At 52.3% G+C, this 56,927-nt stretch carries 57 protein-coding genes and 2 riboswitches (1 of these 59 cut by a window edge); of the genes, 43 read left to right on the top strand and 14 right to left on the bottom strand.

Annotated elements, in window-relative coordinates; translation table 11 throughout:
* The first annotated feature begins 158 nt into the window (after positions 1–158).
* From secA2 to EVJ23_RS02590, 6 genes are all read left to right on the top strand, one after another.
* The gene (secA2, locus tag EVJ23_RS02615; protein WP_131463965.1) at positions 159–2,522 is read left to right on the top strand and encodes an accessory Sec system translocase SecA2; all 2,364 of its coding nucleotides are present in this window, start codon (positions 159–161) and stop codon (positions 2,520–2,522) included.
* Between the two features lies 1 nt (position 2,523).
* Complete coding sequence (locus EVJ23_RS02610; protein ID WP_070328720.1) at positions 2,524–3,333, top strand: SLAP domain-containing protein; 810 nt, start codon at positions 2,524–2,526, stop codon at positions 3,331–3,333.
* Positions 3,334–3,724: 391 nt separating this feature from the next.
* Positions 3,725–6,475: a bifunctional 2',3'-cyclic-nucleotide 2'-phosphodiesterase/3'-nucleotidase gene (locus EVJ23_RS02605; protein ID WP_131463963.1), complete on the top strand. Its 2,751-nt coding sequence runs from the start codon at positions 3,725–3,727 to the stop codon at positions 6,473–6,475.
* A gap of 200 nt (positions 6,476–6,675) precedes the next feature.
* On the top strand, positions 6,676–8,118 hold the full coding sequence (locus EVJ23_RS02600) for a carbon starvation CstA family protein (RefSeq protein ID WP_131463961.1): 1,443 nt from the start codon (positions 6,676–6,678) through the stop codon (positions 8,116–8,118).
* A 94-nt stretch (positions 8,119–8,212) separates the two neighbouring features.
* Positions 8,213–8,884, top strand: a complete 672-nt coding sequence (gene trhA, locus EVJ23_RS02595; RefSeq protein WP_070328723.1) for a PAQR family membrane homeostasis protein TrhA — start codon at positions 8,213–8,215, stop codon at positions 8,882–8,884.
* Between the two features lie 157 nt (positions 8,885–9,041).
* Positions 9,042–9,959 (top strand): proline dehydrogenase family protein, encoded by a 918-nt coding sequence (locus EVJ23_RS02590; RefSeq protein ID WP_131463959.1) that lies wholly within the window; start codon positions 9,042–9,044, stop codon positions 9,957–9,959.
* A gap of 44 nt (positions 9,960–10,003) precedes the next feature.
* Here EVJ23_RS02590 and EVJ23_RS02585 read toward each other — a convergent pair whose 3' ends face one another.
* The 4 genes from EVJ23_RS02585 to EVJ23_RS02570 form a co-directional block, all read right to left on the bottom strand.
* Complete coding sequence (locus EVJ23_RS02585; protein ID WP_131463954.1) at positions 10,004–10,279, bottom strand: hypothetical protein; 276 nt, start codon at positions 10,277–10,279, stop codon at positions 10,004–10,006.
* 33 nt (positions 10,280–10,312) lie between these two features.
* The gene (locus EVJ23_RS02580) at positions 10,313–10,858 is read right to left on the bottom strand and encodes a YcxB family protein (RefSeq protein ID WP_161568386.1); all 546 of its coding nucleotides are present in this window, start codon (positions 10,856–10,858) and stop codon (positions 10,313–10,315) included.
* A 112-nt stretch (positions 10,859–10,970) separates the two neighbouring features.
* The gene (locus EVJ23_RS02575) at positions 10,971–11,528 is read right to left on the bottom strand and encodes a YcxB family protein (RefSeq protein ID WP_131463950.1); all 558 of its coding nucleotides are present in this window, start codon (positions 11,526–11,528) and stop codon (positions 10,971–10,973) included.
* 124 nt (positions 11,529–11,652) lie between these two features.
* Positions 11,653–12,555 (bottom strand): SDR family oxidoreductase, encoded by a 903-nt coding sequence (locus tag EVJ23_RS02570; RefSeq protein WP_131463948.1) that lies wholly within the window; start codon positions 12,553–12,555, stop codon positions 11,653–11,655.
* A gap of 213 nt (positions 12,556–12,768) precedes the next feature.
* Between EVJ23_RS02570 and EVJ23_RS02565 the strand changes: the two genes are divergently transcribed.
* From EVJ23_RS02565 to EVJ23_RS02555, 3 genes are read left to right on the top strand one after another with little or no spacing between them, the layout of a single operon-like run.
* Positions 12,769–15,180, top strand: a complete 2,412-nt coding sequence (locus EVJ23_RS02565; RefSeq protein ID WP_131463946.1) for a 3-hydroxyacyl-CoA dehydrogenase/enoyl-CoA hydratase family protein — start codon at positions 12,769–12,771, stop codon at positions 15,178–15,180.
* 19 nt (positions 15,181–15,199) lie between these two features.
* Positions 15,200–16,372: an acetyl-CoA C-acetyltransferase gene (locus EVJ23_RS02560; RefSeq protein WP_070328731.1), complete on the top strand. Its 1,173-nt coding sequence runs from the start codon at positions 15,200–15,202 to the stop codon at positions 16,370–16,372.
* Between the two features lie 13 nt (positions 16,373–16,385).
* Entirely contained in the window at positions 16,386–18,170 is a 1,785-nt protein-coding gene (locus EVJ23_RS02555) for an acyl-CoA dehydrogenase family protein (RefSeq protein WP_131463944.1), read from the top strand.
* A gap of 146 nt (positions 18,171–18,316) precedes the next feature.
* Here the strand turns inward: EVJ23_RS02555 and EVJ23_RS02550 are convergent, their stop codons facing one another.
* Both EVJ23_RS02550 and tnpA read right to left on the bottom strand, forming a co-directional pair.
* Positions 18,317–19,393, bottom strand: coding sequence for an RNA-guided endonuclease InsQ/TnpB family protein (locus EVJ23_RS02550; protein WP_070328733.1), 1,077 nt, complete (start codon positions 19,391–19,393; stop codon positions 18,317–18,319).
* A gap of 4 nt (positions 19,394–19,397) precedes the next feature.
* Positions 19,398–19,796: an IS200/IS605 family transposase gene (gene tnpA / locus EVJ23_RS02545; protein WP_131463942.1), complete on the bottom strand. Its 399-nt coding sequence runs from the start codon at positions 19,794–19,796 to the stop codon at positions 19,398–19,400.
* A gap of 253 nt (positions 19,797–20,049) precedes the next feature.
* Between tnpA and EVJ23_RS02540 the strand changes: the two genes are divergently transcribed.
* The 3 genes from EVJ23_RS02540 to gcvH are packed head-to-tail and all read left to right on the top strand — an operon-like array spanning position 20,050 to position 21,609.
* Positions 20,050–20,778: a hypothetical protein gene (locus EVJ23_RS02540; protein ID WP_236633690.1), complete on the top strand. Its 729-nt coding sequence runs from the start codon at positions 20,050–20,052 to the stop codon at positions 20,776–20,778.
* Between the two features lie 45 nt (positions 20,779–20,823).
* Positions 20,824–21,177, top strand: a complete 354-nt coding sequence (locus tag EVJ23_RS02535) for an arsenate reductase family protein (RefSeq protein WP_131443112.1) — start codon at positions 20,824–20,826, stop codon at positions 21,175–21,177.
* Positions 21,178–21,225: 48 nt separating this feature from the next.
* The gene (gene gcvH / locus EVJ23_RS02530; RefSeq protein WP_071397925.1) at positions 21,226–21,609 is read left to right on the top strand and encodes a glycine cleavage system protein GcvH; all 384 of its coding nucleotides are present in this window, start codon (positions 21,226–21,228) and stop codon (positions 21,607–21,609) included.
* A 44-nt stretch (positions 21,610–21,653) separates the two neighbouring features.
* Here gcvH and EVJ23_RS02525 read toward each other — a convergent pair whose 3' ends face one another.
* On the bottom strand, positions 21,654–22,709 hold the full coding sequence (locus EVJ23_RS02525) for a PTS sugar transporter subunit IIC (RefSeq protein ID WP_131463938.1): 1,056 nt from the start codon (positions 22,707–22,709) through the stop codon (positions 21,654–21,656).
* A 190-nt stretch (positions 22,710–22,899) separates the two neighbouring features.
* Between EVJ23_RS02525 and EVJ23_RS02520 the strand changes: the two genes are divergently transcribed.
* The 14 genes from EVJ23_RS02520 (at position 22,900) to EVJ23_RS02460 (ending at position 35,521) form a co-directional block, all read left to right on the top strand.
* A complete protein-coding gene (locus EVJ23_RS02520) occupies positions 22,900–23,157 on the top strand; it encodes a thioredoxin family protein (RefSeq protein WP_131441425.1) in 258 nt (85 codons plus the stop codon).
* Positions 23,158–23,609: 452 nt separating this feature from the next.
* A riboswitch (SAM riboswitch) is annotated at positions 23,610–23,715 on the top strand.
* Positions 23,716–23,793: 78 nt separating this feature from the next.
* Entirely contained in the window at positions 23,794–24,822 is a 1,029-nt protein-coding gene (locus EVJ23_RS02515; RefSeq protein ID WP_071397923.1) for a methionine ABC transporter ATP-binding protein, read from the top strand.
* A complete protein-coding gene (locus EVJ23_RS02510) occupies positions 24,812–25,474 on the top strand; it encodes a methionine ABC transporter permease (RefSeq protein ID WP_071397922.1) in 663 nt (220 codons plus the stop codon). The genes EVJ23_RS02515 and EVJ23_RS02510 overlap by 11 nt, the downstream gene beginning before the upstream one ends.
* A 29-nt stretch (positions 25,475–25,503) precedes the next feature.
* Complete coding sequence (locus EVJ23_RS02505; RefSeq protein ID WP_070328740.1) at positions 25,504–26,334, top strand: MetQ/NlpA family ABC transporter substrate-binding protein; 831 nt, start codon at positions 25,504–25,506, stop codon at positions 26,332–26,334.
* Between the two features lie 104 nt (positions 26,335–26,438).
* On the top strand, positions 26,439–27,653 hold the full coding sequence (locus EVJ23_RS02500; RefSeq protein WP_131463936.1) for an MDR family MFS transporter: 1,215 nt from the start codon (positions 26,439–26,441) through the stop codon (positions 27,651–27,653).
* Positions 27,654–27,825: 172 nt separating this feature from the next.
* A complete protein-coding gene (gene sufC / locus EVJ23_RS02495; RefSeq protein WP_131443294.1) occupies positions 27,826–28,587 on the top strand; it encodes a Fe-S cluster assembly ATPase SufC in 762 nt (253 codons plus the stop codon).
* A 12-nt stretch (positions 28,588–28,599) separates the two neighbouring features.
* Positions 28,600–29,868, top strand: a complete 1,269-nt coding sequence (sufD, locus tag EVJ23_RS02490; RefSeq protein ID WP_131463934.1) for a Fe-S cluster assembly protein SufD — start codon at positions 28,600–28,602, stop codon at positions 29,866–29,868.
* Position 29,869: 1 nt separating this feature from the next.
* Positions 29,870–31,090 (top strand): cysteine desulfurase, encoded by a 1,221-nt coding sequence (locus tag EVJ23_RS02485; protein WP_071397918.1) that lies wholly within the window; start codon positions 29,870–29,872, stop codon positions 31,088–31,090.
* Complete coding sequence (gene sufU, locus EVJ23_RS02480) at positions 31,080–31,514, top strand: Fe-S cluster assembly sulfur transfer protein SufU (protein ID WP_070328745.1); 435 nt, start codon at positions 31,080–31,082, stop codon at positions 31,512–31,514. The genes EVJ23_RS02485 and sufU overlap by 11 nt, the downstream gene beginning before the upstream one ends.
* 19 nt (positions 31,515–31,533) lie before the next feature.
* The gene (gene sufB, locus EVJ23_RS02475) at positions 31,534–32,931 is read left to right on the top strand and encodes a Fe-S cluster assembly protein SufB (RefSeq protein ID WP_070328746.1); all 1,398 of its coding nucleotides are present in this window, start codon (positions 31,534–31,536) and stop codon (positions 32,929–32,931) included.
* Positions 32,932–33,103: 172 nt separating this feature from the next.
* Positions 33,104–33,478, top strand: coding sequence for a YciI family protein (locus EVJ23_RS02470; protein ID WP_131463932.1), 375 nt, complete (start codon positions 33,104–33,106; stop codon positions 33,476–33,478).
* A 384-nt stretch (positions 33,479–33,862) separates the two neighbouring features.
* Entirely contained in the window at positions 33,863–34,015 is a 153-nt protein-coding gene (locus EVJ23_RS15190; protein WP_161566998.1) for a hypothetical protein, read from the top strand.
* 6 nt (positions 34,016–34,021) lie between these two features.
* The gene (locus tag EVJ23_RS02465) at positions 34,022–34,447 is read left to right on the top strand and encodes a DUF6678 family protein (protein ID WP_131463930.1); all 426 of its coding nucleotides are present in this window, start codon (positions 34,022–34,024) and stop codon (positions 34,445–34,447) included.
* Between the two features lie 108 nt (positions 34,448–34,555).
* Positions 34,556–35,521 (top strand): L-lactate dehydrogenase, encoded by a 966-nt coding sequence (locus EVJ23_RS02460; RefSeq protein WP_131463928.1) that lies wholly within the window; start codon positions 34,556–34,558, stop codon positions 35,519–35,521.
* Positions 35,522–35,556: 35 nt separating this feature from the next.
* Here EVJ23_RS02460 and EVJ23_RS02455 read toward each other — a convergent pair whose 3' ends face one another.
* Positions 35,557–36,939: an alanine/glycine:cation symporter family protein gene (locus EVJ23_RS02455; protein ID WP_131463926.1), complete on the bottom strand. Its 1,383-nt coding sequence runs from the start codon at positions 36,937–36,939 to the stop codon at positions 35,557–35,559.
* A 93-nt stretch (positions 36,940–37,032) separates the two neighbouring features.
* Here EVJ23_RS02455 and EVJ23_RS02450 point away from each other — a divergent pair, with 93 nt between their 5' ends.
* The 8 genes from EVJ23_RS02450 to EVJ23_RS02415 all read left to right on the top strand — a co-directional run bounded on the left by EVJ23_RS02450 (position 37,033) and on the right by EVJ23_RS02415 (position 44,061).
* Positions 37,033–37,305, top strand: a complete 273-nt coding sequence (locus EVJ23_RS02450; RefSeq protein WP_131463924.1) for an acylphosphatase — start codon at positions 37,033–37,035, stop codon at positions 37,303–37,305.
* A 246-nt stretch (positions 37,306–37,551) separates the two neighbouring features.
* On the top strand, positions 37,552–38,871 hold the full coding sequence (brnQ, locus tag EVJ23_RS02445) for a branched-chain amino acid transport system II carrier protein (protein WP_131463922.1): 1,320 nt from the start codon (positions 37,552–37,554) through the stop codon (positions 38,869–38,871).
* A gap of 110 nt (positions 38,872–38,981) precedes the next feature.
* The gene (locus EVJ23_RS02440; protein ID WP_070328751.1) at positions 38,982–40,163 is read left to right on the top strand and encodes an MFS transporter; all 1,182 of its coding nucleotides are present in this window, start codon (positions 38,982–38,984) and stop codon (positions 40,161–40,163) included.
* A gap of 17 nt (positions 40,164–40,180) precedes the next feature.
* Positions 40,181–41,026: a DUF72 domain-containing protein gene (locus EVJ23_RS02435; RefSeq protein WP_131455923.1), complete on the top strand. Its 846-nt coding sequence runs from the start codon at positions 40,181–40,183 to the stop codon at positions 41,024–41,026.
* Between the two features lie 9 nt (positions 41,027–41,035).
* Positions 41,036–42,382: a bifunctional metallophosphatase/5'-nucleotidase gene (locus EVJ23_RS02430; protein WP_131463920.1), complete on the top strand. Its 1,347-nt coding sequence runs from the start codon at positions 41,036–41,038 to the stop codon at positions 42,380–42,382.
* Between the two features lie 47 nt (positions 42,383–42,429).
* Positions 42,430–42,810 carry a YutD family protein gene (locus EVJ23_RS02425; protein WP_131463918.1) on the top strand — a complete coding sequence of 127 codons (381 nt, stop codon included), beginning with the start codon at positions 42,430–42,432 and terminating at the stop codon, positions 42,808–42,810.
* A gap of 156 nt (positions 42,811–42,966) precedes the next feature.
* The gene (locus EVJ23_RS02420; RefSeq protein ID WP_131463916.1) at positions 42,967–43,272 is read left to right on the top strand and encodes a hypothetical protein; all 306 of its coding nucleotides are present in this window, start codon (positions 42,967–42,969) and stop codon (positions 43,270–43,272) included.
* A 102-nt stretch (positions 43,273–43,374) separates the two neighbouring features.
* The gene (locus tag EVJ23_RS02415; RefSeq protein ID WP_131463914.1) at positions 43,375–44,061 is read left to right on the top strand and encodes a DUF975 family protein; all 687 of its coding nucleotides are present in this window, start codon (positions 43,375–43,377) and stop codon (positions 44,059–44,061) included.
* A 37-nt stretch (positions 44,062–44,098) separates the two neighbouring features.
* Here the strand turns inward: EVJ23_RS02415 and glpX are convergent, their stop codons facing one another.
* A complete protein-coding gene (gene glpX / locus EVJ23_RS02410) occupies positions 44,099–45,079 on the bottom strand; it encodes a class II fructose-bisphosphatase (protein WP_070328755.1) in 981 nt (326 codons plus the stop codon).
* A 158-nt stretch (positions 45,080–45,237) separates the two neighbouring features.
* Between glpX and EVJ23_RS02405 the strand changes: the two genes are divergently transcribed.
* Positions 45,238–45,681: a DUF86 domain-containing protein gene (locus tag EVJ23_RS02405; RefSeq protein WP_070328796.1), complete on the top strand. Its 444-nt coding sequence runs from the start codon at positions 45,238–45,240 to the stop codon at positions 45,679–45,681.
* Between the two features lie 4 nt (positions 45,682–45,685).
* Entirely contained in the window at positions 45,686–46,456 is a 771-nt protein-coding gene (locus EVJ23_RS02400) for a TIGR01457 family HAD-type hydrolase (RefSeq protein ID WP_070328756.1), read from the top strand.
* 32 nt (positions 46,457–46,488) lie between these two features.
* On the opposite strand, the gene EVJ23_RS02395 is transcribed toward EVJ23_RS02400, so the two are convergent.
* Positions 46,489–46,716, bottom strand: a complete 228-nt coding sequence (locus EVJ23_RS02395; protein ID WP_016509169.1) for a NifU family protein — start codon at positions 46,714–46,716, stop codon at positions 46,489–46,491.
* 126 nt (positions 46,717–46,842) lie between these two features.
* On the opposite strand from EVJ23_RS02395, the gene EVJ23_RS02390 reads away from it, so the two are divergent.
* Positions 46,843–47,130, top strand: a complete 288-nt coding sequence (locus tag EVJ23_RS02390; protein WP_071397900.1) for a DUF1462 family protein — start codon at positions 46,843–46,845, stop codon at positions 47,128–47,130.
* A gap of 56 nt (positions 47,131–47,186) precedes the next feature.
* Here EVJ23_RS02390 and EVJ23_RS02385 read toward each other — a convergent pair whose 3' ends face one another.
* Together EVJ23_RS02385 and EVJ23_RS02380 are read right to left on the bottom strand one after the other, a co-directional pair.
* Complete coding sequence (locus EVJ23_RS02385; RefSeq protein WP_131463912.1) at positions 47,187–48,617, bottom strand: S8 family peptidase; 1,431 nt, start codon at positions 48,615–48,617, stop codon at positions 47,187–47,189.
* A gap of 249 nt (positions 48,618–48,866) precedes the next feature.
* On the bottom strand, positions 48,867–49,922 hold the full coding sequence (locus tag EVJ23_RS02380) for an NAD(P)/FAD-dependent oxidoreductase (protein WP_131455937.1): 1,056 nt from the start codon (positions 49,920–49,922) through the stop codon (positions 48,867–48,869).
* A 96-nt stretch (positions 49,923–50,018) separates the two neighbouring features.
* On the opposite strand from EVJ23_RS02380, the gene EVJ23_RS02375 reads away from it, so the two are divergent.
* A complete protein-coding gene (locus EVJ23_RS02375) occupies positions 50,019–50,255 on the top strand; it encodes a YuzB family protein (protein WP_035386187.1) in 237 nt (78 codons plus the stop codon).
* Between the two features lie 199 nt (positions 50,256–50,454).
* Positions 50,455–51,666, top strand: a complete 1,212-nt coding sequence (locus EVJ23_RS02370; RefSeq protein ID WP_131463910.1) for a NupC/NupG family nucleoside CNT transporter — start codon at positions 50,455–50,457, stop codon at positions 51,664–51,666.
* Between the two features lie 111 nt (positions 51,667–51,777).
* On the opposite strand, the gene EVJ23_RS02365 is transcribed toward EVJ23_RS02370, so the two are convergent.
* Positions 51,778–52,365, bottom strand: a complete 588-nt coding sequence (locus tag EVJ23_RS02365; protein WP_131463908.1) for an ECF transporter S component — start codon at positions 52,363–52,365, stop codon at positions 51,778–51,780.
* Between the two features lie 158 nt (positions 52,366–52,523).
* A riboswitch (FMN riboswitch) is annotated at positions 52,524–52,665 on the bottom strand.
* A gap of 97 nt (positions 52,666–52,762) precedes the next feature.
* Here EVJ23_RS02365 and EVJ23_RS02360 point away from each other — a divergent pair.
* Both EVJ23_RS02360 and EVJ23_RS02355 read left to right on the top strand, forming a co-directional pair.
* Positions 52,763–53,119 (top strand): HesB/IscA family protein, encoded by a 357-nt coding sequence (locus EVJ23_RS02360; RefSeq protein WP_131441440.1) that lies wholly within the window; start codon positions 52,763–52,765, stop codon positions 53,117–53,119.
* A 109-nt stretch (positions 53,120–53,228) separates the two neighbouring features.
* Complete coding sequence (locus tag EVJ23_RS02355) at positions 53,229–54,083, top strand: Rossmann-fold NAD(P)-binding domain-containing protein (RefSeq protein ID WP_070328762.1); 855 nt, start codon at positions 53,229–53,231, stop codon at positions 54,081–54,083.
* Positions 54,084–54,123: 40 nt separating this feature from the next.
* On the opposite strand, the gene EVJ23_RS02350 is transcribed toward EVJ23_RS02355, so the two are convergent.
* On the bottom strand, positions 54,124–55,101 hold the full coding sequence (locus EVJ23_RS02350) for an NAD(P)/FAD-dependent oxidoreductase (protein WP_131463906.1): 978 nt from the start codon (positions 55,099–55,101) through the stop codon (positions 54,124–54,126).
* 268 nt (positions 55,102–55,369) lie between these two features.
* On the opposite strand from EVJ23_RS02350, the gene EVJ23_RS02345 reads away from it, so the two are divergent.
* Both EVJ23_RS02345 and EVJ23_RS02340 read left to right on the top strand, forming a co-directional pair.
* Complete coding sequence (locus EVJ23_RS02345; protein WP_071397893.1) at positions 55,370–56,581, top strand: NAD(P)/FAD-dependent oxidoreductase; 1,212 nt, start codon at positions 55,370–55,372, stop codon at positions 56,579–56,581.
* Between the two features lie 129 nt (positions 56,582–56,710).
* Positions 56,711–56,927, top strand: the 5' portion of a protein-coding gene (locus EVJ23_RS02340; protein WP_070328765.1) for a YuiB family protein. It continues 101 nt past the right edge of the window; only the first 217 of its 318 coding nucleotides appear in the window; its start codon is at positions 56,711–56,713; its stop codon lies beyond the right edge, outside the window.

The following is a 56,927-nucleotide window of genomic DNA, read 5'->3' as shown; positions in this document are numbered from 1 at the left end:
ATATATTTTGAAATTTACCCAATTTTTATAGGAATTTCACAATTTAAAAACCATCTTTTAGGAAGTTTTCGTAAAAAAGTCTCCGAAATGAGCAAAATTTCGCTATAATAGACGGGTATGGATTTGACAATGACTGTGAACTAAATGGAGGCTATAACGTGATTCAGTTTGTAAAGCAATTGACGAATGACCAGAGCCGGCGCTTGAAAGGCTATCAGCGACGCGTCGACCGGATCAACCAATTAGAGACAACGATGCAGGCGCTCTCGGACGACGAGATGCGCACATATACCGAAACATTGAAAGCAAAAATCGTCGACGGCGCCAAAGTCGATGATGTCGCCGAAGAAGCGTTCGCCCTCGTCCGTGAGGCGGCGGTGCGTGTCTTAGGCATGCGTCACTATGACGTCCAGCTCATCGGCGGGTTCGCCCTCCTCGAAGGGAACATTTCCGAGATGCCGACCGGAGAAGGGAAAACGCTCGTCGCCGCGCTCCCGAGTTACGTCATAGCACTCGAAGGCAAAGGCGTCCACGTCATCACCGTCAACGAATATCTCGCGACGCGTGACGCGAACCAAATCGGGCAGATCCATGATTTCCTTGGTCTCTCGGTCGGGTTGAACGTTCCTGAGATGGAACAGAGCGACAAGCACGCTGCTTACCAGGCCGACATTACATACGGCGTCGGGACCGAGTTCGGGTTCGACTACTTGCGCGATCACTTGGTCGGGTCACCGGAAGAGCGCGTCCAGCGCCCGTTCCACTTCGCCATCATCGATGAAGTCGACAGCATCTTGATCGACGAGGCGAAGACGCCGCTCATCATCGCCCAAAAAGACCGCTCGCACATCCGCTTGAAGGAGTTGGCGCAACGTGTCGTCACCGAGCTCGACGAGGCGGACTACGAAGTCGACCTCGAATCGAAATCGACGGCGCTCACTGACTCCGGGATCTTGAAAATCGAAGACATGTTCGCGGTCGATAACTTGTTCAGCGCCGAGCATCAAGTGCTCTATCACTACCTCGTCCAAGCGCTCCGGGCGAACGTCTTGTTCGAACTCGACGTCGACTATATCGTCAAAGAAGACAAGATCGAGCTCATCGACTTGTTCACGGGACGGATCATGGAAGGACGCAGTCTGTCGGAAGGGCTCCATCAGGCGCTCGAGGCAAAAGAAGGCGTCACGATCACCGAGGAGAACAAGACGACGGCCGAGATCACGATTCAGCATTATTTCCGGATGTATCCGCTCATCGGCGGTATGACCGGGACGGCCCAGACGTCTCGCCAAGAGTTTTTGAAGACGTACAACATGGACGTCGTCCAAGTGCCGACGAACCGGCCGCGTTTGCGCGAAGACCACCCGGACCGTATCTTCATGACGGTCGACCAAAAGTATGCGGCCGTGACCGACAAAGTCGTCGAGCTGCATGAGATGGGACGCCCGGTGTTGATCGGCACGACGTCGATCGCCCAGTCCGAGGCCATCAGTAAGCACTTGTCGAAACAGCGGATTCAGCATGAGGTGTTGAACGCGAAGACGGTCACGCAAGAAGCGGACATCATCGCCGACGCCGGACGCTTCGGCAAAGTGACGATCGCGACGAACATGGCCGGTCGCGGGACCGATATCATGCTTGACGCGAAATCGAAAGAAGTGGGCGGCTTGTTCGTCATCGGGACAGAACGCCATGAGTCGCAACGTGTCGACAACCAGCTTCGCGGTCGTTCGGGACGTCAAGGTGATCCTGGCGCGACGCAGTTCTTCGTCTCGCTCGAAGATGAGATTGTCAAACGTTACGCGATCCAAAAACTTGAGCGGATCGAGAAGAAACTGAAGCCGGACGAACGTGGCGAAGTGTCCGCGAAAGACGCGGCTGACGTCATCGAGTACGCCCAGACGACGATCGAAGGACTCGGCGTCTCGATTCGGGACTACTTGTTCAAGCTCGACGACGTCTTGAACGAACAACGGAAAATCATCTACACGATCCGCGATCAGGCGGTCAACGCCGACGCTGCGGCGATCACGAACAACGTGCTCGGCATGATGCATCTCGCTTTAGCGAACAGTATCGACATGCACGTCTCGGACGAGCTCGTCCCAGAAGAGTGGCCGCTCGACGAGTTGAAGACAGACCTCGTCTACTTGACGACACGCGAGCCGGTCTGGTCAGATGAGATCGCCGACTCGTTGGAATTGAAGGCAGAGCTTGCGCCGTGGATCGACGACATCGTCAAAACGGCCGAGGCCCGTCTTCAAGCCGAGGAAGTCGTGACGTTCGTCAAAGAATCACTGTTACGGGCGTTGGACGGAAAATGGACGGACCACCTCACGACGATGAGCGGATTAAAAGAAGGCATCGGACTCCGCAGTTATGGGCAGGAAGACCCGAGTCGTCAGTTCGGTAAAGAAGGATTTGAGATCTTCGAACAGACGTATGTCAATATTGCCCGTGAAGTGACGACGGAAGTATGTCAGCTCGACCGCTATTTTGTCACGCAATTGGAGGAGGAGTAATATGTTAGGGTTTCGTAAACGTAAACAGATCGATACAGGGAAGACCGAGACAGGGCGTCAACTGACGCTCGTGATTGACAGCGACATGGGGATTCCGAAAGAAGACGAGTACATGTTCCGCTATCATGCGAAGCGGCTGCCGGCGCTCCTCGACAACCAACTGTCGATCGAGCTATTGCACGCTGAAAACTTGATGGGCGGGTTGTCGCTCGTCGCCTTGTTCCGGAACACGCTCCCGAGCTCGTTCGAAGTCAATGAATTGCCGGTTCTCCTCTTGAACAAAGACAACGTTCCGCTCGGGCGGAAAGTATTGAGCCGCGTCGACCTTCCGAGCTTCGAGCCGTGGACGAGCAAACCGGTCTATTTGGACTTTTTTGCAGATGAACTGTTCGGCGAGTTTGAAGCGGAAGAACTGACGTCGATGCGACTCGTCTTCCAAATGAATCCGATCGATCCGTTACAGATGCTTCTAGATGAGGAAGTCGAACAATTTTCGAACACGGCGTGGCAACAGCTCCGTCGCACGAACGTGTCGACACCGCCCGTCGGCGAGAATGAGTTCAATTTGATGCTCGTCTCGGTCGAAACAAGTGAGACGAACGTCACGGCGACGTTGCTTCTCCGTAACGGCTACGAGCATGAACTGAACGTTGAACAGTTACCGCTCGAACTCGTGAGCGGGGACGAAGCGATCGCGAACACGACGATTCGCTTGAGCGAGCCGGTCCAAGGCAAACACGCCTATCCGGTCTCGGTCGTCTTCGAAGACGTCACCGCGGACGGTCCGTTCACGGTCCGCATCAAACAATAAGGAAAAGCCCAGGTTCTCTAAAACACGGAGATTCTGGGCTTTTGTCATGGACATCAAGATCCGGTCGGCCTATTCACCATAGACTAGTAAAAAGATTACAACATCCATCTCAGCCCACCACTTCCTCCGCAAAAGACTCGTTTCCGAAATTGCGCCAAATCTCCTGCGAGACGGTCGAAGGCGTTCACCCGATTCGGCTCGCAATGGACAGGATGGCCATCCTGAATTCAAGATTTTAGGTGTTCTGATATGATAAAACAAGCTTTCATGTTCACTTTCGTGTGCTGTATTTAATTTTATAAGTTATCTTACAAAAAAATATGGTAGCGCTTACAAACGGGTGGTATATTGAAAACGGTGAGACCAATTTGATTCAAAAGGGGAAACAAACATGAAAACTGCTCTGAAATGGACAATCGCGACCGCACTCGTATTGCCTTCGACGTTACCGCTCCAAGCACCGAACGTCTTGGCGTCGGACGAAGACCTCGTCAAACTTCGATTTTTAGAGACGACCGACTTACATACGAACATTACCAACTATGACTACTTCCAAGACAAGGTCGATGAGACGATCGGGCTCACGAAGACAGCGACGCTGATCAAATCGCACCGGATACAGGCGGGGGCGGCGAACACGTTCTTGTTCGATAACGGGGATACGATTCAAGGGACACCTTTCGGAGACTACATCCGCGAATTGCATCAACAAAATCCGGGCACGTTCGAGCACCCGATGTACAAGGCGATGGCTTCGCTCGACTATGACGCGGTCACGCTCGGCAACCACGAGTTCAACTTCGGGCTTGAATTTTTATATGACGCGATGGAAGGGTCAAAAGGCAAGCTTCGTTTCGTCAACTCGAACGTCAAGGATTTAGAGGGGAATCCAATCGTATCGAAGTTCAACGTTGACGGACAAGAGGTCCAAATCATCGAGCGGACGGTCACGGACACGGACGGGGAGACGCATACGATCAAAGTCGGCGTGTTCGGTGTCGTCCCGCCGAAGATCATGTCGTGGGACTCGGGGAACCTCCAAGGCCGCGTGACGGTGGATGATATCATCCCGTCGGCGCGTGAAGCGGTCAGCAAGTTGAAAGACCAAGGGGCGGACGTCGTCGTCGCGCTCGCGCACTCAGGAATCGGGGAGAGTGCGGCGCTCGCCGACGCCCAACTCGATAGCGAAGAGAACGTCGGCTACGCGCTCACGAAAATCGACGGGCTCGACATGGTCATGACGGGGCATCAACACGGTCGCTTCCCGGATGCGAAAGGCATGTTCGCCTCGTTCCCGAACGTGGACAATGAAAAAGGGCTCATCAACGGCAAACCGGTCGTCATGGCGAACAACCAAGGGAAAGACCTCGGCGTCATCGACTTCGAGCTCGAGAAAGTCGACGGCAAGTGGCAAATTCTCGACGCGTCGGCGAAACTCGACACGGTCACGGCTAGCACGCCGGTCGATGCCGAAACACACGCACTGATCGACACGGAGCACCGGGCGACGATCGACTACATCAATCGTTCCGTCGGTGAGGTTCAAGACGACATTCAAAGCTACTTCGCGCTCGTCCGCGACGACGCTTCGGTCCAGTTCGTGACGAACGCACAACAATGGTACGTCGAGAAAGAGCTCGAGACGAATCCAGACCTCGCCCCGTACAAAGGGCTGCCACTCCTGTCAGCAGGCGCCCCGTTCAAAGCAGGTGGCCGTGAATTGACAGATGCCGGATACTACACGAACATCCCGAAAGGCCAAATCGCCTTGAAGAACGTGGCCGACTTGTACGTTTATCCGAACACGCTCGAAGTCGTCAAAGTGACAGGAGCGGACGTGATGGACTGGCTCGAGATGTCGGCTGGGGTGTATAACGAGATCGATGCGGATGGGGACGAACTATTGAACCTTCAATTCCGCAGCTACAACTTCGATATTTTGGACGGCTTGACGTATGAGATCGATGTGACGGGACCGGCGAAGTATGACGGCAGCGGGAAACTGCTCGACGCGTCAGCGAACCGGGTCAAAAACGTTGAGTATGACGGAAAAGCGATTACAATGGACCAAGAGTTCTTGGTCGCGACGAACAACTACCGGGCTGGGTCGAGCTCGTTCCCAGGCCTTGGCGGCGGAAAGAATATCGTCTACCGCTCGGCATATGAGACACGTAACGTCATCTCGGACTATATTATCGCGAGTAAAGGTGCCGTCGACTATAAAGCTGACGACAACTGGAAGATCGTCGCGGACGCGAAGCGGACCGTGAAGTTTGAGACGGCAGACGCCGGCAAGCAGTACGTCGACTTGTATGAAGGGATTGAAGCGACAGACGCGACACGCGCCGATGCGGCAAACCGCCTCTTCCGGACGTATACGGCCGAACTTGAAGTAGCGGCCGTCGATGTGACGCTCACAATCGATGTCATCAAGCCGGGAGCGAAGCAAGTCACAGGTGTGACGGCACCAGGGGCGAAAGTGACATTAAAAGACGGGAACAAAGTGTTGGCGACGACGACAGCCCAGGCAGACGGAACGTACAAACTTGCTGTCAAACCGCTCAAACTTCGTCAGTCATTGACGGTCGTCAGCGAGTTGAACGGACAAACGATGACTGAAACGAAAGTCGTCGGTGCCGGATTCGTCCGTACGCCTGCCCTATCATCGAAGTATACGTATACAAACACGAACACGTTTTACGGGAAGTCTTCACCGGGGGCGAGTGTCACTCTCAAGCAGAACGGCAAAACAATCGGGACCGTGACAGCAGATGACTCAGGCTCATTCAAGTTCACGAGCCGTTCAGGTTTCACAGCCGGTAAATATGAAGTGACGAGTAAAGAGATCTCTGGGAAAGTGATGAAGCAGACAGCGTTCACCCTCAAAAAACTAGTCGTCGAGACACCGAATGTATTACGTGGGGCGAAAGCGAACACGAAAGCGCTTGGTGGACGTACGACGAGTGGCGCGACGGTCGTCTTGAAAGACGCGAAAGGCAAGAAAATCGCCCAAACGAAAGCGAACTGGGCCGGTTGGTATACGTTCACATCGAAAAAAGGATTGGCGAAAGGGAACTATACCGTCATCGCGAGTGACTATAATGGATCAGGTGCGAAACAAGCGAAAATCGTACTTAAATAATGGAGCGGAGACGGCGTGTACAGCGCCGTCTTTTCTCGTGTTAAAGAAGTGTCGAAAAAGTGAACAAAACCCCTTACGAAACGTTGGGAATTGCTGTATAATCAATCACGAAAGCGTTTACATTATATGCGTAAAACATCAGGATTCATTTTTCGGGGCCGATGGGGATCGGCTACACAGTTTAAAAGGGGACAGCACACATGATTACATTCTTTATCGCCTTAGCTATTTTAATTGTCGGGTACATCGTCTACGGCCGTTACGTCGAAAAGACGTTCGGTATCAAGGAAGAGCGGACGACGCCCGCCTATGCGTCGCAGGATGGCATTGACTACGTGCCGATGGGGAAAAAACGGAACTCGATGATCCAACTGTTGAACATCGCCGGCGTCGGTCCGATCTTCGGGCCGATCATGGGGGCGCTCTACGGTCCGGTCGCCTTCCTGTGGATCGTCTTCGGATCAATTTTCGCAGGTGCCGTGCACGACTACTTGACGGGGATGATCTCGCTCCGTAACAACGGTGCACACTTGCCGCAGCTCGCCGAGAAGTTCCTCGGCCGCTCGCTCCGCCATATCGTCAACGGGTTCGCCCTGTTACTGCTGCTCCTTGTCGGGACGGTGTTCGTCACGTCACCGAGTAACATGATCAACAACTTGTTCGACGGCAACGCGTCGACGCTCGTGTTCGTCGTCTTTGCGATTTTCGCTTATTACATCTTAGCGACGCTCCTCCCGGTCGACAAGATCATCGGCCGCATCTATCCGTTCTTCGGGGCGCTCCTCATGATCAGCGCCATCGGGATCGGGGTCAGCTTGTTCGTCCAAGGCTATCAAATCCCAGAGATGACATTGACGAACATGCACCCGGACGGCTTGCCAATCTGGCCGCTCTTGTTCTTCACGATCTCGTGCGGCGCGCTCTCAGGCTTCCACGCGACGCAGTCGCCGATCATCTCGCGGACGACGATGAAAGAAAGTAATGGCCGCAGCATCTTCTACGGCATGATGATCGTCGAGGCCGTCATCGCGATGATCTGGGCCGGAGCGGCTATGGCCATCTTCGAGCCTGGTGAGTTGCTCGGCATGATCCAAGCGGGGACACCGGCGCTCGTCGTCCAAGAAGTGGCGACACTTATGCTCGGCAGCATCGGTGGCACGCTCGCCATCCTCGGCGTCATCGTCTTGCCGATCACGTCAGGCGATACGGCGTTCCGGAGTGCCCGGATGATCATTGCCGACTACTTGAAAGTCGCACAGAAGAACTTCTCGTCACGCCTTTGGATCGCACTCCCGTTGTTCGCGATCTCGTACGTGCTCACAAACATGGACTTCCAAATGCTTTGGCAGTACTTCAACTGGGCCAACCAGACGACAGCGGTCATCGCGTTGTTCGTCGGTGCAATGTACTTGTACATCAAAGGACGCAACCACTGGATCGCACTCATCCCGGGGACGTTCATGCTGTATGCGGTTTGGTTCTACATCCTCACAGCACCGATCGGCTTCAAGATGGATGGGGTCATTCCTTACGTCATCGCGACGATCGGTACGGTGACGCTACTCGTCTTGTTCCACATACGCGCACGGGCGATGCGGGCACAAAATATGGAATGTGACGTTCCGGTGAAGGAAGTCGCATAATCAAGGACACGGGTTTTTACAGACCCGTGTTTTTATTTGCAACAAAATTGGGGAATATCCATAATAGAGGCAAGGAAAGAAAGGTGGGACCCGAATGGATCAAGAGAAACTAAAAGACATGCTCCATGCCGATACGCTCGGCGAAGAAATCGCGAGCGCCGTCACGCACGGACTAGGGGTCATCTTCAGCATCGTCGCTCTCGTCCTGCTCGTCACGACCGCGACTGAGACCGGGAGCACAGGCAACGTCATCGCGGTGAGCGTGTTCGGGGTATCGATGATCTTGTTGTACTTGTTCTCGACGCTCATGCATGCGATTCCGCATCCACGAGCGAAGCGGGTGCTCCAAGTGTTCGACCACGCTGGGATTTACTTATTGATTGCCGGGAGCTACACGCCGTTCGCACTCGTGTCGCTTCAGGGAACGCTCGGATGGGTGTTGTTCGGCATCGTTTGGGGCGTCGCCATCTTAGGCATCGTCTGGAAAATGTATTCGACCGGGAAGTACATGTGGGTATCGAACGTGACGTACCTTGGGCTCGGGTGGATTTGTATCATCGTGATCCGTCCGCTTTACGAGTCGCTCGGCCATCAAGGGTTCATGTTGCTGCTTGCCGGTGGGCTCGCTTATTCGGTCGGGATCGTGTTTTACGTCTGGCAGAAACTGCCGTTCAATCATGCGATTTGGCACTTGTTCGTGCTCGCCGGGAGCGTGTTCGTCTTCCTCAGTATTTTGCTCTACGTCGCACCGAATACAGGCCTGTGAACCAGACGTCCGTGAGGGCGTCTGCTTTTTTATAAACTTAGCCAATGAAGTGTTGGAAACGGTTACAAAACTAAAGACGAATTGACGTTTGTATGTCATAATAATTTCAGACATCGTCATAGAGATAGATGAGTGTAAACGCAAGGGGGAAAATCTGATGGAAAAAGTGTTACGTGATGGCTTTATTTACATGTCTCAAAACAAAGCACTCAACAGTTTGGCTAAAAAGTACGGGCTTCGGTTCGGGGCGTCACGATTTGTGGCGGGAGAAGATTTCAAGACGTCGGTGCCGACGATTCGCGAACTGAACGCGAAAGGGCTATCGGTCACGGTCGACCATCTAGGGGAATTCATTAACACGGTCGAAGAAGCGAACCAAAACCGTGACGAGATCATCCGTGCCATCGAGATCATGGCCGAAGAGAAACTCGACGCCTATATGTCTCTCAAGCTCACGTCACTCGGATTCGATATTTCGGACAAGTTGATCGAGGACAATATGCGCCAGATCTTGACGACGGCTAAGTCGGTCGGCGTCTTCGTCGCCATCGATATGGAAGACGAGTCGCGCTGCGAGAAGACACTCGACTTGTTCAAGAAGTTGAAAGCGGACTTTGACGGACTCGGGACGGTCATCCAATCGTACTTGTATCGTTCGGAAGATGACATCAATCATCTCGCGCTGATCAAGCCGAACCTCCGTATCGTCAAAGGGGCTTACAAAGAGCCGGCGACGGTCGCTTTCCCGGAGAAAGAAGACGTCGACCACAACTACTTGAAGCTCGTCAAACTCCATCTTGCGAACGGGAACTACGCCTCTATCGCGACCCATGACGACCATATGATCGATGCCATCATCGAGCATGTGAAATTGAACAACATCCCACTCGACCAGTTCGAGTTCCAAATGCTGTATGGCATCCGGGTCGAGCGTCAACTCGAGCTCGTCCGCCAAGGCTATAAAGTCCGTGTCTACGTGCCATACGGCCGTGACTGGTACGGCTACTTCATGCGCCGCCTCGCGGAACGTCCGGCGAACGTCGCGTTCGTGTTAAAAGGTATGGTGAAGAAATAAACGAAACACGCGCTCAGCGGAGCGCGTGTTTTTGTATGATTGGCTTACGTTCCACGTTCGGCCTTGTCTTGTAAGAGTCGTTCAATAACTAGAACATACACTAGAGCAACAAGAACGCCTACTGTACCTGGCAGCACAGCAACCAAGGGGTCAGCGAGAGCTGCTTTTGGGAGTAGATAAGTCAACAATGATTTCACTCCAAAGAGTATCGCAAGGGACGAAAGCAAGACGAACGTGATTGTTTTCTTATGTATGTTTCCAAAGAACGGCCGTCCCGTTTCCTGTTCCTTTTCTTTCGTTATGCCTAACCAAGATAGCATGTACAGCACCTCCTAAAGTAATAGACCACTCTATTAAATCGATTTTTTAGTCAAAAGATGTTTTCCTAATAAGCGGTCAATTTCGCTTTGCTCGACTTCAGTGACTCCATCTTTCGATTTCGGAATAATCAACGCTTCATCTTCTTCGAAATACAGGAAACGATGTGTCTCATCCTCGTTCATTTTGATAATAGATGTCCAAGGGACTTGCGTCGTTCGACTGACTTTACCACGAACGACATGCATCTCGACATGAGTGTCATCAAGGTGGAGCGTGATGTCTTTTGGCCAAACGTTATGTTTTTTTAGTTGCTGCCGAGCTATCCAAATGGCGAATGGTCCGTGCAAATCCTTTAGGAGTGGCCTGAGTAACAGTGTGAACAAAATCCCGACACCTACTGGGAGTAAATAAAATAAAACAGGGGACTCGGGGCGAGGTAGCACAAAGGCCGTAAGCACATAGCCGAGAGTGAACGTAGGAATCATCATAATGAAAAGCCATAGTTTGCGATTTCGTTGATATAGGTTTGAATGGTGACTCAAATCATTATGAAATGATAGAAAATCTTCAAGTGTCATTTTATATGTGGTGACCATTTGCTACTCCTTTCTGAGTTAAGTCATAGTCGTGTTCATCCATTGCCTTCCATACAGACGTAGAATCACGTCGAACTCTTGATCCAGTAGGCGATTAGAATGAGATGCTCAAATGTTTTTGCAACAAGTCGTTGATTTTAGTTTGTTCAGTCTCACTTAGCGTGTTGTTTTGCTTCGGGACAATAATCGCTTCCCTTACTTCAAGGTATAAATAATAGTTTGTCTCGTCTTCGCTCACTCGTTCGATTGCTTCCCAGGCGACTTGAATCCGTTTATTTACGCGGTTATGAAGGGAGTTGACCTCGACTCCGAACTCATTAAAATACAACGTGACGTCACGTGGCCATTTCGTATTTTTTTTCAGCATATAGCGAAATTGCCAAAGCGTCATGTTTTGGTACATTTTTTTAGAGAAGCGAAGTTGGAGAAGCACCGACAATACACTAGCACTGACGGCGAGTGCGAGAATGAGCGGGGCAGAAGAGATCGTTCGAGGCAACAAAATGATGACGAGTGCAAACCCGAGATAAGCTGCAAGGAGCGAAAGTATGGCCGTGTAAAATCTCGAAAATCTTTTATGGTAAGGCGAGGTTCCGATGAAATTCTTTTGAAAAGCGAAAAAATCATCTTGTGTCAATTGGTAATGAATCATCCATCACTGGCTCCTTCCTTCCGTCTGAATGACGGGGTTAATGTCTGCAGACAACGCTAACATAGGATGGGTTAATTTTCCAACAAAAAGACCCAGTGACTGAACACTGGGTCGCCTTACAAGATTATCCGTTGATGACCGTACCGCCGTTGACGTGCATGACCTGCCCACTGACGTACGTCGAGTCGTCGCTTGCGAGATAGACGTAAGCTGGGGCGAGCTCTGCCGGTTGACCCGCTCGTTTCATTTCAGCTGAATCGCCGAACGTAGCGACTTTATCAGCCGAGAACGTAGCTGGGATGAGCGGTGTCCAAATCGGACCTGGGGCGACACCGTTGACGCGGATCTTCTTCTCGGCCAAGTTTTTGGCGAGCGAACGCGTGAACGATGTGATCGCACCTTTCGTCGACGCATAGTCGATCAACTGGTCGTTACCTTCATACGCCGTGATTGACGTCGTGTTGATGATGCTCGCGCCTTCGTTCAAGTACGGAAGCGCCGCTTTCGTCAAATAGAACATGCTGAAGATGTTCGTCCGGAACGTCCGCTCGAGCTGGTCGTCCGAGATGTCGAGGAGCGACTCTTGCGGATGTTGCTCGGCGGCGTTGTTGACGAGCACGTCCAAGTGGCCGAACGTCTCGAGCGTCTGTTTGACGACGTCTTGGCAGAACGCCGAATCACCGAGGTCACCTTGCAGCAACAGGCACGCTTGACCGAGTTCTTCGATCCGTTCCTTCGTCGCCTCGGCGTCCTCGAGCTCGTTTTGGTCTTTGTAGATGATGACCGAGTTTGCGCCTTCGTGGGCGAAGAAGATGGCGACCGATTTCCCGATCCCCGAGTCACCGCCTGTGATGATGGCGACTTTGTCTTTCAATTTGTCGCTTCCTTTGTATCCTTCGCGCTCATAGATCGGGAACGGCTCCATCTTCGAATCGATTCCCGGTTGATGGGCTTGCGCTTGTCCGTCCTTCTTGAACGATTCAAAATCTTTGCGGCTTCCGACTGTATTTAAACGATTGTCACTCATATTGTTTAGTCCCCTTTCAAAAATTGACTCAATGTGTCTATACCACACACATCAAAAAATAATCGTAAATCAGAAAAATGGAATGAATTTGAAAAATGAACGCTTGCGAATGAATTGTCATTCATTTATGATAGAAGAGTAAACACGATGGTGATTGCGATTTTTTTACGCGTGAAATGAATCACTATTCATTCTCATTTAGGGGGGAACAATATGACGAGTCACATCGAACAATCAGCCGACCTCCGTTTGACGAGCAATATCCGTTTTGCGGTCGTCATCGGTTCAGGAGTAATGGGGGCGGGGATTGCGGCCCATTTGGCGAACGCGGGGGTTCGTTCGCTCATGCTCGACATCGTACCACGTGAATTGACGGCGCAAGAAGAAGGGAAAGGGCTCACGCTCGAATCACCGGAAGTACGGAATCGGATCGCGTCCGAGAACCGTCATAAGTTGTTGAAACAAAATCCGGCGCCACTCGCGACGGCGGAACACTTGAACTTCATCGAGGTCGGGAACTTAGAAGATGACCTCGAGCGATTGAAAGAAGCCGACTGGGTCATCGAAGTCATCGTCGAACGGCTCGACGTGAAACAGCAACTGTTCGACAAGATCGCACCGTTCATCCGTGAAGACGCGATTCTCAGCTCGAACACGTCTGGGATCTCGATCGAAGCGATGGCGAGCGCCTTGCCGGAAGGATTGAAGTCACGTTTCCTCGGGACGCACTTCTTCAACCCGCCACGCTACTTGAAGCTGCTCGAACTCATCCCGACGGAGAAGACGGCGCGCCCGGTCATCGATTTCATGGCCCGCTTTGCTGAGGACCGTCTCGGTAAAGGCGTCGTCGAGGCGAAAGACACGCCAAACTTCATCGGTAACCGCATCGGCACATACGGCCTGCTCGTCACGTTCGAGGAGATGTTGAAACAAAACGCGACGATCGGCGAGATGGACTCGATCACAGGACCGCTCATCGGCCGTCCGAAATCAGCGACGTTCCGTACGCTCGACGTCGTCGGCATCGACACGTTCGTCCACGTCGCCGGTAACGTCTATGAGGCGCTCGAAGCGGGCGAGGAGAAAGATACGTTCGATGTCCCTGCTGAGATGAAGACGCTCGTCGAAAAAGGCTGGGTCGGACAAAAGTCTGGTCAAGGGTTCTATAAGAAAGACGGGAAAGTCATCCAGGAACTCAACTTGAGCACGTTTGAGTACGAACAATTGAAAGCGATTACAGGACCTGAGCTCGACCAAATCAAGTCGCTCCCAGGCTCGAAAGCGAAACTGAAAGGCGCGATCTTGAACAAGGGACGCGTCGGACAGTTGCTCTGGCCGGTGACGGCGAAGACGCTCGTCTACTCGGCACGACTCACAGGTGAGATCAGTGACTCGATCGTCGCCATCGATGACGCGATGAAGTGGGGCTTCGGTTGGAAGTTCGGACCGTTTGAGACATGGGACGCACTCGGTGTCGAAAAATCAGTCGCACGCATGAAAGCGGAAGGATATGCCGTCCCGGCGTGGATCGATGAGATGCTCGCTGCCGGACACACTTCCTTCTATAAAGGGGAGCAGTATTACGATCAAGCGTCGCAGACGTACGTCGAGAAGACCGTCAACCCGAAAGAATTGAAACTTGCACCGCTCGCCAAGTCGAACGGGATCATCCTCGAGAACGGCGGGGCTCGCCTCATCGACATCGGTGACGACGTCGTCGCCCTCGAGTTCACGTCACCAAACAACGCGATCGGGGTCGACATCATGCAGATGATCGAGCAATCGATCGACCTCGTCGAGCAAGACTTCAAAGGACTCGTCCTCGCCAACGATGGTAAAAACTTCTGCGTCGGCGCCAACCTCGCGATGATGCTCATGGAAGCGGAAGACGAGAACTGGTATGAGCTCGACTGGATCATCAACAAGTTCCAACAAGTCGTTCAAAAAATCCGTTACGCAGGTCGCCCGGTCGTCGTCGCACCTTACGGCATGACACTCGGAGGCGGCACGGAGATCAGTTTGCCGGCAGCACGCATGCAAGCAGCGCTCGAGACATACATGGGACTCGTCGAAGTCGGTGTCGGTCTCATCCCTGGCGGCGGCGGCAACGTCAACACGTACCGTCGTCTACTTGAACAGACGCCGAAATCGATGCAAAACATCGAGAAGGCGGCACAGCAGACGTTCGAGAACATCGCGATGGCGAAAGTATCGAAGTCGGCGTATGACGCGAAAACGCTCGGCTATCATCGTCCGATCGACGGCATCTCGATGAACCGTGACCACTTGACGTTCGACGCGAAACAAACCGTCCTTGGACTTACGGACGGATACGTCGCGCCGATGCGCGAGAAGTTGCCGGTCGTCGGTCGAACCGGGAAAGCGACGCTCGAACTCGCAGCGTACGAGATGTTCTACGGTGGTTATATTTCAGAGCACGACTTGAAGATCGCCAAAAAACTTGCCCATGTCATCAGCGGCGGCGATTTGGCATACGGCACGATGGTCGACGAGCAATACTTCCTCGACATCGAGCGTGAGGCGTTCTTAAGCCTCATCGGAGAACCGAAATCGCAACAACGGATGCAACATATGCTCGTCAAAGGCAAACCACTTCGGAACTGACAAAAGGGGGACTTAACAGATGAGAGAAGCAGTCATCGTGGCCGGTGCACGAACACCGGTCGGAAAAGCAAAACGCGGGTCGTTCCGAAACGTTCGTTCGGACGAGCTCGCAGGTCACGCCATCAAAGCGACGCTCGAGCGGTCGGGTTATAACGGACCAATCGACGACGTCATCATGGGATGCGCTATGCCGGAAGCGGAGCAAGGGATGAACATCGCCCGTTATGCGGCCGTACGCGGTGGACTATCACACGAAGTACCCGCCGTCACGATCAACCGTTACTGCTCGTCAGGCCTTCAAGCGATCGCGGACGCGGCAGCGAAGATCATGATCGGTCAAGCGACGGCAATCATTGCCGGCGGAATGGAATCGATGAGTCTCGTCCCGATGGGTGGACACGTCATCCGTCCGAACCCGACGATCATGGAGACGGCGCCTGAGTATTACATGAGCATGGGACACACGGCTGAGCGCGTAGCGGCCGAGTATAACATCTCACGAGTTGACCAGGACCTGTTCGCCATCGACAGCCATCAAAAAGCGGCTGCTGCGATTGCGGGCGGCAAGTTCGAAGAAGAGATCGTGCCGGTGACGGTCATCGAGCACGTCCTCGGTGAAGATGGGAAAGTCGCGGAGCGTGAATTCGTCGTCAAGCACGACGAAGGCGTCCGGGCCAACTCGACGGTCGAAGCACTCGGCAAATTGCGTCCAGCTTTCAAAATCAAAGGATCGGTCACAGCCGGTAACGCGTCACAAGTTTCAGACGGCGCCGCAGCCGTACTCGTCATGGAGCGGGAAGAGGCGGAACGCCAAGGCTTGAAGCCGATGGCGAAGTTCCTCTCGTTCGCAGTCGGCGGGGTCCGCCCGGAAGTGATGGGGATCGGACCAGTCGTCGCCATCCCGAAAGCGTTAGAGATGGCTGGCGTGAAGCTTGAAGAAGTCGGATTGTTCGAATTGAACGAGGCGTTCGCGAGCCAATCACTCGGCGTCATCCGCGAACTCGGCATCGACCCGTCAAAAGTGAACGTCAACGGCGGCGCGATCGCCCTCGGCCATCCACTCGGTTGTACGGGCGCGAAACTAGCGGTATCGATTCTGCATGAAATGAAACGACGCAATGAGAAATATGGGGTTGTCACGATGTGCATCGGTGGCGGAATGGGCGCTGCTGGCGTCTTCGAATTACTATAAGGGGGAAATGACTATGGAACGTACAGAACACGAATTGATTAAAGGCGGTAGCTTTGTCATTGACGCACTCGACGCGGATCGTCTCTTCACACCGGAAGACTTTTCAGACGAGCATAAGATGATCGGGGACACGACGTCGAGTTTCGTCGACGACCGTGTCATGCCGGTACTTGGACGCATCGAAAAACATGAGTTCGATCTCTCGGTCGAACTGTTGAAAGAAGCGGGCGAGCTCGGTCTGCTCGGTGCCGATGTGCCTGAAGAGTACGGCGGTTATCAGCTCGACAAGATCTCGTCATCGATCATCACGGAACGGTTCGCCAAAGCCCGTTCGTTCGCCCTCAGTTACGGCGCCCACGTCGGGATCGGGACGCTTCCGATCGTCTTCTTCGGGACAGAAGAGCAAAAGCATAAGTACTTGCCGAAGCTCGCGACGGGCGAATGGATCGCAGCGTACGCGCTCACAGAGCCAGGCTCAGGATCGGACGCACTCGGTGCGAAGTCGACGGCCGTCTTGAACGAGGCCGGGACGCACTACGTCTTGAACGGTGAGAAACAATGGATCACGAATGCAGGCTTCGCCAACGTGTTCGTTGTCTACGCAAAAATTGACGGCGACAAGTTCAGCGCCTTCATCGTCGAACGCGACTACAACGGCGTCTCGACAGGTGCCGAAGAGCAGAAGATGGGCATTAAAGGCTCGTCGACGCGGACGCTCATTTTACAAGACGTCGAAGTCCCGGTCGATAACCTGTTAGGTGAAGTCGGTAAAGGGCACGTCATCGCCTTCAACATCTTGAACGTCGGTCGTTACAAACTCGCGGTCGGAGCGGTCGGTTCATCGAAACGTGCGTTCGATCTCTCGGTCCAATATGCGAACGAACGCAAGCAGTTCAAGACGCCGATCAGCCAGTTCCCGCTCATCCAAGAAAAATTGGCGACGATGGCGGCGAACATTTACGCGATGGAAAGCTCGGTCTACCGGACAGGCGGGTTGTTCCAAGACAGCCTTGACGCTCTCGGTGACGAGAACATGCGCGACGGCTCGAAAGTCGCCCAATCAATCGCGGAGTATGCGATCGAATGCTCACTCAACAAAGTGTTCGCATCTGAGACGTTCGACTACGTCGTCGACGAAGCCGTTCAAATCCACGGCGGCTACGGCTTCATGACCGAGTACGAGGTCGAAAACTTGTACCGTGACTCACGGATCAACCGGATCTTCGAAGGAACGAACGAGATCAACCGCTTGATCGTCCCGGGCACGCTCCTCAAGAAAGCGATGAAAGGCGACTTGCCGCTCCTCGCCGAAGCACAGAAGCTCCAAAAAGAGCTCATGAGCTACATGCCGCAAGAGCTCGACGGTTCACCGCTCGCGCGCGAGAAGATGCTTCTATCGAACATGAAGAAGATCAACTTGATGATCGCCGGGACAGCCGTCCAGAAATATCAGCAGAACCTCCAAAACGAGCAAGAAATCCTCGCCAAGATCGCCGACATCATCAGCGCCATCTATGCGCTCGAAGCGGCGATTGCGCGGACGGATAAAGCGATTGCGCGGACTGGTATCGATAAGAACCAACAAAAAGTACGTTACACGGAAATCTTCGCCGAGCAAGTGTTCAAGCAAGTCGAGCTCATGGCGAAAGAAGTGTTGTACGCGGCAGCGTCAGGCGACGAGCAACGGATGTTGCTCTCGGCGATGAAGAAGTTCAGCCGCTATCAGCCAATCAACGTCATCGGTACGAAGCGCGAAGTCGCAGCGAGTCTCATCAAAGCGAACAAGTTCATCGTTTGACACTCCCACGGCTAAAGCCGCAAGCTCACCCCTTCGGTATGAGTGGGATTCTGAAGTGCTTGTGCGAACGCAGTCCATTTCTGTTTTGTTCAAGCCTTCAGATGAGGGTGTGCCATCACCCCTCCTGAGACAGACCGTATAGGTTCTCAGGCTGGTCGACTGTTACCATCGACCACAGGTGCGTATCGGATATTCATCGCACCGACTAGATCTCTGTGTTTTTTGAATCCGCACGGACAGGAATATGTTCGGTCTTTCGCTTTATTTTTTGCTCCACAAGAAGGGCATGTCTGGGAGGTGTAGGCCGGATTGACAGATTCGACCTTGATGCCTTCGAGCTTTGCCTTGTACGTGATGAATAGTGCCAAGCGATAGAACGACCAGGTGTGCAGGTTCTTGTTGTGTTTACGGCTTGTTCTTGCCGTCTGTCGGATGTTCGCCAATCTTTCGAGGCGGATGACAGAAATCTTGTTCTCTTTCGCGAAGTCGACGATCTCACGGCTCACCTTGTGATCTTTGTCTTTCATCCAGCGCTGTTCTTTGTTGTTCAGCTTCTTGATCGCATCCAGTTTCTTCTGTTGACCGAGCTCTTTCCGTTTCGCACGAAACTTGCGCTTCATATACTTGTTCTCACGCCCGTTCCCGAAGAACCGCGCCTTGTCACGATCTGTCGATGCGACGGCGGGGACTTTCAGGCCGAGGTCGACCCCGAGCACGTTGGTGCCCCCCTTCTCCGTCGTGGGGATCGTGACGGCGATCTGGGCGATCCACTTGTTCGACTTCTTGATGATGCGGAGCGTCCCGAGCTTGTTGGCGAGGAGCGTGGCGTTCCGGTTGTCCGGGTCGACCATCTCGGCGCGGATCGCCGTCTTCTTGACCTTTCCGTCGATCATGACCGGGAAGGAGATCGACTCGAAGTCGAACGAGTAGTTTTGGTTGTTCCAGGTGCAGTACGGCTTCTTGAGGACAGGGACGACCTGGAAGCCCTTCTTCTTCGCCTTTTTGAACATGCTCTTCGCATCCTGGATGGCCTGATTCTTGACGGCGCTCGGCAGATCGGAACTCACGTTTTTGCTCGTCAGCTTTAAGTTTTCTCGAGCCTGCACCATGTCCGAGACGAGCTGGTTCGTCGTGCCGATGTAGGTGCGCATCATCCGCTCTAAGATCGATTGTTGCTCTTTTGTCGGATGAAGTTTGATGTTCACCGTCAATGTCTGCGACACGGTGTCACCTCCTTGTCTTTTGTTCCTCGACATAACGCTTGATGGTCTCGCTGGAAACATTTCCGGCCGTCGAGACGAAGAAGGATCTCGTCCAAAGGCTTGTGAGATGTGTGAGATGGGGAAATTCCTCTCGTAGTCGCTTCGACGAGACGCCTTTGATGCGCGCCATGATGTCAGACGGGCTGAGGGATGGCAACGCCGACAAGAATAGATGTGTGTGGTCCCGATCGCACTCGATGGCGATGAGTCGAATGTCGAGCTCTTCGCAGACATCACGGACGATCTCTTTGAATCGTTGCTCGAACGTATCGTCATCAAATAGTTTTCGGCGATACCTCGGGCAGAACACGAAATGATAATGGATCATCGATACGGTGGTTTTGGTTCTTCTGTAGTTGTTCATACGTCCATTGTATCATTAGATTTATTAGAGTGATACATTTTATCGGGATAAGATTCTGCTTGTTGATTTCTGAAATTCCGACTAACGGGACTCCGAAATCAAGCTCACGTTCATCCCACCACTAAAGGAGTGGGCTTTCTCGTTCGCAAATTCTGTAATAAAAATTTCTCGAACAGGGAGGGGTGGCCGGACGCGGTCAGCCCTTTCTTTTTCGTTTGATCAGAACGTACAATGAGGAAAAGGAGGAATGTTTATGAGACGAGATCAACTGTTGGAACGAATGGAACGAATCGGGCGTTTGGTCGCGAAACAAGAAGGGGCGCTGATGCTGCTCGCCCTCGGTTCGATTGGCCTCGAGACCGAGCGGCTCGACGATTACTCCGACCTCGATTTCTTTTTGATCGTCGAAGACGGACGAAAAGCCCGCTTCATCGACAACTTGGACTGGCTCGAGGTTGAACCGATCGCTTACCAGTTCCAAAACACGAAAGACGGCCATAAAGTCATGTATGCGGACGGTATTTATGCCGAGTTCGCCGTCTTCGATTTGCCTGAGATGCCACACATTGCCTACACTCCGGGACGGATCGTCTGGAAACGGGATGAAGCGCTCGAATCGTTTGCGACGCCTAAGCTCGTCACGGACGTCCGAGACGCAGCGTATTGCTACGAAGAGGCGCTGACGAACCTGTACGTCGGTCTGCTCCGTGAACGACGCGGAGAGAAGCTCGCCGGCTTCGAACTCATCCAAGTCGCGGCCGTCAACAACGTGTTGAAAGCACATGGAGAGACGGGCGACCCGTTCAATCCGACGCGCCGGGTCGAGATACGGCACCCGGAGCTCGTCGCCGGGCTCGACGAGTGGCTGCCAGGTTACGGCAAGTCGGTCGAAGCGGCCGCGGCGATGCTGCGCTATATCGAAGCGCGTCACCCGGTCAACGCGACGCTGAAGCGAGAAATCGCACGCTTGCTCGAGGCGTGATTTGCGGGAATGGAGTATGCTACAGTAAAACAAGAGGTGATAAATATGGTGACACTATATGGCTATCCGCCATGCAGTACGTGTAAGAAGGCAGAGAAATGGTTGAAGGAGAACGACGTCGCGTATACATACGTTCATATCGTCGAGGCGACACCGTCAAAAGATGAACTCACGTCGATCTGGCAACAGTCAGGATTACCGCTCAAAAAGTTTTTCAATACGAGCGGGCAAGTGTATCGTAACGAAGGTATTAAAGATAAGCTCCCGAATTTGTCAGAAGACGAACAAATCGAGCTTTTAGTCAGCAATGGTATGCTTTTAAAGCGTCCAATCGTCACTGACGGTCAAAAATCGACGGTCGGTTTTTCAGAAAAGTCATTTACAGACGTTTGGGGCTAAGTGCTATAATACACATGTGAGTCTAATTTATTTGAGGGGGAAGTCAAGATGAGCAAAGTACCTGCAAATCTACGTTATTCAAAAGAACACGAATGGGTTGAAGTGAACGGAAGCGTTGCCCGCATCGGGATCACGGATTTCGCACAAAGCGAACTAGGGGACATCGTGTTTGTGGAACTTCCTGAAGTCGGCGGCACGATTTTGCTCGACGAGCCGTTCGGTTCGGTCGAATCGGTCAAGACGGTGTCCGAACTGTACGCACCGATCTCTGGAAAAATCACGGCGGTGAATGAATCACTCGCGGATTCGCCGGAACTTGTCAACGAAGCACCGTTCGAAGGCGCATGGATGATCGAAGTCGAGTTAAACGATTCAACGGACGTCGACAAACTCATGTCGGCAGAAGAATATGAAACGATGATTCAAGGCTAACAAAAATCCCGGTTTCTCTTTATGAGAAGCCGGGATTTTTTGATTTAGTCGAAGTCGAGGCGGTAATGTTCAGGCTGGATGAGTGATGTCCGGTTGAACAGGCGATAGAAGACAATCCCGAGCGTCACCGGAATGAGGCCGAACAAGACGATGACGAGCATGACGTTCCAGAGCGCGAATCCGCCTGGCATCAAGTGCAGGGCGTTGACAGGTCCAATCAGTCCAGAGACACCGAATCCGGCACTGATCGGTGTTCCTTCGATACGAAGGATACCGGCGAGCGCCCCGAGAATGGCCGCGTTCGCGAGCACAGGGAGCATCATGATCGGACGACGGACGAAGTTCGCCATTTGAATTTTCGGTGAGCCGAGGAAGTGAGCGAGCGACGTCCCGGTCGCGTTCATCTGCCACCCGGCGATAGCGAGACCAAAACCGGCTGCGACGACGCCGAGGTTAGCGGCCCCGGCGGCAACACCGGACAGACTGATCGCCGTCGCGATCCCGACTGTCGAGATCGGGGAGACGATGATGAGCGAGAACGCCATCGCGATCAACATGCCCATCACGATCGGTTGGAGTTCAGTCATCGTCATGATGACGGTGCCGATGTACGTCGTGATCTGTGAGATGTACGTGAGTAAGAACATGCCGATTCCGCCGGCGATGACGATGACCGTCATCGGTAAAACGAGGACGGTGTACGTCTTTAAGCGTGGCGACAGCTGAATGACCATATATGTCGCGAGGGCGGCGGTCACACCGGCCGTGATGACGTCGCCGATTCCCGCCATGAGGAACGCGCCTTCCTCGATACGGATAGCGCCGCTCCCGACCTGGGTCGCAATGCCGATCGTGCCGGCCTCGAGCGCAGAACGTCCGAACTGCATGGCGACGGCTACACCGATGATGACGGGTAAGAGGCGCATCGCGATCGTCGTCGCGTCTAAGATGAACTGTAAAGACGGAAAATACGGTAAGATGGCTTTCGTTAATTCACCGAGCAATGCGCTCGGGATGAGGGCGATTAAAATAGCGAGACTGAGTCCGTTCAATACGTTCATCAAAAATTGTTTGCCTGTCAGTTTCGTTTGTTCCGTCATGAGTCGATTCACCTGTCCTTTTCTACGTATACGCTGTTATGTACGAAAGCGTTAAAGTTAATGACCATACTATGCCTCTTTTCGTGAAGCGTCAACAGGAAATGTTGAACGATTCAGAAAATTCGTGGGGTGAGCACAACTTTTGAACAGATCGGCTCACATTCATATACTTATAAAAGAGGTGAGAACAATGATTACAGACGGATTGTTATATATATACGCCCCGATGTGTGGAACATGCGCTGTGGCCGAGCGGATGCTCGCCGTCGTCGAAGCGGTCGACCCGACACTCGCGATTGACAAGCAGGACGCCAACTTTATCCCGCAAGAGTTAGAAGCGTATCAAGTCATGAGCGTCCCGGCGCTGTTAAAGCTTAAAGACGGCCAAGTCGAAGACCGATTATATGCGTTCCAAAACGTGCAACACGTCCTATCTTTCGTTAAATGAGATAGGATGATTAGAATAATCAGAAAATTTTAAATAATCAGTTGACACAGAAAGTTCACGAATGGTATATTCATTACAACATCTTACTTGAACACAATATAGGACGAGATTCTCCAGCCATCAAGACGTTTTAGAACAGCCGGTGCATCACTTTACGCGACTTTTAGGTGGACCTTCCCTTCGATTGTCCCCCAAAAAAATCAAGCGCAGGGACACCTACCGCGTAACCGCATGGTACGTTCTAAGGCCGAGTGATGGATGGCTTGAATCCCCCATATAAGGATGAACACTCTGATCGGGCAAAAGAGTTTCATCTATGGGTTGTCCTTCCGTGACTCAAGGTGCTACGTTCTGTGTCATCCTCGGATGGCACCTTTTTTTGATTTTTCGCACAAAATAGTTTGACATGAAAATAATGTGTCGCTATTATAAAGCTAATCGAATAAACAACACTCTTATCAAGAGAGGCTGAGGGACTGGCCCTATGACGCCCAGCAACCGCGGAGCAATCCGAAATGGTGCTAATTCCAGCAAGGTGAGAACCTTGGAAGATGAGAGCAATCGTTGTCCGTACCGATAAAGTACGCACGTTTGCTCAAACGTGTGTACTTTTTTTGTTGTCAGGAGGGAAAGGTATTGATTCAATTACGTAATGTGGCCAAATGGTTCGACACGAAGAACGGTCGAGTCCAGGCGGTTGATGATGTGTCGCTCACAATCGAGAGCGGCGAAATTTTTGGAATAATCGGATATTCAGGGGCGGGGAAGTCGACGCTCATCCGTCTGCTCAACCGACTCGAGTCACCGTCAAGCGGTGAAATCGTCGTCGCAGGGAGCGAGCTGACGAAGCTCACTCCGAAAGAACTGCGCGGGGTGCGCAAAAACGTCTCGATGGTATTCCAACACTTCAACTTATTATGGTCGCGCACGGTCGCTGAGAACATCAGCTTCCCGCTCGAACTGATCGGGGTACCGGCCAGTGAACGTAAACGCCGCGTCCAAGAGCTCGTCGATCTCGTCGGTCTCGCCGGACGTGAAGACAGCTATCCGTCGCAACTATCGGGCGGTCAAAAACAGCGAGTCGGGATTGCCCGCGCGCTCGCTACAAATCCAGACGTGCTCCTCTGCGATGAAGCGACGAGCGCACTCGACCCGAAGACGACCGATTCGATTCTCGAACTGCTCGTCAGCATCAATAAGAAACTCGGACTGACGATCGTCCTCATCACCCATGAGATGCACGTCATCCAAAAAATCTGTCATCGCGTCGCCGTCATGGAGGCAGGGAAAGTCGTCGAGACCGGCCAAGTCGCGGACGTGTTCCAACATCCGGAACAGCCGATCACGAAAGAGTTCGTCAAACAGATCGGTGCCGTCGACGACATGTCGCTCACGTTCGAGCATTTGAAAGCACGTTATCCGAGTGGCCAAATCGTCAAACTCAAGTTCTTGAACGAGACGGCCGAACAGCCGATTTTATCGGAAGTGTTGAAACAGCACGACATCGGCTTCAACATCATCGGCGGTAACGTGACGCAGTCGCAAGTCGGCGCGCTCGGAACGCTATTCATCCAATTGATCGGAGAGCCGGCTGAAGTCGAGCGGGCCATCGCCTCAATCCGATCGCAGGCAGTGGAAGTGGAGGTAGAAAGCGATGTTTCCTAATGTAGATTGGCAAGTCATGCTCGAACAGACGTGGGAGACGCTCTATATGACGCTCGTCGCAGGAGCCGCGACATTCGTCATCGGTCTCGCCCTCGGCATGCTCTTATATGTCACGAACGAACCGCTCATGATGAAGAATCGTCCGATTTACACGATCATCAGTGCGGTCGTCAACGTGTTCCGCTCGATCCCGTTCATTATTTTGATCATCTTGCTCATTCCGTTCACGCTCCTTCTCGTCGGAACGATGCTCGGTTCGACGGCGGCGCTCCCGGCGCTCATCATCGGTGCGGCCCCGTTTTATGCACGGATGGTCGAGCTCGCACTCCGCGAAGTCGATCGCGGTGTCATCGAGGCGGCCGAGTCGATGGGCGCGACGAAATGGCAGATCGTCTATAAAGTGTTGTTCCCGGAAGCACTCCCGGCCATCGTGTCAGGCATCACGGTGACGATCGTCGCCATCGTCGGTTACACGGCCATGGCCGGAGTCGTCGGGGGTGGTGGTCTCGGGAACTTGGCGTTCCTCGAAGGGTTCCAACGTTCACAAAGCGACGTCACGTTCGTCGCGACCGTATTGATCTTAGTCATCGTCTTCGTCGTTCAGTTTATCGGCGATCGACTCGTCTCAAAAATCGATAAGCGATCAGCTTAATCAAATACAATCATATGGAGGGTTTTATAATGAAATCATGGAAAACAGTACTCGGATTGACAGCAGCATCAGCACTCACAATTCTCGCGGCATGTGGCGGCGGGGACTCAGAATCAGGCTCGGGCGACGACAAGACGCTCATCATCGGCGCGTCGAACGTACCACACGCCGAGATTTTAGAGCACGTCCAAGACGAATATGAAGAAAAAGGCTACACGCTTGAAATCAAGAAGTTCCAAGACTACGTGCTCCCGAACAAGACGCTCGCAGCTGGCGAACTCGACGCGAACTACTTCCAACACGAGCCGTACCTCGAGTCACAAATGGCTGAGAACAAAGACTATAAATTCGCTTCAGCCGGCGGCGTCCACATCGAGCCGATCGGTGTCTACTCACAAGACTACAAATCACTCGATGAGCTTCCGGACGGCGCTGAAATCATCATGAGCTCGTCGGTCGCTGACCACGGACGAATCTTGACGATGCTTCAAACAGAAGGCTTGCTCACGCTCGCTGACGGCAAGACGACAGACGCGACAGTCGCTGACATCGTCGACAACCCGAAAAACTTGGAGTTCAAGACGGACGTCGAAGCGGCACTTCTCCCGCAAGCGTTCAACAACGGTGAAGGCGATGCCGTCCTCATCAACACGAACTACGCGATTGATGCCGGCCTCAACCCGCTCGAAGACGCAATCGCTCTTGAAGGCGAAGACTCACCGTACGTCAACTTGATCGTCACGCGTGAAGGCGACGAAGACGATGAGCGCGTCAAGGCACTCCTTGAAGTATTGACATCAGAAGAGACACAACAGTGGATCTTGGATGAGTACAAAGGTGCGGTCGTACCGGTTAAATAATGATTGATTTTAGGCTCGGGACATCCCGGGCCTTTTTTGTTTGCAGTGGTTTTGCTTCAATAATAGAAGTAAACTATTTATATGTAGAAAAAGGGGGGATCCGGGTGAGCATACGACACATTCATCCGCTGACGCTTGGCGTCTTGTTCGGTACATTTTTTGCACGGCTGTCGACGTTTTTTGTCATGCCGTTTTTTGCGATTTATCTCGCGACGCTCGGTTTCTCGGCGAGCGTGATCGGGACGGTGTTCGCGACGTCGGCATTATCCGGTCTATTTATGAGCTTTTTTGGGGGGACGCTGTCTGACCGCTACGGGCGCAAACAGCTGATGTTGATAGGTATCGGTTTGAACGCCTTGACGTTCACAGGTTTCGCACTCGCAACGGAGCTCGTTTGGTTTTACATATTTTCGGTATTGATGGGCGTTTCACGTTCATTCCTTGAACCAGCGTCTCGGGCCTTGATCAGCGACACGACGCAACCCGACCAGCGTGTCATCGTCTATAACGTGCGCTACTTCATGATCAACATCGCTGCGGCGATCGGACCGCTGCTTGCGGTCGTCTTGTCACTTACGGGAGCGAAGAGCGCATTCTTCGTCGTGACCGCCGTCTATGTCCTTTACGGCCTCGTTATCTCGACGTTGTTCCGGAAGTATCCGTTTGAAGAAGGGGACGGCGTCAAAGTGCGGCCGCGCCTGACGGAGACGTTCCGCGTGTTAAAAGAAGACAAGACGTTCCGCTTCGTCATCATCGGCATGATCTTCGCCATCATCGGCTACAGTCAATTCAATTCGACGTTGCCGCAGTTCATCGCGTTTCACGACGGATTTAGTGACGGGTCGCGCCTATTCGCTTATCTGTTGACGGTCAACGCGATCACCGTGCTCATCGTGCAGTATCCGATCATGCGGTTCGGTATTCGCGTCTCGCCAATCAAGTCGCTGTTCTTTGGGATCGCGACGCTCTCGATTGGGCTGTTGTTAATCGGCTTCGCTGCCGAGGTGTGGGTACTATTCGTCGCGATGGTCATCTTCACGGTCGGGGAAGTGCTCATGTTCACGATGACGGACGTGTTGACAGACGATTTGGCACCGGAACATTTGCGCGGCACGTATTTCGGGGCGATGGGGTTGACGGCACTCGGTCAATCGATCGGGCCGGTCATCGGCGGACTGCTGCTCGACGGCTTCGACAACGCGTCGCTCCCTGTATTTGGGAGCCTAGCCGTTCTGACCGCGTGTGGCGCCTTCTTCTTCACCGGCGCGCTACGGGAAAAACAAGCGAATTCGGTTCAAGTCGAGGAAAATGTTGGATAATGTCTTGATTTCCCGATATTCTCATTCTCAACATTTATGTTTTATTGAGAATGAAATATAAGGTGAGTCGCTTGAAATAAAAAATTGCCTAGATTAAGATTAGAATATATCTAATCTACGCCAAAAATGGCGAGAAAACGGAAGGGGTATCCGAATGTCTAACGTACCACACATGAAAATTGATGACCTCCGCGTCTCAATCGAAGGAAAAGAGATCGTCAAAGGTCTTAATCTTGAAATTAAAGGTGGCGAAATTCACGCCATCATGGGTCCTAACGGGACTGGTAAATCAACACTCGCATCTGCCCTCATGGGTCATCCATTGTACGAAGTGACAGGAGGGAGCGTCGACTTGAACGGAGAAGACGTCCTCGAGATGGAAGTAAATGAACGTGCGCAAGCAGGCATGTTCCTCGCGATGCAGTATCCAGCTGAAATCAGCGGAGTCACAAACGCCGACTTCTTGCGCTCAGCGATCAACTCGCGCCGCGAAGAAGGCGAAGAAATCTCACTTATGAAATTCATCCGCGAACTTGATTCGAAGATGGGCGTTCTTGAAATCCCTTCAGAAATGGCACACCGCTATTTGAACGAAGGCTTCTCGGGCGGAGAGAAAAAACGTAACGAGATCCTTCAAATGATGATGATCAAACCGAACATCGCGATTCTTGATGAGATCGATTCAGGTCTTGATATCGATGCGCTCAAAGTCGTCGCTAAAGGCGTCAACGAAATGCGCACTGAAGAGTTCGGCTGCTTGATCATCACGCACTATCAGCGTCTCCTCAACTACATCGAGCCAGATTTCGTCCATATCATGATCGACGGTAAAATCGTCATGTCGGGCGGCAAAGAGCTCGCACAACGACTCGAAGCAGAAGGTTACGACTGGGTGAAGCAAGATCTTGGGATGACAGTAGACACAGAAGCGTAAGGGGGCTGTACGATGACCGTACAATTTGAATTAGATGCACAAGCAGTAGCGGCACGTGCAGAGGCGCTCGGTGGACCAGCATGGATGGTCAACCGACGTAAAGAAGCAGCAGAACTTGCGCCGACTCTCGCCTTGCCTAAAGTTGAAAAAATCAAGATTGATAAATGGGATTTCACAAGCGGAGACGTCGAGCTCGCGAAGCTTGACGGGTTGACGCCTGAAATCGAAGCATTGCTCGGAGACCACCGGACAAACGTGCTCGTTGAACGCAACGGTCATGTCGTCTATAACGAACTTACGATGCCAGAAGGCGTCTTGTTCATGGGAATCCAACAAGCGATGGAACAACATCCGGACCTCGTCGAGAAATACTTCATGACAGAAGGCGTTCGGGTTGACGAAGATCGCTTGTCTGCCTTGAACGCAGCGCTCACGAACGGTGGGGCTTTCTTGTACGTCCCGAAAAACATGCAATTGAAAGACCCGCTTCAAGCCATCTTCACGATGGAACAAGCGAACGGGTCGTTGTACCATCACACGATCGTCGTCGCCGATGAAGGAAGTGAAGTGACGTATATCGAAAGTTTCTTGTCGAACACAAATGAGCCGCACACGGTCAACGCCGTGACGGAAGTGTTCGTCGGAGCGAACGCGAAAGTCGTATTCGGTGGAGTCGACCAGCTCGCTGAGTCAGCACTCACGTTCATGAACCGCCGCGGTGTCGTCTACGAGAACGCTCATCTTGATTGGGCACTCGGACATATGAACGACGGCAACTCGCTCGTCGAGACGAAGACGCATCTCGTCGGAGACAACACGTACTCGAACACGAAAGCAGTCACGATCGGTCGTGGCGCACAGAAACAAAACTTCAACATCCGGACCGACCACTTCGGGAAGTCTTCGGAAGGGTTCATCTTGATCCACGGTGTTCAAAAAGACTCGGCAACAGCGATCTTCAGCGGGACATCGATGATTCATCACGGTGCCTCGAAGTCGAACGGTGTCCAAACGGAACGCGTTCTCATGTTATCTGAAAAAGCACGGGGTGACGCCAACCCGATCCTCCTCATCGATGAGGATGACGTTATGGCCGGCCATGCCGCTTCAGTCGGACGCGTCGACGACATTCAGTTGTACTACTTGATGAGCCGCGGTCTGTCACGTAAAGAAGCAGAACGTTTAATCATTCACGGATTCTTGAACCCGGTCGTCGAGCAACTCGCGATCGAGTCGGTCAAAGACCGTCTCCGTGAAGTCATCGAAGGGAAAGTGCGTTAAGATGATTGATGCCTCGATTCGTAAACAGTTCCCGATTTTAGATCAGGAAATCAACGGCCATCCGCTCGTCTATCTCGACAGCGCGGCGAGCTCCCAAAAACCGCTTGCTGTCATCGAGGCGATCGAGGATTACTATCGCCGCATCCATTCGAACGTGCACCGTGGCGTCCATACGCTCGGCACGCACGCGACGGATGCGTATGAAGGGGCGCGGGAGCGTGTCCGTTCATTCATCAACGCCTCAGTACCGGAAGAGATCATCTTCACGCGTGGGACGACGACGGCGATCAACCTTGTCGCTTCAAGTTACGGGGACGCCAACGTCAGCGCGGGAGATGAGATCGTTCTCACACCGATGGAACACCACGCGAACTTGATTCCATGGCAACAGCTCGCCAAACGCACAGGTGCGAAACTCCGTTACGTCGAAATGACACCAGACGGCCGGATCACGCTCGACGCGGTGCGGGAAGTGTTGTCGGACCGGACGAAGATCGTCGCCATGAGCCACGTCTCGAACGTGCTCGGCACGATTAACCCGATCGCGGAAGTGGCGCAACTTGCCCACGAAAAAGGCGCGGTCATGGTCGTCGATGCGGCGCAAAGCGCGCCGCACCGGAAGCTTGACGTCCAAGCGCTCGATTGTGACTTCCTTGCCTTCTCTGGCCATAAGATGCTCGGTCCGACCGGGATCGGTGTCTTATACGGGAAGAAACAGCTGCTTAAAAACATGGAGCCGGTCGAGTTCGGCGGTGAGATGATCGATTACGTCGACTTGTATGAGTCGACGTGGAAAGATATCCCGTACCGCTTTGAAGCGGGAACGCCGATCATCGCCGGTGCGGTCGGTTTGGCTGCCGCCATCGACTTTTTAGAAGACCTTGGTCTCGAGAATGTCGAGGCGCACGAACGGGCGCTCGTGACGTACGCCATCGAACAGATGCGTACGATCGAAGGGATCGAAATCTTCGGTCCTGAGGAGCGCGTCGGGCTCGTCACGTTCAACTTGAACGACGTCCACGCCCACGACCTTGCGACCGTCTTGGATATGCAAGGGGTCGCGGTACGGGCCGGTCATCACTGTGCCCAACCGCTCATGCGCCTCCTGAAGCAATCATCGACTGCCCGAGCGAGCTTCTACTTGTATAACACACGAGATGAAGTCGATCGCTTCATCGAAGGGTTACGTCAAACGAAGGAGTATTTCAATTATGAGTTTTAACAATCTCGACATGTTGTACCGACAAGTCATCATGGATCATTATAAAAACCCAAGAAACCGTGGCGTCATCGAAGATGGCGTGACGATCGACTTGAACAACCCGACGTGCGGGGATTCACTCCGACTCCAACTTCAAGTCGAAGACGGAATCGTGAAAGATGCCAAGTTCGAAGGGGAAGGCTGTTCGATCAGTCTCGCCTCGGCATCGATGATGACCCAAATCGTAAAAGGCAAGTCTGTAGACGAAGCGCTCCAATTGGCGAACATCTTTTCACAGATGGTCCAAGGGAAAGACTACGATACAGACACGTTCGACCTAGGCGACATCGAAGCGTTGTCTGGTGTCTCAAAGTTTCCGGCTCGCATCAAGTGCGCCACGCTCGCGTGGAAAGCGCTTGAAAAGGGAGTCGACGAGGAAGCGTAAGTAGAAGGAGGAGACCGATATGGCGAAAAACATGCCAGACGTTGGCGATTATAAATATGGCTTCCATGATCGAGACATCTCGATTTTCCGTTCAGGCCGCGGCTTGACGAAAGAAATCGTTGAAACGATCTCGAACATGAAAGAAGAACCGGCATGGATGCTCGAGTTCCGTTTAAAATCACTCGAACAGTTCCGCAAGATGCCGATGCCGACATGGGGCGGCGATCTCACGTCACTTGATTTTGATGAGATCACGTACTACGTCAAACCGTCTGAGAAGACGGAACACTCGTGGGATGAGGTTCCTGAAGAAATCAAACGGACGTTTGATAAGCTCGGAATCCCGGAAGCGGAACAAAAATACTTGGCAGGTGTCTCGGCTCAGTACGAGTCAGAGGTCGTCTACCATAGCATGCAAGAAGACTTCGAAGAAAGAGGTGTCATCTTCAAAGATACGGACACTGCTTTGAAAGAAAACGAAGACTTGTTCCGTGAGTATTTCGGGAAATTGATCCCGCCGACGGACAACAAGTTCTCGGCACTCAACTCGGCCGTCTGGTCAGGTGGCTCGTTCATCTATGTACCAAAAGGTGTGAAACTCGAGCAACCGCTCCAAGCCTACTTCCGGATCAACTCGGAAAACATGGGTCAATTCGAGCGGACGCTCATCATCGTCGACGAGGGCGCTTCGGTCCATTACGTCGAAGGATGTACGGCACCGGTCTACACGACGAACTCGCTTCACTCAGCTGTCGTCGAGATCTTCGTCAACAAAGACGCATACTGCCGCTATACGACGATCCAAAACTGGGCGAACAACGTCTATAACTTGGTCACGAAGCGTGCCGTCTGTGAAGCAGGCGCGTCGATGGAGTGGATCGATGGTAACATCGGATCGAAACTCACGATGAAGTACCCGGCCGTCATCTTAAAAGGTGAAGGCTCACGTGGGATGACGCTCTCGATCGCACTCGGCGGTAAAGGGCAGCACCAAGACGCTGGGGCGAAGATGATTCACCTCGCACCGAACACGTCGTCGTCGATCGTCTCGAAGTCGATCTCGAAACAAGGCGGAAAAGTCTCGTATCGCGGAATCGTCCACTTCGGCCGTAAGGCGAAAGGTGCCCGTTCGAACATCGAATGTGACACGCTCATCATGGACAACGAGTCGACGTCGGACACGATCCCGTACAACGAGATCTTGAACGACCAAGTCTCACTCGAGCACGAAGCGAAAGTCTCGAAAGTGTCAGAAGAGCAGCTCTTCTACCTCATGAGCCGTGGTATCTCGGAAGAAGAAGCGACCGAGATGATCGTCATGGGCTTCATCGAGCCGTTCACGAAAGAATTGCCAATGGAATATGCGGTCGAAATGAACCGTCTCATCAAGTTTGAGATGGAAGGTTCGATCGGATAATCCTGAATAGATTGAGGAAGACGGTTGACATGAAATCATGTCGACCGTCTTTTTTATGGGGTTTTAAGATGATTTTCCATATTATCTATGTAAACGGTAAAGAGGGAATAGAGTAGTGAAATATGCTTCAAACAGCAAATGAGCGTAAATAAATCCGAGAGGAGAAGGTCAAATGATGTTCTTGGCGACAGGATATTTCAATGCTGAAAAAATGAATGAAAAGACCGACCTAGAAATCGATCAAATCATGGCGACGTGTGAACCATATTTACAACAGCTTTATGCGAGTGGACAGGTTTTATTCGATTTGGGACTTGAAGCAAGTATGAAAGAAATCAAGCGTCATGCTGATCAGATTAAGATAACGGATGGACCAGTCTCGGAGTCGAAGGAAGTAGTAGGAAGTACTTTTTTGATTGAAGCGGCGGACATAGAGGACGCAGTCAGAATCGCTTCCATCCATCCGACGACCCAAGTGCCCGAAGCGGAATCGTTAGGCTGGAGGATTGAAATTCGGCCGGTTCACTATTATTGGGAAAGAGAGTGAACGGTCTCGTCAAGTTTGAGATGTAACAATTGATTTAATAGTCTACTACCTTGACCAGTGAGCTTAGTTTCGCTGGTTTTTTGTATAATGAAATGAGGAGGCGATGACGTGACAAATCGATTTTCACTAGAGAGCAGAGAACTTGAGACATTCATGGGTCAGATGGTCGTGATTTGTCCACGTTGTGGGGGACGAGCGGACGTTATGGAGAAGGCTAATGAGGTACGCTTGAGCTGTTTTCAGTGCGGTTATCTACAAATGAAGCAGAGCGGTACGAAATACATCGGCGGAGCTTTCGATGTACATTTCAGATTGCCGCTCTATCTGCAAACTGGTTGTTGTGGTCATGTCCTATGGGCTTATAATCAGGAGCACCTCGCGTATATGAGACAGTACGTGGAAGCGAGTGTTCGGACAAGCGACGGCGTGAACCGCAGTATTGAGAGTCGCTTGCCCAAGTGGATGAAGCAAAAGCACAACCGTGAAGATGTGTTGCGGGCAATCAAGCGCTTAGAACTCGCATGTGAGAAAGGATGAACAGCGATGGACCGACAAAAAGAGTTACAAGAAATAGAAGAGCGGCAATTGACATCGGTGATGAACAAGACAAAGTGGGAGGAACTGAGGCGAGCGGTAGCAAATACATTCCTATTTGAACCTCCTTATCAAATCAAATATGTATTAGAGGACACACCTGATCCTGAGTTTTTATCGAAGACGGCTTATGAATCAGGTGATTGGGATGATGGATTTCCTTATCCTACCTCTTCAATCGAATGGATTCGATTGCGACCAAAGGTGTTGGTCTATAAGGGAGCTATCGTCGAACCAGACGTATGTGATATGACCGATGAACTTATATCTATTTTAACGAAAGAACGAATCCCGTTCATACAGGACAATGAAATGATTCAAATTTTTGGCTATGTTCGAGATACGGGAATATTTGAACCGAAACTTGATGCATAGCGTAATTCTGTATTTATTTCGTATATACTGATTGTTTAGTTATTGTCGTGAAACAGCTAAGAGTCGGGTATGCTAAAAGAGAGACTGTTTTTAGGGAGGAATGATTGAATGGAAACAATTGATCCAAAAGACATTACCCGCATCGCTGTCGTCGGTGCCGGCTGGGTCGGCATCAGTTTTGCTTACCAATTATCGATGGCGGCACTTTGTGAAGAGCTCGTCTTGATCGACTCGAACCACGCGAAAGCGGAAGGGGAGGCGATGGACTTGAACCACGGCATCTCGTTCGCACCGAGCCCGGTTCGGATTTGGGCAGGGGATTACACGGATTGTCGTGACGCCGATATCGTCATCATCACGGCAGGAGCCGCCCAAAAGCTCGGGCAGACACAGATGGACCTCGCCGGGCAAAATGCGGTCGTCGTCCGTGACGTCACAGAACAAATCATGGCGAGCGGCTTTGACGGGATCATCGTCGTCGCGACGAACCCGGTCAATGTGATGGCCCACGTCGCCTGGAAAGCGTCCGGCTTGCCGAAACACCGCGTCATCGGCTCAGGGACGGTGCTTGATACGGCACGTCTGCGTTATAAGCTCGGCGAATACTTCGACTTGTCGTCGCGTAACTGTCACGTCTACTATATGGGCGAACATGGTGCCGGTGGTTTCGTCGCCTGGGACAACGCCCGGATTTATGGCAAGTCGATGAAGCAATTGCTCGCCGACAATGATTCGTATCACCAAGAGGATTTAGACGCGATCTATCAAGAAGTACGCGATGCCGCGAACCAGATCATCGAATATAAGAGCGCGGCGTATTACGCGATTGGTCTCGGCTTGCTGCGCATCGTCCGGGCTATCGTCCGGAACGAGAACACGGTCGTGACGATCGGTGCCCATCTCGACGGTGAATACGGCGCCTCCGACCTCCATATCGGGGTACCTGCCTTGATCGACCGGAGCGGTATCAGTCAAATCATCGAAATCGACTTGACGGCTGAGGAGCAACAACAGTTCGACGCCTCGGTCGGACGGATTCGCCAGGCGATTGACAAAATCGAGACAAGTTCATAACAAAAACCCGGCTGCCGTTGCAGCCGGGTTCGTTGTTACGACGCCTTTTTCTCGGCGACGTCTTTCTTGTAATATTTTTCAGACGAGAAGAATTCAGTCGTCAGTCGCTTCACTTCACCGCTTAGCATCAATACGGCGATCATGTTCGGGATGAGGATCATCGCGAGCATGAAGTCGAGGAAGTTCCAAATCATCTGGGCGCCACCGATTGAACCGATGACGATCGATGCGATATAGACGACTTTCATCACTTTACCTGCCGTTAAACCGAATAAGTACTCGGCTTGGCGTGAGCCATAAAAGATGATGACGATGATCGTCGACAAGACGAAGAAGATGAGCGAGATCGTCACGAGCAGGCTGCCCGTATAACCGAAATATTCACGGAAAGCGATCGTCGTGAGTGCGGCCGGGTCGCTCATCGCGCCTTCGCGAGTCCAGACACCAGACGATAAGACGACGAACGCGGTCGTGCTACAGATGATGAGCGTGTCGATGACGATCCCGATGACGGCCCAGAAACCTTGGCGGACCGGGTGATCGGTCTGGGCGGCTGCGTGCGCAATCGGCGCCGTCCCGAGACCGGCCTCGTTCGAATAGAGTCCGCGGGCGAAACCCCAACGGATTGTCTCGGCAATGGCTGCCCCGGCGAATCCGCCGAGCGCGGCCATCGGTTGGAACGCGTACGAGAAGATGAGACCGAGAACGTCAGGGATTTGCGAGAAGTTCATCAAGACGATGATGAAACCGGCTCCGACGTACACGAGTGCCATCGCTGGAACAATGATTTCTGTTACTTTAGCGATTCGTTTCATGCCACCGAAGACGACGAGTGCGACGAGTCCGGCGACGATAATCCCGGTAATGAGCGTGTCGCCGTTGAACGTCTCACGGACGGCCGAGCTGACCGCGTTGCCTTGGACCATGATGCTCGGGATGAGCTCGATCATGAGGGCGAACGCGAACCATGAGGCGAGCCATTTCCACTTCAGCCCTTTGGCCATGTAGTAGACCGGGCCACCGACAAATTCGCCGGCTTCATTTTTCTCGCGGTAACGGACGGCGAGGACACTTTCCGAGAACTTAATGGCCATCCCGACGACGGCGATGACCCACATCCAGAAGATGGCGCCCGGTCCCCCGAACATGATCGCAGCCGGGACACCGATGATGTTGGCGGCACCGATCGTCGACGATAACGCCGACGTCAACGCCTGACGAGGACTGATGTCGCCTTCGCCTTTCGGTTTTTTGAAGACGCTTCCTAGCGTTTGTTGAACTATATAAAGCGGGTATCGGAATTGAAAGAATCCTAATTTTATGGTCAAGTATACACCTGATAACACGAGTAGGGAGATGATTGGGACTCCCCATAACCAATCTGAAAACGCCGTCACGATATTCACAATCTGTTCCACATCACCACTCCTAATCCAGTATTTTACTTATATAGTGTTACCTAAGCAGCGTCTCGCTAAACCTGTTATTTCATATGAAGGAGGAGAATACTCATGAAACTGGCTAAACAATTGATTGTCTCAGGACGCGTCCAAGGGGTCGGCTTTCGCTATTTTTGTCAAGCGACCGCGATTGAATCGAACCTAAAAGGGTGGGTCCGAAACTTGAGTGATGGTACGGTCGAGCTCCACGTCGAAGGGGATGAGAGGGACTATGCCTCGTTCAAACGCGCGCTCTACGATGGGAATCGGTTCGTCGGCGTCGAACAGATTGAAGAAACGGATATCGCGGAAGCATCGTACCGTAAATTCGATATCCGCTATTGACTATTTTTTTGAAAAGATGACATGAATTCGGTTGACAAGTAGGCTCCTGTTGTAAAAAGAGGGAGCTTTTTTTATATGGAAATCTACTTCTCAGAAAAATAAACATCTTTTTTAAAGATAGGGTGGTCAAAAAAAGGATAGTGTGTATAATGGAATAGACCAAGCGCTTTATTGTCAGAAAATTTAGTCATTTAGTCGGAATTTGTTCAACACGGAAGGTACTACAATGTATGTGGAGGTAGTTGTATGAAAAAATCAACATTATTCCCGTTAGCGTTTACGATTTTCGCATTATTCTTCGGAGCCGGGAACTTGCTGTTCCCACCGATGCTAGGAGCGTTGGCAGGTGAGAACCTGTTCCCAGCCCTAGTCGGATTCGTCATTACCGGCGTCGGACTTCCTTTACTCGCCTTGTTCGCGGTCGCGCGGGTCGGTGGAGGGTCTGATCAAATCGCCCAGTATATTCCGAAGCGTCTTGCACTCCTTTTGACGGGATTAATGTACGTGGCCATCGGACCGTTCTTCGGGATTCCTCGGACGGCAGCGGTCACGTATGAGATGGGAGTCGTGCCGTTTCTCGGTGCGCCGTCGACGTTCACACTCGCCATCAGTTCAACTGTCTTTTTCGGCTTGACGTTCCTCTTGACGCTCCGCGCTCAAAAGTTGATCGAGATCATCGGACGGATCATTACGCCGATCCTCCTCGTCTTGCTTGCTGGCATCGGGATCACAAACCTTGTGGCTCCACTCGGCTCACCGGTCGCGCCGGCAGCAGGGTATGAGACGTGGCTCGGGGCACTCGGTGAAGGCTTTAAACAAGGTTACTTGACGATGGACGTATTCGGGGCACTCGTCTTTGGTGCAATCGTCCTCGTCACGCTTAAAGCGAACGGGATGTCGGATCAAAAAGAAGCGTCATCGCTTCTCCGGACATCGGGATTGCTTGCCGTCACGTGTTTGATGCTCGTCTACATCTCGCTCGCATCGATCGGGGCGAACATGACGGGTGTCACGGGAACGACTGACGGAGCAAGCCTCCTTCAAACGTTTGCCGGTACATCGTTCGGTCAAGTCGGCATGCTCGCACTCGGGGCAGCGGTCTTCCTTGCTTGTTTGACGACAGCCGTCGGACTCATCAGTGAGTTTTCACGGTTCATGAGTAACACGTTCGAGTCGCTCAAGTACTACCAAGTCGTCATCGGGACAACGTTATTCGGTTACTTGATTTCACTCGTCGGTCTCGGTACGTTGATTGAAATCGCGATACCGTTACTCACGCTCTTGTATCCGGTCATGATCGCACTCGTGCTCGTTTCGGTCACGGAACGGATTCAACGTAACCCGCAAGTCGCCATGAAGGCGACCGTTTACACGGCGCTCGTGTTCTCGTTGTTCGAGACGGCACAAGGCTTGGCTCCAACAGCCGTGACTGCATGGATCACGAACTTGCCGATGGCTGAGATCGGGCTCGCCTGGGCAGTTCCGACGTTGATCGTTTATGTCGTCACACTGTTCTTACCGAAACAGCGGTCGAGCGGATCACTCGCCGAGTCACGCATCTCATAATCACAACGACACCCATCCTCTGGTCCAGGATGGGTGTTTTGCTGTCTTATCGTTTGCTCATTCCATTCATCAACAAGTAAAATGAATAGATGAAAAGGAAGTGACGTACGTTGACGACAAAACAAAAGAAACAATTGGCGATTCTCATGCTGAACATGTTCATCGCTGTAGCAGGATTCGGGATTATCATTCCAATCATTCCCGACTATTTAAAAATGATAGGTGAAGGCGGTACCGCCGCCGGACTGATGATTTCGGTCTTTGCCGGGGCGCAGTTGCTCATGTCACCGATCGCGGGGAAATGGGCGGACGTCTACGGTCGCCGGCTGATGATCATTTCAGGGCTCATCGGCTTCACCATCTCGATGGCAGTCTTTTACTTATCGGACAATTTGACGGTCTTACTGATCTCGCGCGCCATCGGCGGAGTCGGGGCCGCATTGCTCATTCCAGCCATCTTTGCTTACGTGGCCGACATTACGACGCTCAAACAACGGGCGAAAGGAAATAGCTATATTTCCGCGGCAATGTCGCTCGGGATCGTCATCGGACCAGGGATCGGGGGCTTCGTCGCCGAGTTCGGGCTGAAGGCACCGCTGCTTTTGTCGGCGATCGTCTCATTCGTCGCCGTCATCTCATCGATCATTCTATTGAAAGAACCGGACCGGGAAGCTTACGTCCGGACGAACGAGACCGAATCGCTGCCACGGCAACTCTTGTCGTCGACTCGAAAGCCGTACTTCTTCGTGCTCGTCATCAACTTGGTCATGGCGTTTGGGCTCATGGCATACGAGTCGGTGCTCGGATTGTTCGTCAGTGAGACGTTCAGTGCGACGCCGCAAGAAATTGCCGTCATGATCACAGGTACGGGGATCGTCAGTGTCATCGTTCAGCTGTTTGCCGTCGACCGACTCGTCTCGCTCTTCGGTGAGATCAAAGTCGTGCTCATCTTCATTATGCTCGCGGCACTCGGCTTCTTGTTCTCGCTGTTCGCGGGATCGTATGCGATTTTCTTCGCAATCACGCTCATCATCTTCTTGTCGACCTCGATTCTTCGTCCGGTGTTGAATACGCTTGTGTCGAAGATGGCAGATAAAGAACAAGGCTTCGCGATGGGGATGAACAACGCCTATATGAGTATCGGTAATATCGTCGGGCCGACGCTTGCCGGGATCGCTTTCGATATCGACATGCGCTATCCGTTCATCATGGGACTTGTCTTGTTGCTCGTGACGTTCAGCGGGACACTCAATTGGTCAAAGCGAAACGCGGAGACATCGTTCGAACAATAATGTGAGGAGGAAACACGATGATTTATGTCGGTGTGACCGGTTGGGGAGACCACGACCTGCTCTATACGACCCCGGAAGAGCGGAAGCACAAACTGTCGACATACGCCGGGCACTTTCCGACGGTGGAGGTCGACTCGTCGTTCTATGCGATCCAACCTGTGAAAAACTATGAGAAATGGAATCGTGAGACGCCGGACGGCTTTCAGTTCGTCGTCAAAGTTTCCAGGGAAATGAGCGGTCACGACCGTGAACCAAAGCTGCCGCTCGCCGAACTGTTCGAGCGCTACCGGACATCGGTCGAGCCGCTCAAACAGGCGGGTAAACTTCGGGCCGTCCTCGTCCAACTCCCGCCGTGGTTCGACGTCTCGAAGCCGCATCTCGACTATTTGCGGACGATTCGAGCGGAGCTGATCGACTATGACATCGCCGTCGAGTTTCGGAACCCGACGTGGTTCTCGGAAGCATTTCGCGACCGGACGCTCGCGTTCTTGACCGAGCAACGCTTCATCAACACGGTGTGCGACGAACCTCAGACGAAAGAGAGCAGCATCCCGTTCGTCCCGGTCGTCACGAACCCGGAAGTCGCAGTCGTCCGTCTGCACGGCCGCAATACGGCAGGGTGGCTCCGCAAACCCGGGATGACGAGCCAAGAGTGGCGTCACGTCCGCTGCTTGTATCGATACAGTGAGGATGAACTGCAAGAACTTGCGACGGCGTGCCGGGCACTCGAACGAGATGCCAAGTCGGTCTACGTCTATTTCAACAACAACTCGGCCGGGGATGCGGCACCGAACGCGAAACGTTTGATTGAGATTCTCGGTGCCGAGTATGAGCTCGCCCCGAGCCAAATCAGCCTGTTTTAGGAAGAGGGGATGGCCGTGCGTACGATTAAAATCTTTCATTACAATGACTTGCATTCAAAATTTCATAATTGGCCCCAACTTGTCTCCTTTTTGAACGAACGCCGACATGAGGACACGCTCGTCTTCGACCTCGGCGATCATGCCGATCGAACACACCCGGCGACGGAAGTGACGAAAGGGCAAGTGAACGTCCGCTTGCTCAATCGGCTCAATCCGACGGCCGTGACGATCGGCAACAACGAAGGCATCACGTTTCCGCACGACTGGCTCGATTCGCTCTATGAGGATGCGACGTTCCCCGTCTTGCTCGCGAACGTCTATCAAGCGGACGGGACGCGACCGGACTGGGCGACGGAGACGCTCGTCCTCGAGCGGTCCGGTGTGCGTGTCGGTCTGTTCGGCGTGACCGCACCGTATGAAGAGCTGTATCCTGAACTCGGTTGGCAAATTGAGTCACCGCTGACGGCGACTGCTCGGGCACTCGAGGAACTCAAAGGATGTGACGTCATCATCGCGCTCAGTCACCTCGGTTTCTACGCCGACGAGCGACTCGCCGAAGCGTTCCCGGCCATCGATGTCATCCTCGGGGCGCATACGCATCACGTGTTAGACGACGGTGTCATGAAAAACGGGGTATTGATCGCCCAGGCCGGGAAGTACGGGCAATACGTCGGAGAAGTCGAGTTGACGCTTCGGGACGGTCAAGTCGTAGAGAAGAAGGCGTGTCTCCATGACTTGACAGATCACGTTCAGGACGACGACACGCTACGGGCGTTGCGGTTCGAGTATGAACAAGCTGAGAGTTTGCTTGACGTGACGATTGCCGCCACGCCAGGCTATGGGAGCGATTGGTTCGGACCATCTCCGATTGCGGAGTTGTTGGCGCACGGATTAATGGACTGGTGTGATGCCGAAGTAAGCATCCTTCCATCGGGGATCCTGCTTGAAGGGTTGGCACCCGGACAAGTCACGCTCAATATGCTCCATCGCATCTGTCCGCACCCGATCAACCCATGTCTGTTGACACTCGACGGCGCAACGTTGCTTCGTTTCTTGAGCGATGTTCATGATGAGCCGTTCACGACGATGCACGTGCGTGGGCTCGGCTTTCGCGGGACGGTGCTCGGACAACCGATCGTCCACGGTCTTGAATTGAAACAAGGCCGCTACTTGCTTCGCGGCAACGAGATCGGGCTTGAACAGACGTATCGTGTCGCCACGGTCGACATGTTCACGTTCGGTCCGCTCCTGCCGTATTTGGCGGACCAGCCGAAGCGTTACTACATGCCGGAACTTCTGCGTGACGTGCTGCGTGAAACGATCATGGCGCGTCATGATGTGATCCGAAAACGATAGGGGAACTGTCGACGGGCGTGATATGATAGGAAAGTGGAGGTGTGAAAATGATTAGAGTGAATCACCATGGATATACCGTCATCGAAGAGAAACGCGACGGGTTTGACGAAGAGGCATTCATCGCTCGTTATAGTGATGTGCTCGATAAATATGATTACATCGTCGGAGATTGGGGACATGGTCAACTTCGTCTCAAAGGATTTTATGAAGTGAAGTCGAAGTTTGCCACGTACGATAATCGAATCGATCATGTGATGGACTATGTGTATGAGTATTGTAACTTTGGTTGTCCGTTCTTCGTCCTGAAGAAAGAGACAGAGATTGATGAAAGTGAAGACGGTCCTGTGTTCGGCGGAACGAAACAACCGCTCAAACTAAAACGAAAATTCAATAAATCGGAAGAAGCTGAAACTTCGACCGGTTCATGACGCGCTGATGACATCAGCGCTTTTTTTATTACATATATTTCCTAGATGTTTCGTTTAGGTGAAAAGATGGTGTGACAGGTTTAGGGATAAGAAAATTGTGATAATTTATATATAAGATAACTTTTTCTGTTCGGGTTTTGGAAGTGAGGTGGAAGGATGCAACACGTACAAACGACGACCGTCGGCGATCGCGATGACGTCCATAACCGAATCCATAACTTAGGATTGGGCTTACTGACGATGCTGTTCTTCGGGTTAGGTAGTATCATGACATTCTATTTCACAGCCGCGGTCCTTTTGTTTGAGTTGGTCCATGTCTTGCTCGTTCGCCGGTTCGAGTATCGGAATGCATTTCTAAAAAGCCGGTTGTTTAAAGCGATCTCACTGACTGTTGTCGCTACAGGTGTGCTCTTATTTATTCTATCGATGTCGCAGTTTTTTATGGGCAATATCTTATACTAACAGGGAAAAGGAGAAACCTTTCCCCTGTTTTCGTGTTTTTTGAAACCTTCTGCCGGCCAATGACGTACACTAAGGAAAGAATACAAACAAAGGATGGATACTATGACAGCACAATGGAAACAACACGCACAAAAAATGTTGACAGGTAATCGCTGGCTGCTCGCCGGGATTTTGATTTTGTTCGTTATATTGAACGGGATTCCCCAATCGTTCGCACCGACGATTGACGCAGAGTCAATGGAGCCATTGACGTCTATCGAGATGACGTTATCGTTCTTATCGTTCCTTCTGACGTTGTTGATCGCACCGCTCACGGTCGGATGGTCATGGCTCGTCCTCTCCGTGTCACGCGGCGACAAGCCGGCCGTCTCGAAATTATTTGAACCGTTCCAAACCGGCTATGTGAAGCACGTGCTCGCTCCGTTCTTCGTAGGGTTGTTCATCTTCTTATGGGCATTGTTACTCGTGATCCCAGGAATCGTCAAAGCGTTCTCGTACTCGCTCACGAACTATATTTTACGTGATCAGCCGGAACTGTCGGCTCTCGAGGCGATCACGGAGTCGCGCCGGATGATGGACGGTCACAAGATGGACGCGTTCAAACTCGTCCTTTCGTTCATCGGTTGGTTCTTCGTCGGCGTGTTCACGCTCGGAATCGGGTTCTTGTACGTATATCCGTACTTCTCGACGACGTACGCCGCGTTCTATGATTCGCTTCAAAAAGACAAGCGTCCAGAACCACAGTATATGACGGACCATACTTCAGGTGACGTGCCGACAGGATTTTAATAAAAAACCTCCGCTCAAATTTTGAGCGGAGGTTTTGTCATGCTTCGACTTGTTGTTTGTTCAGGTACGGCTTCAACGACAACGTGTGTTCAGCGACGACTTTGCGGATCGTCTTCGTCTTCGAACGCATGACGAGCGACGTCGTCTCGACGATATCGTCCGTCAAGAACTTAACGCCGTCGAGCAGTTCACCCGTCGTGACACCGGTCGCGGCAAAGATGCAATCGTCACTCTTGACGAGATCGTCGATCGTGAGGAGTTGGAGCGGGTCCTCGATACCCATCGAGATGACGCGGGCCGTCTCTTCTTCGTTCATCGGGTGAAGGCGGGCTTGCATATCGCCGCCGAGCGCCTTGACGGCTGCTGCCGTGATGACGCCTTCTGGTGCGCCGCCTGTCGAGATGAAGATGTCGATCGGGTTCGATTTGATGGCTGCGGCGATCCCGGCCGAGACATCGCCGTCATCGAACAGTTTGACGCGTGCGCCCATACGCATCGCCGCTTGACGGAGATGTTCGTGGCGATCGCGGTCTTGCATGATGACGGTCACTTCTTCGATCCGTTTGCCGTTATAGAGCGCGGCTTTCTCGATGATCGACTCGAGCGGTTCGTCGAGCGAGACTTTCCCTTTCAGGTTCGGTCCGACAACAAGTTTATCCATATACATATCAGGTGCGTGGAGGAGAGCGCCTTTATCGGCGACTGCGATGACGACCATGGCGTCGCCGAGTCCTTTGGCGACGATCGATGTCCCTTCGAGCGGATCGACCGCGATATCGACTTCCGGCCCGAACGTCGTACCGAGGCGTTCGCCGATGTAAAGCATCGGCGCCTCATCTAATTCGCCTTCACCAATCACGACAGTCGCATCCATATTGACCGTACCGAGCACTTCGCGCATCGCTGACGTCGCCGCGTCATCGGCCTCGTTCTTTTGGCCGCGACCAATCCATTTTGATGATGCCAGTGCCGCTGCCTCGGTTGCTCGTACGATCTCTAACGCTAATTCTCGTTCCATAGTGTTGAACCCTCCACGTGATTTCTATTTAATGTGACATACTAATTAAAGTGTTAATCCGTGGATTAGTGTATCACAATCGAATAAATGATGTAAATAGGGGAGATTCTTTTCTCGAGTCGGAAAAAAGATTATGATAAGGGGCAGGGGGGATGACGATGTATTTTGTGAATAGAGAAAAAATCAATGAGACGCTGGCCCACATGGAAACGATGTTGCATCGGATCGATCAGCTCGAAGGGGACGCGTTCACACTTGAACTTGCGAAAGAGCGTTTGGCCGTGCATTTGATGGAAGGCGTCATCGATGTCGGCAACTCGATGATCGACGGCTTCATTATGCGCGATCCGGGGAGTTATGAAGATATCGTCGACATTTTATTGGACGAGCGCGTACTCGACGCCCAGACGGCTCAAGCGGCGAAAGAGCTCGTCATGATGCGTGCCTATTACGTCCGGGAGTTCGTCACGTCGGATTCGGCTCGCTTTGACGCCTGGACGGAGCGTCAAAAAGAGACGTTCGCAGCATTTCCCGAGCAAGTCCGCCGCTATTTAGAAGTGGAACTTGGACCAGTATCAGCATTTTTACCGGAAAGCGAGTGATTAGATGAATTTAATTAAAGGATACTTATTTGATTTAGATGGAACGATCTATGCGGGCACCGAGCCGATCAAAGCAGCGGTCGACTTCGTGAACCGGCTCGAGGCGACGGGCTTCCCGTACTTGTTCGTCACGAACAACGCCTCGATGACGCCGAAACAAGTCGCGGATAAGCTCGTGTCGATGGGTGTCCATGTGACGCCCGAGCACGTCTTGACGAGTGCGATGGCAACGGCCCGTTATATCGAGAAGATGACACCAGGGGCGACCGTTTATATGATCGGGGAAGACGGTCTCCGGATCGCGCTTGAAGAGCGTGGCTTCCATGTGACGGACGAACCGAAAGCCGACTACGTCGTCATCGGGCTCGACCGCCACATCACGTACGAGAAATTGGCGAAAGGTGCGCTCGCGATTCGGTCCGGCGCCCGCTTCATCTCGACGAACGGAGATATCGCCATCCCGACCGAGCGCGGCTTTTTACCGGGCAACGGCGCGCTCACGTCCGTGCTCACGGTGACAACGGAGAAAGACCCGTTCTTCATCGGCAAGCCGGAGCCGGTCATGATTGACATCGCCCTCGAGATGATCGGTCTGACGAAAGACGAGGTCGTCATGGTCGGGGACAACTACCATACGGACATCTTGTTTGGGATCAACGGAGGGCTACGGACGCTGCACGTCAATTCAGGCGTTCACGGGCCGGCGTTCATCCAAGAACAAGAAAAGCTCCCGACCTATATGGTCGAGAGCTTGGACGAATGGACACATGCATGAAAAAAAGGGATGACTCACGTCTCCCTTTTTGTTTAGAATACTTGTTCGACTTCGACGATGCCAGGTACTTCTTCAATGAGCGCGCGCTCAATTCCGGCTTTCAAAGTGATTGTTGAAGACGGGCAGCTGCCGCATGCACCCATCAAACGAAGTTTGACGATGCCTTCATCTACATCAACGAGTTCGACGTCACCGCCGTCGCGAAGCAAGAACGGGCGTAATTTATCGAGTACTTCTTGGACTTGATCAAACATTTCCATGGTATCTACCCCTTTCTGGTTCTATTCCATTCTAGCAAGTTTGAGATTGTTTCTCAATCTTTAACGCTGAGCGTTTTGTGACAAGGGCGCTGCGTGATTTTTGTATAATAGAAATAAATAGGGGGAATGACGATGAAAATCACGGTATACGGGGCAGAAGTACAGTGTGCGAGCTGTGTCGGGGCACCGAGCTCGGTCGAGACATATGAATGGTTACAAAGTGCGCTCGCTCGGAAATATCCGGAGCGCAAGTTCGAGTTCGAATACATCGACTTCGAGCAAGCGGACGATGAGATCGCCGAGGCGATCAAGCAAGACGAATGGTTTTACCCGCTCGTCCTCTTGAACGGGGAAGTCGTCGACGAAGGAGTCGTCCAGTTGCGTAAAGTGTATACGGCGATTGACGAGAATTAAACGACATCATAAAACAAGGTTGAGCGAATACACATTCGTTCAACCTTGTTTTCGATTTAGCGAAGTTGGAACGACGACGTCGCTGAACTTGCCGTGTATCCTGAGAGCGTCGCATCCGCTTTCACTTGGTACGTCCCTCGTTGTGAAGAAGAACCAGTCGAGAGCGTGAACGTGATTGCTCCGCTTGAGTTCGTTTTACCTGTCCCTGTGAGCGTCGAGCCGTAAGGTTGTGTCACCGTCACACGAACGTCCGCGTTCGCGACCGCTTGACCGTTCGCATCACGTACCGTCGATGAGATTGATACAACTTCACCAGCGTAGTATGTCGACTTAGACGTCGATACAGTCGCCGCGAGCGCTTGAACCGGTTGTGACGTGCCGCCTGACGTTGGCGCTTGAACGAGTCCGTTGCCGAATAGTGTATCGCGACCTGCCGTGCCGAGGTCGATCGTATCTTGTGACAGACGCGTCCGGAGCTGTGAAGATGAGAGCGTCGGGTACGCTTGTTTCATGAGCGCCAAGTTCCCGGCGACGTATGGTGTCGCCATCGACGTCCCGCTCAATTGACCGTAGCCGCCGCTTGAGAGTGTCGAGTTGATGTTCACACCAGGAGCCGCGACTTCGACTGTACTGCCAGTAGCGGAGAACGAAGCGCGATTGTTGTTGATGTCCGTCGCCGCGACCGCGATGGCCGAGCTGTAGCGCGCCGGGTAGTTGACGAGGTCGCCGCTGCCGTCGGCTCGGCCGTTGTTACCAGCCGCTGCGACGACGAGAATGCCTGAATTGTTCGCCCGATCGACGACTTGTTGGAGCGTCGTCGAAGGACTCGTCGTTCCGAGGCTCAAGTTGATGATATCCATTTGATTCGAAATCGACCAGTCGATACCGGCGATGATGCTCGACAGGCTACCGCTGCCGTTCGCCTCGAGCGCTTTGACGGCGTAAATACTTGCCTCATGGGCGATCCCGACCGTTCCGATGCCGTTGTCACGTGCCGCGATGATCCCGGCGACGTGCGTGCCGTGTCCGTTGTCGTCGGCATATGAACTCGTCACACTGCTAAATGACGCTCCACCTGCAATCGTCAAGTCCGGATGCGCTGAGATTCCGGTATCGACGACGGATACTTTAATACCTTTTCCGGTGAAGCCGTTCTGCCAAGCCGAGGGTGCTTTCAGTTTTGGAATTCCCCAGTCTTGGGTTTGATTCTCAATTTGTACCGTCTGATCGACTTCGATGTGGGCGACGTTTGGATTGTTTTTCAATCCGTTCAGCGCTGCTTTCGGCACTTCGATGGCAGCAGCTGGGATGTTGGCGTATTGCTGTTTGACTTCCATGCCTTCAATCGAGAGCGGGATTTTCTTCGCCGACTGTTTGAACACGACGATGACACGTTCTTTTTCCTTGTCAGGACTGGCGTCTACTGCTTGTGGGACGGTTGACAAGACGAGAAGCGAGGCGAGGACGGTGCTACAGATCTTCTTCAATGGATTTCCCCCTTTGGATTATGTAGGCGAGATGACATGATGTCGAACTGCCGTGCTCATAGAGTAACAAGTTTTTCCATCGGATAGAATATGTCAATCGAATCAATAATCTGAAAATTTAGACAAGTATATCAGGGACAGAGATACAAGACTTTTGGCGCAAGGCAAAGAAGGATGAACGGGTAAGCGGCTGTCATCACATAAAAAAATCGCGAGATGGCAAGGCAGCCATTTCGCGATTCGGTCGTATTATTTGATGACTTTATGTTTCCACAGGATACCGGACTTGAGAAGTCGGGCCACTTTCCCGGTCAGCGACTGTTTCCCCATGAAGACGCCGAAGCCGGCCTTCTTCCCGAGCGACCCGAGCGTGCCTCGGAGTTTAATATCCGGCAACTCAGGATAAGCCACGCCTTTCCACTTGCAGAGCAGCACTTGGACGATTTGTTCCGCTTGTGCCTCGGCGAGTTGACCTGAAGGTGCGTACGGGAGGCTGGCGTTGTCACCGACAACGAAGACGTCAGGCAAATCGGGGACGTAGTGGTGCGGTGTCAGTTTCACACGGCCGCCCCCATCGAGCTCCCACCCTTGGTTCCGGACGACGGCGACCGGTTGGATCCCGGCCGTCCAGACCGTCAAGTCAGCGGCAAAGTGTTGTTCGTGGTTCCATAGACCGTCTGGGTCGACCCGGACGATGTTGGCATTGTTGATGACTTCAACGCCATGCTCTTCAAACCATGATTGAACGTACATCGAGACACGGCTCGATAAAAAGGACAGGACGGAAGGGCCACGGTCGAACAGTCGGACGGTCAGATCGGGACGGCTCTCGCGAAGTTCGCTCGCGAGCTCGACACCGGATAGCCCGGCCCCGACGATCGAGACGATCGAACCGGGCGACAAGCCGTTGATCGCTTGTTGCGTCTTGCGTGACTCTTCTAACGTTTGGATACTATACGTGAACTCGGCGGCGCCGGGCACGTTATGGTATTTGTCCTCGCAGCCTAAGCCGATGACGAGGTCGTCGTACGGCACTTTTTCCCCGCTTGCGAGCAACACCATCTTGTCGGTCGTATCGATGTCGGTGACTTGCCCGTATATGTAGTCGACTTCTTCCGGGAAATCGACACGGATGTCACGATCGGATACCGTTCCTGCGGCTAGTGCATAATACTCTGTTTTTAATCCGTGATAAGGTAGACGGTCGATTAATGTGATCGATACGTCCTTCAGCTGATGGCCGAGGACGCGTTCGATTACACGCATACCCCCGTAACCGCCTCCTAAGACGACTAATTTGCGCATAAAAATCCCCCTTTGTTACTCTCTAACTGTACCATGATATAATACCTCGTAGAAGAACCATTTTCCCGCAATAGGGGAAGAAAGACGGTGAAAAAAATGATGAATCCGATCATCGAGTTTTGTGCCTCGAACTTAGCGATGGGTTCACAGATCGCCCGGGCAAAACTAGAGTCCGATCCTGACCTAGACGTCGTCGAATATGGCTGTACCGGCTACTGTGGGGTCTGCTCGCTCGACTTGTTCTGTCTCGTCGACGGAGAAGTCGTGATCGGGGAGACGCCGGAACAACTCGTCACGAACGTGTATGAAAAAATCGAAGAGATGGCCTGGTAAAAAAGTTTGAGATTTCTCAAACTTTTTTCTTTTTGACCCGTTGCTTTTTTTAAAACGGTTTGGTATATTCTAAGAGGTTCGAATGTAGGTTGTCTGACGTTTAACAACATAAAAAGAAAGCGTTTCAAACGGTAGGGCACATCTTGATTCGGGTATAACACAATCATCGGGTTTTCAATATGAAAGGAGCACAACACCAATGAACATCATGAGCGTGGTTGGTATTTTGGCACTAATTGGAATCGCTTACATCTTCTCGACCAACCGTAAAGCCATCAAATGGCGTACAGTTCTTGCCGCCTTCGCGATCCAGTTTACGTTCGCATTCCTCGTCCTCTTCACATCGGTAGGGCGTTCGGCGTTAGAATTTATCTCAGGAGGCGTCCAAAACGTCTTGAACACGGCGAACGCCGGAATCGGCTTCGTCTTCGGTACGGCAGTCGGGGGAGACAACTTCGTCTTCGCGTTCCAAGTATTACCGATCATCATCTTTATGTCTTCGTTAATTGCATTTCTTTACTACATCGGCGTCATGCAATGGGTCATCCGTATCCTCGGTACGGCACTTGCAAAAGCACTCGGTACGTCACGTAAAGAATCGCTCTCAGCGACGGCGAACATCTTCGTCGGTCAGACGGAAGCACCGCTCGTCATCAAGCCTTACCTCCCATCAATGACACAATCTGAATTGTTTGCCGTCATGGTCGGTGGTCTTGCGTCGGTTGCCGGTTCGGTACTTGCTGGATACGCCGCGCTCGGTGTTCCGCTCGAGTACTTGCTCGCCGCGAGCTTCATGGCCGCGCCTGCTGGTTTGATGTTTGCGAAAATCATCGTCCCGGAAACAGAAACTCCGGATGATGATATCGAGATTGCAGAAGATGAAGAGAACAAAGCAGCAAACTTCGTCGATGCGGCCGCTCGCGGTGCGTCAGACGGGTTGTTCCTCGCGTTGAACGTCGGTGCGATGCTTCTTGCCTTCGTTTCATTGATCGCACTCGTCAACTTGCTTCTCGGTGGAATCGGTGGCTGGTTCGGTCTAGAAGGTCTCTCACTTCAGTTGATCCTTGGTTACGTGTTTGCACCGCTCGCGTTCGTCATCGGTGTACCATGGGCAGATGCCGTACAATTCGGTAGCTTCCTTGGACAAAAACTCGTCTTGAACGAATTCGTTGCCTTCTCTGAGTTCGCACCGATCATCGGTTCAGGTGATTTGTCAGCTCGTACAGAAGCGATGATCGCGTTCGCACTCTGTGGATTCGCCAACATCTCATCACTCGCCATCCTTCTCGGTGGTCTTGGTGGTATGGCTCCGAACCGTCGTAACGACATCGCACGTATGGGTGTCCTCGCGATTCTCGCAGGTACGCTTGCGAACTTGATGTCAGCGACTCTCGCTGGTCTTCTTCTCTAATCGTTATTCACGAACAAGAGCGCTCACTCCGGTGGGCGCTCTTGTTCGTTCATGTAACTATCCGCATCGAAAAAAGCACCCAAGGGAGAAGTTCCTTTGGGTGCTTGTGTATTAAGCTTGCAGTTGCATTTGTTGACGTTCGATCCACGGCTTCAACTTCAGGAAGAGCGGGACGAACAAGGCGGTGATCAATAATGCCTTAATCAAGTTGAACGGTAAGATACCGTACAGGACGAGGTTCGTCTTGACTGCTGGATCGGCCATCTCGGCCATTCCGAAGAAGAACGCGTAAGCTGGTAAGATGAGTAGGTAGTTCAAAATCGCCAAGCTGATCGCCATCGTGATCGTACCTGCCACGAGGCCTGAAGCGAGCGCTTTATTCGTTTTACGTTTATGGTAGAACCAAGCGACCGGATACATGAATGCGACACCTGCAAAGAAGTTCGCGACTTCACCGACCGGGACGCCGCCACCGTTAAAGACATAGTAGAGGACGTTTTTTAGAGCGACGACCACGACACCTGCGAGTGGTGAGAAGACGATACCGGCGACGAGCGCTGGGATGTCACTGAAGTCCACTTTCAGGAAGGGTGGCAGGAAGGGCAGCGGGAAGTTAAAGAGCATGAGGACGAATGAAATCGCCCCGAGCATCGATAGCGTCACCAGTGTTGTCAATCGTTTGTTGCGCGTTGTTTTCATCAAAATCTCTCCTTTTGTCGCTCCTTGATGAATGGCACCCGTCGCATAGAAAAACCCGATTGTGTGAACAATCGGGAGAGTTTACGCGCATACGAAATAGATGTTCTCATCAACGTTTAAACCACGCCAAAGAAAACATCCGGATATCGGTCGGATGCCGCCATCTTCTCCCATCCAGACTTTACTGTCGGCTTTCGAATCTCACGAAATCAGCAAGCAACGCCTTGCTCGCTCACGGGCTGAGAAGAACTTGTCTTCAATACCGCCGGTCGGGAATTTCACCCTGCCCCGAAGATGGAACGATTTAATTTTTTTTGTTACAGTTTAGTTATACAAGATATTTCACAAAATCACAAGTCAGTTGACTTGAAGTGAAGATAAATGAGGAGGAGTTCAGATGATTCATTTAACAGAGCCAGCCGCACTACAAGTCATCGATATGATGAAACAGACCGAACGCCCTGAAGCCCAATTCTTACGCATTAAAGTCCAAGGCGGTGGGTGTACCGGCTTATCCTACGGGATGGGGTTCGATGAAGACAAGACGGACAAGGATGTCCAGTTCGACCATCATGGCGTCCGCGTCATCGTCGCCGAAGCTGACCACGGTGTCGTCGACGGGCTCGAAATCGACTATAAGCAGTCGATGCTCGGCGGTGGCTTCACGATCAAAAATCCGAACGCGATCGCGACGTGCGGTTGCGGCTCGAGTTTCCGGACGGCGGCGAACGCCGGCACGCCCGGGGATTGCTAAACGATAGACGGGTTGCCGACATGTTCGGCAACCTTTTTTGGTGAGTATGTTAATGAGAGGAAATGAACGGGAATATTGGTGGAAGAAGGATGAGAAGGGGGTAGGAGTGATGAGAAAAGTGTTGATTTTTGGTGGCTCACGTTACTTTGGGAAACGGCTCGCACTGCGGCTCGCTGAAGCCGGGGACGACGTGACGATTGTCACGCGCGGACAGCTGCAAGTGCCGGAAGCGGAAGGGATCCGCTCCATTAAAGGCGACCGTCAGTCGGTCGCGACGATGAAAGACCTCGCACGTAACGAGTATGACCTCGTCTACGACAATATTTGTTTCAATCCGTATCAGGCGAAGATTGCGACAGACGCCTTCATGGACCGGGTCGGGAAATATGTGCTCACGTCTACGATGTCCGTCTATGCGCCAGAGGCAGCTTTAAAAGAGAGCGACTTCAATCCGCTCCATCATGAATATCACCTTGACGCGGAACACGATTACGGACAAGGGAAACGAGAGGCCGAATCGTACTTCTTCCATCGGGCCTCATTCCCGGTCACGACGGTGCGGTTGCCGATCGTCCTAGGGCCGGATGATTACACCGACCGGTTAAAATTTTATGTCGACGCGGTTCGGAACGAAGAACCGATCGTATTACATCATCCGGAGGCGTTGATGGGATTCATCTCGAGTTTCGAGGCGGCGGCTTTCTTGGAATGGGTCGGCCGTGCCGACGTGAGGGGGCCGTTCAACGCCGCGAGCGACGGCCTCATCTCGCTAGGTGCGCTCATGGAACGAATTGGACAGCATATCGGTAAACCGGTCCAAATCATTAAGGATGGGGAGTCGTCCCCGTACGATACGGACGTCGACTACTACATGTCGAACGCCGAGGCGAAAAAAGCTGGCTTCGTGTTCACGCAACTCGATGATTGGATTGACCGTGTCATCATTCAAACGATCCGCAAATGAAAAAATGGCCTCTCATCGTTCGCAGATGAGAGGCCAGTCTTTATTTCCCGGCAAATACCGAGGTTGAATGTTGTGGGTGACGCGCTGTCGGGTCGACGAGCTGTTTCACTTGGTTGACGGCGATCGGTGCTTCACCGAAGCCGGTCGCGATCAATTTCACTTTGCCTTCGTACGTGGCGATGTCACCGCAAGCGAAGATGCCTGCGACTGTTGTCTCCATTCGTGAGTCGACACGGATCGTGTTTTTCTCAAACTCCATGCCCCAGTTTTTGATCGGGCCGAGCGATGAGACGAACCCATAGTTACAAATCAAGTCGTCGATGTCGACGAACTTCGATTCGCCATCTTTGTCCGTCAGTTCGACCGACTCGATATGCGTCGCGCCTGAGAGCGATTCGATATTATAAGGCGTCCAGACGTTGATCGTCGAGGCCTTCATTTGTTCGACCGTGTGCTCGTGAGCCCGGAAGCGGTCACGACGGTGGACGATATGGACTTCTTTGGCGATGCCTTCGAGCATGAGTGCCCAGTCAACGGCCGAGTCGCCGCCGCCGGCAATCATGACGCGACGGTCGCGGAATTTCTCCATGCTGTCGACGAAATAATGAAGGTTCGCATAATCTTCACAACCGTCCAGTCCGAGCGGACGTGCGGCGAACGCGCCGTTGCCGGCTGTGATGATGATCGCTTTCGTATGGTACTCGTCCTTGTTCGTCGAGATGTGGAACGTACCGTCTTCGAGTCGCTCGACCGTTTCGACCGTCTCGCCAAGGCGATAATCTTGTTCGAACTGATCGGCTTGCGCTTTCAGTTGGTCGACTAGATCTTGGGCCTTCACTTTCGGGAAGCCGGCGATGTCATAAATATATTTCTCTGGATAGAGCGTCGATAATTGCCCGCCTAGTTGCGGCAAGCTTTCGATCAACGTCGCATCGAGTTGGCGCATACCTGCATAAAATGCGGTGAACAGTCCGATTGGACCACCACCGATAATGACTACATCTTTCGTCGATTTCATCGAATTCCTCCTCATGAAGCGTGTACTTCTATTATATGGTCTAACGTGAACTAAATCCATTCAGTACAAAGATGCAATACTTTCGAAAAAAATTCAAGAAGATAAGCTTTTTCATTGAGAAAACGGATTAAACGTCGTACAATGAACGGGAAGCAATTGTGAACATTGGTTGAACAAGAATTAGGCTTTATTGTGAACGTCTATGTGAAAAAACACACAACATAGTTGTTCAGGAAAACAAAACTTTTAAAATAAGGTGGAAATGAACATGAAACGACCTAACATTGTTATCCTCGGCGCAGGTTTCGGTGGACTCATCACGGCAGTAAACCTTCAGAAGACGCTTGCAGCTGGAGATGCAAACATCACGTTGATCAACAAACACGATTACCATTACCAAACGACTTGGCTTCATGAGCCGGCGGCCGGAACGATGAAGCCTGAGCAGGCTCGTGTCTACATTAACGACGTCGTCAATGCGTCACGCGTTAAATTTGTCAAAGGGATCGTCGATCGCGTCGATACTACAGCTAAACAAGTGATGCTCGAAGACGGATCGACTGTCGAGTACGATTACGTCGTCTTCGCCCTCGGTGGCGTACCGGAAACATTCGGTATCCCGGGCCTTAAAGAGAACGCGATGACGATCAACTCGCTCAACAGCGTTCGTAAAATTAAAGAACATATCGAGTACTCGTTCGCACAATACAAGACGAACGGATCATCTGACCGTTCATTCGTCACGATCGTCGTCGGTGGTGCCGGATTCACAGGTATCGAGTTCCTCGGTGAGCTTGTCAACCGTGTCCCTGAACTTTGCAAACAGTACGATGTTCCCCGTGAAGCGGTCCGCATCGTTAACATCGAGGCAGCGCCAACGGTTCTTCCAGGGTTCGACCCGGAACTCACGACGTATGCGCAAAAATGGCTCGAGCGTAACGGCGTCGAGATGAAACTCGGCAACGGCATCAAAGGTGTAGAGCCAGGTGTCGTCACGTTCGGTCCACTCAAAGGTGAGACGACAGAGACGATCGCAGCGAACACGATCCTTTGGACAGGCGGCGTCAGCGGTAGCCCGATCGTTGAGAAGTCTGGCTTCGAAGCGGTCCGTAACCGTGTCATGGTCGAGGCGGACAACCGTGCCCCTGGCCACGATAACGTCTTCATCATCGGTGACTGCTCAGCTGTCATGGATCCTGTCTCGAACCGTCCGTACCCGCCGACGGCGCAAATCGCGACGCAACAAGCGCACAACGTGGCGAAAAACATCGCTGCGCTCATCAACGGAAAGTCGACTTCGAAGTTCACGTATGAGAGCAAAGGGACGGTCGCGTCACTTGGTCATAACGATGGAATCGGAATCGTCATGGGCAAAAAAATCTTCGGTCGCAACGCTTCATTCATGAAGAAAGTCATCGACAACAAACACTTTATCGAGCTCAAAAAATACGGTCTCGTCCTTAAAAAAGGTAAATTCTGATTCGTTTGAGCCAACGAGCAGCCTGTTCATTTGAACGGGCTGCTTTTTCATGTCAACGATTCAGTGAACTTCTTTGACCAAGCGGATTTCTTTTCGGTATAATAGACAACGGGAAAAGGGGGCAATCACATGCACATCATCCAAGCCGTCATTGGCGCGATTTTATATTTAGTCATCTTCTTCAGCATCGGGTTCATCTTGAATATGCTGCTCAAAAAGACGTGGACGCTCGTGTTCATCTATCCGATTTTCGTCATCATGATGATCGACAACGTCAAGCTGTCAAGCTACGTCACGGAAACATCGACCGCGCTCGCGAACGTCTATGAGCGTCTGCTCGGTCTGC

The organism is Exiguobacterium sp. SH1S1, assembly GCF_004337245.1.
GTDB classification, from domain to species: domain Bacteria; phylum Bacillota; class Bacilli; order Exiguobacteriales; family Exiguobacteriaceae; genus Exiguobacterium; species Exiguobacterium aurantiacum_A.
The sequence above is the reverse complement of the archived record's forward strand: the minus strand, read 5'-3'. Positions and strand labels throughout refer to the sequence as shown.

Excerpts from the sequence above, each read along its gene's own strand:
- EVJ23_RS02430 (WP_131463920.1), top strand. The coding sequence starts at position 41,036 with ATGGCCGTGCGTACGATTAAAATCTTTCATTACAATGACTTGCATTCA.
- EVJ23_RS02375 (WP_035386187.1), top strand. The coding sequence starts at position 50,019 with ATGATGAATCCGATCATCGAGTTTTGTGCCTCGAACTTAGCGATGGGT.
- EVJ23_RS02420 (WP_131463916.1), top strand. The coding sequence starts at position 42,967 with ATGCAACACGTACAAACGACGACCGTCGGCGATCGCGATGACGTCCAT.
- EVJ23_RS02590 (WP_131463959.1), top strand. The coding sequence starts at position 9,042 with ATGGAAAAAGTGTTACGTGATGGCTTTATTTACATGTCTCAAAACAAA.
- sufD (WP_131463934.1), top strand. The coding sequence starts at position 28,600 with ATGACCGTACAATTTGAATTAGATGCACAAGCAGTAGCGGCACGTGCA.
- EVJ23_RS02350 (WP_131463906.1), bottom strand. The coding sequence starts at position 55,101 with ATGAAATCGACGAAAGATGTAGTCATTATCGGTGGTGGTCCAATCGGA.
- EVJ23_RS02565 (WP_131463946.1), top strand. The coding sequence starts at position 12,769 with ATGACGAGTCACATCGAACAATCAGCCGACCTCCGTTTGACGAGCAAT.
- EVJ23_RS02395 (WP_016509169.1), bottom strand. The coding sequence starts at position 46,716 with ATGGAAATGTTTGATCAAGTCCAAGAAGTACTCGATAAATTACGCCCG.
- EVJ23_RS02370 (WP_131463910.1), top strand. The coding sequence starts at position 50,455 with ATGAACATCATGAGCGTGGTTGGTATTTTGGCACTAATTGGAATCGCT.
- EVJ23_RS02355 (WP_070328762.1), top strand. The coding sequence starts at position 53,229 with ATGAGAAAAGTGTTGATTTTTGGTGGCTCACGTTACTTTGGGAAACGG.
- sufB (WP_070328746.1), top strand. The coding sequence starts at position 31,534 with ATGGCGAAAAACATGCCAGACGTTGGCGATTATAAATATGGCTTCCAT.
- EVJ23_RS02510 (WP_071397922.1), top strand. The coding sequence starts at position 24,812 with ATGTTTCCTAATGTAGATTGGCAAGTCATGCTCGAACAGACGTGGGAG.
- EVJ23_RS02345 (WP_071397893.1), top strand. The coding sequence starts at position 55,370 with ATGAAACGACCTAACATTGTTATCCTCGGCGCAGGTTTCGGTGGACTC.
- EVJ23_RS02450 (WP_131463924.1), top strand. The coding sequence starts at position 37,033 with ATGAAACTGGCTAAACAATTGATTGTCTCAGGACGCGTCCAAGGGGTC.
- EVJ23_RS02600 (WP_131463961.1), top strand. The coding sequence starts at position 6,676 with ATGATTACATTCTTTATCGCCTTAGCTATTTTAATTGTCGGGTACATC.
- EVJ23_RS02610 (WP_070328720.1), top strand. The coding sequence starts at position 2,524 with ATGTTAGGGTTTCGTAAACGTAAACAGATCGATACAGGGAAGACCGAG.
- EVJ23_RS02405 (WP_070328796.1), top strand. The coding sequence starts at position 45,238 with ATGTATTTTGTGAATAGAGAAAAAATCAATGAGACGCTGGCCCACATG.
- sufC (WP_131443294.1), top strand. The coding sequence starts at position 27,826 with ATGAAAATTGATGACCTCCGCGTCTCAATCGAAGGAAAAGAGATCGTC.
- EVJ23_RS02365 (WP_131463908.1), bottom strand. The coding sequence starts at position 52,365 with ATGAAAACAACGCGCAACAAACGATTGACAACACTGGTGACGCTATCG.
- EVJ23_RS02390 (WP_071397900.1), top strand. The coding sequence starts at position 46,843 with ATGACGATGAAAATCACGGTATACGGGGCAGAAGTACAGTGTGCGAGC.
- EVJ23_RS02485 (WP_071397918.1), top strand. The coding sequence starts at position 29,870 with ATGATTGATGCCTCGATTCGTAAACAGTTCCCGATTTTAGATCAGGAA.
- EVJ23_RS02505 (WP_070328740.1), top strand. The coding sequence starts at position 25,504 with ATGAAATCATGGAAAACAGTACTCGGATTGACAGCAGCATCAGCACTC.
- EVJ23_RS02535 (WP_131443112.1), top strand. The coding sequence starts at position 20,824 with ATGGTGACACTATATGGCTATCCGCCATGCAGTACGTGTAAGAAGGCA.
- EVJ23_RS02460 (WP_131463928.1), top strand. The coding sequence starts at position 34,556 with ATGGAAACAATTGATCCAAAAGACATTACCCGCATCGCTGTCGTCGGT.
- EVJ23_RS02435 (WP_131455923.1), top strand. The coding sequence starts at position 40,181 with ATGATTTATGTCGGTGTGACCGGTTGGGGAGACCACGACCTGCTCTAT.
- glpX (WP_070328755.1), bottom strand. The coding sequence starts at position 45,079 with ATGGAACGAGAATTAGCGTTAGAGATCGTACGAGCAACCGAGGCAGCG.
- EVJ23_RS02425 (WP_131463918.1), top strand. The coding sequence starts at position 42,430 with ATGATTAGAGTGAATCACCATGGATATACCGTCATCGAAGAGAAACGC.
- EVJ23_RS02580 (WP_161568386.1), bottom strand. The coding sequence starts at position 10,858 with ATGACACTTGAAGATTTTCTATCATTTCATAATGATTTGAGTCACCAT.
- EVJ23_RS02360 (WP_131441440.1), top strand. The coding sequence starts at position 52,763 with ATGATTCATTTAACAGAGCCAGCCGCACTACAAGTCATCGATATGATG.
- EVJ23_RS02465 (WP_131463930.1), top strand. The coding sequence starts at position 34,022 with ATGGACCGACAAAAAGAGTTACAAGAAATAGAAGAGCGGCAATTGACA.
- EVJ23_RS15190 (WP_161566998.1), top strand. The coding sequence starts at position 33,863 with ATGAGACAGTACGTGGAAGCGAGTGTTCGGACAAGCGACGGCGTGAAC.
- EVJ23_RS02575 (WP_131463950.1), bottom strand. The coding sequence starts at position 11,528 with ATGATTCATTACCAATTGACACAAGATGATTTTTTCGCTTTTCAAAAG.
- EVJ23_RS02540 (WP_236633690.1), top strand. The coding sequence starts at position 20,050 with ATGAGACGAGATCAACTGTTGGAACGAATGGAACGAATCGGGCGTTTG.
- gcvH (WP_071397925.1), top strand. The coding sequence starts at position 21,226 with ATGAGCAAAGTACCTGCAAATCTACGTTATTCAAAAGAACACGAATGG.
- EVJ23_RS02555 (WP_131463944.1), top strand. The coding sequence starts at position 16,386 with ATGGAACGTACAGAACACGAATTGATTAAAGGCGGTAGCTTTGTCATT.
- brnQ (WP_131463922.1), top strand. The coding sequence starts at position 37,552 with ATGAAAAAATCAACATTATTCCCGTTAGCGTTTACGATTTTCGCATTA.
- EVJ23_RS02470 (WP_131463932.1), top strand. The coding sequence starts at position 33,104 with ATGATGTTCTTGGCGACAGGATATTTCAATGCTGAAAAAATGAATGAA.
- EVJ23_RS02415 (WP_131463914.1), top strand. The coding sequence starts at position 43,375 with ATGACAGCACAATGGAAACAACACGCACAAAAAATGTTGACAGGTAAT.
- EVJ23_RS02400 (WP_070328756.1), top strand. The coding sequence starts at position 45,686 with ATGAATTTAATTAAAGGATACTTATTTGATTTAGATGGAACGATCTAT.
- EVJ23_RS02605 (WP_131463963.1), top strand. The coding sequence starts at position 3,725 with ATGAAAACTGCTCTGAAATGGACAATCGCGACCGCACTCGTATTGCCT.
- trhA (WP_070328723.1), top strand. The coding sequence starts at position 8,213 with ATGGATCAAGAGAAACTAAAAGACATGCTCCATGCCGATACGCTCGGC.
- tnpA (WP_131463942.1), bottom strand. The coding sequence starts at position 19,796 with ATGAACAACTACAGAAGAACCAAAACCACCGTATCGATGATCCATTAT.
- EVJ23_RS02560 (WP_070328731.1), top strand. The coding sequence starts at position 15,200 with ATGAGAGAAGCAGTCATCGTGGCCGGTGCACGAACACCGGTCGGAAAA.
- EVJ23_RS02380 (WP_131455937.1), bottom strand. The coding sequence starts at position 49,922 with ATGCGCAAATTAGTCGTCTTAGGAGGCGGTTACGGGGGTATGCGTGTA.
- EVJ23_RS02520 (WP_131441425.1), top strand. The coding sequence starts at position 22,900 with ATGATTACAGACGGATTGTTATATATATACGCCCCGATGTGTGGAACA.
- EVJ23_RS02570 (WP_131463948.1), bottom strand. The coding sequence starts at position 12,555 with ATGAGTGACAATCGTTTAAATACAGTCGGAAGCCGCAAAGATTTTGAA.
- sufU (WP_070328745.1), top strand. The coding sequence starts at position 31,080 with ATGAGTTTTAACAATCTCGACATGTTGTACCGACAAGTCATCATGGAT.
- EVJ23_RS02525 (WP_131463938.1), bottom strand. The coding sequence starts at position 22,709 with ATGACGGAACAAACGAAACTGACAGGCAAACAATTTTTGATGAACGTA.
- EVJ23_RS02585 (WP_131463954.1), bottom strand. The coding sequence starts at position 10,279 with ATGCTATCTTGGTTAGGCATAACGAAAGAAAAGGAACAGGAAACGGGA.